Genomic DNA, 57,671 nt, shown 5'->3' on the forward strand with positions numbered 1-57,671 from the left:
TCGCGGCAGCGCACGCCCACGCGGTGATCAGCAGAGCGCGCGGGCGCAGGGTCACCGCCTCCGGGCCGGGGCCGGCCGGCTGCGATCGCTCGCCCCGCGGGGCCGCGGCCGCCGTCTCCTGGTGCGACTTCTCGGTCACGGTGTGTCCTCCCTGTCCGGCCCGGTCGAGGCCGTGACTCACGTGTGGGCCGGGGCGCCGGAGCGCAGCTCGCGCAGCACCAGCGCCGACTCCAGGGCCGCGCCGCACGCCTCGGAGCCCTTGTCCTCGGCCGAGCCCGGTGCGCCCGAGCGGGCCAGCGCCTGCTCGACGGTCTCGGTGGTGAGTACACCGTTGCCGACCGGGGTGGACTCGTCGAGCGCCACCCGGGTCAGTCCGGCGGTGACCGCGTCGCAGACGTACTCGAAGTGCGGGGTGCCGCCGCGGATCACCACACCGAGCGCGACGACCGCGTCGTGCGTGCGGGCCAGCTCCTGGGCCACGACCGGGAGCTCGACGGTGCCGGGGACCCGGACGACGGTCGGCTCGGTGCCGGCGTCGCGGGCGGTCGCCACCGCACGCTCCAGCAGGCTGTCGACGATCTCGGCGTGCCACCGGGCGGCGACCACCCCGACCCGGAGTCCGGTCGCGTCCAACTGCGTGGCCCCGGTGGGCCGGCCCTCGCCGCTCATGGCTCGATTCTCGCCGGTGCCGCGGACCCGGCGGGCACGGGGGTACCCGTGCCCGCCCGGTCGGCGCAGCGTGTGCGCGCTGCGACCTAGAGCCCGGGGTCGGCCACGCCCAGATCGGGCAGGTCGTGGCCCATGCGGTCCCGCTTGGTCCGCAGGTAGCGCAGGTTCTGCGGGGTCGGCCGGACCGGCATCGCCTCGCGCCCGACGACGCGCAGCCCGTAGCCCTCCAGCCCGGCCCGCTTGTCCGGGTTGTTGGTGAGCAGCCGCATGGACTTCACGCCCAGGTCGGCGAGGATCTGGGCGCCGATGCCGTAGTCACGGGCGTCGGCGGGCAGCCCCATCGCCAGGTTCGCGTCGACGGTGTCGGCACCGGACTCCTGCAGCTGGTAGGCCTGCAGCTTGTGCAGCAGGCCGATGCCCCGGCCCTCGTGCCCGCGCATGTAGAGCACGATGCCGCGCCCCTCCTTCGCCACGGTCTCCAGCGCCGCGTCGAGCTGCGGGCCGCAGTCGCAGCGCAGGGAACCGAGGACGTCGCCGGTGAGGCACTCCGAGTGCACCCGGACCAGCACGTTCTCGCCGTCGTCGACGGGGGTGCCGACGCTGCCCATGACCATCGCGATGTGCTCGACCCCGTCGAGCAGCGAGTCGTAGCCGTGGGCGAGGAAGTCACCGTGGCCGGTCGGGATCCGGGCGGTGGCGACCCGCTCGATGTGCTTCTCGAACCGGCGCCGGTAGGCGATCAGGTCGGCGATCGTGATCAGCGTGAGGTCGTGGTCGGCGGCGAAGACACCGAGCTCGTCCCCGCGGGCCATCTCGCCCTCGTTCTTCTCCGACACGATCTCGCAGAGCGCGCCGGCCGGGGCCAGGCCCGCCATCCGGGCCAGGTCGGCGGCGGCCTCGGTGTGGCCGGGGCGCCGGAGCACCCCGCCCTCGCGGGCCTGCAGCGGCAGCACGTGCCCGGGCCGGACGAGCTCGGCGGCCTCGGTGCCCGGGTCGGCGAGCAGCCGGATGGTGTGCGCCCGGTCCTGCGCCGAGATACCGGTGGTCACCCCTTCCTTCGCGTCCACGGTGACCGTGTACGCGGTGCGGAAGGAGTCGCGGTTGGTGTGGTGCATGGGCGGCAGGTCGAGCCGCTCGCACGCCTCCTCGGTGATCGCCACGCAGATGTAGCCCGAGGTGTAGCGGACGGTGAAGGCCAGCAGCTCCGGGGTCGCCTTCGAGGCCGCGAAGATGAGGTCGCCCTCGTTCTCCCGGTCCTCGTCGTCCATCACGACGACCGGCTTCCCCTCGGCGATGTCGGCGATCGCCTTCTCGATCTGGGCAAACCGCGCGGCCCGCTCGGCCGGGCTCATCGCGGAGTGCGGGGTCTCCGGCAGCTTGCCGGTGGCGGTCTCGTCCGGGGCGCTGCCCTGGGTGGTCGACGGCTCCCTCACCGGGCGACCCCTTCCTGTCCGGACCCGGGGCCCTGCAGGTACCCCGCGGTCATCCGTTCCACGTACTTGGCGATCACATCGACCTCCAGATTGACCGGGTCGCCGGGAGCGCGCGACCCCAGGGTCGTGTCGGCCAGGGTCGTCGGGATCAACGCCACACCGAACCCGTCCGGGTACACGGTGGCGACGGTGAGCGAGACGCCGTCGACGGCGACCGATCCCTTCTCCACCACGTACCGGGCGAGCTCGGGCGGCAGCGCGAACCGCACCTCGTCGCTGCGCTCGCCCGGGGTGCGGGAGACCACGGTGCCGACACCGTCGACATGGCCCTGCACGATGTGGCCGTCGAGGCGTCCCCCGGCGGGCACCGCCCGCTCCAGGTTCACCCCCGACCCGGTGGTGACGGCGCCGAACGAGGTCCGCTCGAGGGTCTCGCGCACCAGTTCGAGGGTGAGCGTCCCGCCGGGCGCGCCGTCGACGACGGCCGTCAGACAACAGCCGTTCACCGCCACCGACTCGCCGTGGCCGACCTCGGCGGCCAGCGCCGCCCGTACGGTCAGCACGACGACGTCGTCGTCGGCCCGGAGGTCGACGACCTCGCCGACCTCCTCCACGATGCCGGTGAACATCCGCGTCCCCTCCTGCTACTCGGCCGGTCCGCAGGCCGGCCGTGGGTCGATCACTGCGTCGACCACTATGTCCCCGCCGGCCCGGCGGACCTCGTCCACCTGCAACCGCACGATGTCCGCGATCGTTCCCACCCCCGCGTCCCCGAGGGCGTGCGGTCCGGCCCCGAGCAGCGCCGGGGCCAGGTGCACCAGCACCCGGTCGACGGCGCCCGCGGCGACGAACGCCCCGGCGAGAGTCGGCCCTCCCTCGAGCAGGAGATCCACGACATCGCGCCGGGTGAGCTCGGCGAGCACCTCGGCCGGATCGCGGGTCCGCAGGTGCAGCGCCGGGGCGACCCCCTCGGCACGCAGCCGGGCCCCGGGCGGAACGTCCCGGTTCCCGACCACGACCCGCAGCGGCTGGTGGTCGCGCAGGGTTCCGTCCGGATGGCGGGCGGTGAGGACGGGGTCGTCCGCGAGCACGGTACCCGTGCCGGCGACGATCGCGTCCATCCTGCGGCGCAGGTCATGCACCTCACCCCGGGCCTCGGGGCCGGTGATCCAGCGGCTGCTGCCGTCCGCCGCGGCGACCCGGCCGTCGAGGGTGGTGGCGACCTTCCAGGTCACGTGCGGGCGGCCGGTGCGCTGGCGGTGCAGCCAGCCGCGCAGCGGGCCGCGCGCCACCTCGGTCGCGAGTGTGCCGAGCGTCACCTCGACACCCGCGGCGCGCAGCCGGTCCAGGCCCCCCGCCGCGACCGGGTTCGGGTCGGCGAGCGCCGTGTACACCCGGCTGATCCCCGCCTCGAGCAGGCCGTCGACGCACGGCGCGGTGCGGCCGGTGTGGTTGCACGGCTCGAGGGTCACGACGGCGGTGCCGCCCGCGGCCCGGGGGCCCGCCTCGGCCAGCGCGGCGCGTTCGGCGTGCGGCCCGCCGGGCGGCGACGTGGCCCCGGTGCCCACGACCCGTCCGTCCCGGTCGAGCACGACACAGCCGACGGCGGGGTTCGGGCTGGTCGTGCCGTGCACCCGGTCGGACGCGGCGAGCGCCCGGCGCATCGCCTGCTCGGCCACCGGCCCGTCCGCGCTCACCGTGCCGGTCGGATCAGTCGGCCCAGCGGTGCGGCGCGCTGCGGCGCACGCTCTCGCGCAGGGCCGCGACCGCGCGTGCCGGGTCGTCGGCGCCGTAGACGGCCGAGCCCGCGACGAAGCAGTCGACGCCGGCCTCGGCGGCCTCCTCGATGGTGTCGGCGTTGATCCCGCCGTCGATCTCGACGATCAGCTTCAGGTGCCCGGTGTCGACGAGGCGCCGCGCGGTGCGGACCTTGTCCAGCACCTCGGGCATGAAGCTCTGCCCGCCGAAGCCCGGCTCGACGCTCATCACCAGCAGCGTGTCGTAGTGCTTGAGCACCTCGACGTACGGGTCGAGCGGGGTGTTCGGCTTGATCGAGAGGCCGGCGAGGGCCCCGGCGGCGCGCAGGTCGCGGGCGAGCATCACCGGATCGTGCGCGGCCTCGACGTGCACCGTGACGTTCTTCGCCCCCGCCTCGGCGTATCCGGGGGCCCAGCGGTCCGGGTCCTCGATCATCAGGTGGCAGTCGAGCGGGATGTCGGTGGCGGCGCGCAGGCTCTGCACGACCGGGAGACCGAGGGTCAGGTTCGGCACGAAGTGCGCGTCCATGACGTCGACGTGCAGCCAGTCCGCACCGGGATACCCGCCCGTGCCCTCACCGGGCGTCGCGACGGCCGCGGCTTCCTCGGCCAGGCGGGCGAAGTCGGCCGAGAGGATGCTGGGCGCGATCATCGGATGCACACCGAGCAGGCTATCCCTGCCCTCGACGGCCACCCGCACCCCCGTACGAGGGCGGGATCACACCCCGCCCCCGTACGGCGCGGGTCAGTCGGCCGGTCGCCGGAGCAGCGCCAGGAACATCGCGTCGGTGCCGTGCCGGTGCGGCCAGAGCTGCACGGTGGGGCCGTCACCGAGCCCGGGCATGCCGTCGGGCAGCACGGCGCGGGCGTCGAGCTGCTCGACCGGGCCCGCGGGGCCCGGCCGTCCCTCGCGTCCGAGGATCCGCCCGACGACGCCGACGGTCTCCGAGAGATGCGGCGAGCAGGTGACGTACGCGACGACGCCGCCCGGGCGCACGTGGCGCAGCGCCGCGACCAGCAGCTCGCGCTGCAGCCGGGCGAGCTCGGCGGTGTCCTCGGGGCGGCGGCGCCACCGTGCCTCCGGGCGGCGGCGCAGCGCGCCGAGCCCGGTGCAGGGGGCGTCGACGAGCACCCGGTCGAACACCCCGTCGGGCAGCGGCGCCTCCCGGGCGTCGGCGACGTGCACGGTCACCGGGAGATCCGCGGTCACCTTCCGGACCAGTTCGGCCCGGTGCTCGCTCGACTCCACCGCGTCGATCGTCCCGCCGTGGGCGGCGACCAGGCCACCGAGCAGCGACGCCTTGCCGCCCGGCCCGGCGCACAGGTCCAGCCAGCGCCCGGTGTCCGCGCCCACCGGCTCCGCCTTCGCGAGCGCTGCGGCAACGAGCTGGCTGCCCTCGTCCTGGACGAGGGCGAGTCCCTCGGCGACGGCGTCGAGCTCGCCGACCTCGCCGCTCCCGGGCTCCAGGTGCACGCCGTACGGCGACCACGGCGCCTGCTCGCCGCCGGTGGCCAGGGCGAGCTCCTCGGCGGAGATCTCACCGGGCCGGGCGAGCAGATGAACCCGCGGGCGGGTGTCGTCGGCGGCGAGGGCCTCGGTGAGCTCCTCGCCGGTGTCGCCCAGCGCGTCCGCGAACGCCTGGGCGATCCAGCGCGGGTGGGCGTGGCGCAGCGCGGCGGAGCCCACCGGGTCCTCGGCCGGGTCCGGGGCGAGGCGGTCCAGCCACGCGGCCTCGTCGCGCTCCCCGATCCGGCGGAGCACGGCGTTCACGAACCCGGCGGACTGCGAGCCGTGGTCGCCGCGGACGAGCTCGACGCAGGTCGAGACGGCGGCGTGGTCCGGGACCCGGGTACGCAGCAGCTGGTAGGCGCCGAGTCGCAGCGCGTCCAGCAGCGGGTGCTCGATCTTGGACAGCGCCCGGTCGGTGCACGCGTCGATGATCGTGTCGAGCAGCCCCTGGGCGCGCAGGGTGCCGTAGCCGAGCTCGGTGGCCAGTGCGGCATCGCGGTCGCGGAGCCCGTGCCGGCGCAGGATGCCGGGCAGGGCGAGGTTGGCGTAGGCGTCCCGCTCGCGCACGGCGGTCAGCAGGTCGTACGCGGCCTGCCGCGCGGGGTCGGCGCTCGGGGGCCGGCCGGGGCCGACGCGCCCGCGCGGCGGGCCGGCGTTGCGCGGGCCCGCGGTGCGCTCGCGGCGGCCCTCGTCCCGGCGGCCGCGGTTCTCCTGTTCGCGACGCGGGGACCGGCCGGTGTCGCGGTCGCGGCGGGGACGGCCCTCACGGTCGTCCCGGGGACGGTCGTCCCGCGGGCCTGCCGCGCGGAACCCGCCGCGGGGCCCTCCGGTCTCACGGCTCGGCCCGCCGGTGTCGCGGCTCGGTCCGCCGGTGTCGCGGCGGCGCGCGACGTCACCGCCGGAGCGGGAGTGGCTGGGGCGCCGGTCGTCCCCGTGCCCGGTGCGCTCGCGGCCACGCTCGTCACGCCGGTCGCCCTGCCCGCGCGGGCGGTCGCCGCCGCCCTCGTCGCGGGGACGCGTGCGGTCACCACCACGGTCGTCCCGGAAGCGCGGCCGGTCACCACCACGGTCACCCCCGCGCTCGTCGCGGCGGTCGTCCCGCCGGCCCGTGCCGGCTCGGTCCTGCTCGGACCGGTCCCGACCGGCGCGGTCTCCGCCGTCACGCGGCCCGCCGCCGGTGCGGCCACGGTCACCGGTGCGGTCGTCCCGCCCACCAGCGCGGGGGTCGCGGTCACCGGTGCGGTCACCGCTGCGGTCGTCCCGGCCGCCGGCGCGGGGATCGCGGTCGCCGCCCCACCCGGAGCCGGTACGGCCACGGTCATCGGTACGGCCGCCGCCCCGGTTCCGGTCGTCGCGCCGGCCCGCATCACGCCGGCCGGCGTCGTCCCGCCGGCCGCCGCCGTCACGCGGACCTCCGCCGTCCCGCCGCGGGCCGTCGCGCCGGGCCGAATCGTCGCGCGACCGCCCGCCGCGGTCCGGGCCACCGGGACCGCGGCGGTCCCCGTCGCGGGGCGCGCCGCGACCGTCGCGCCGCCGGTCGTCGTCGCCCGGCCGGGACCGGGGGTCCTGCTCGCTCACGTCGTCTCCTCGGCGGGAGTCCCGCCTCGGCCGGGTCGGGCCCGGCCGTCCTCGTTGTGGTCGTCGTCGGTTCCGCCGCCGGGAGCCGGCGGCGGTCGTTCCCGGCTGCTCAGCTCAGGTGCTCGCCCGGTTCGATCCGGGCCCCACGGGCCCAGTCCGGTGCGGGCATCGACCGCTTGCCCTTCGGTGTCACCTCACCCAGCTCGAGCGGGACGGTGGCCGTCCCCACGAGCACCCGCCTGCGCTCGACACACAGCTCGCCCGGCCCCAGCTCCACCTCACCGGTCCGCACCGGACGGGCCGGGCCGATCCCGAGCCGATCGCCCCGGAACTCGCACCACGCGCCGGGGTCCGGCGTCACCGACCGGATCAGCCGGTCGATCGCCGTGGCGGGTGCACCGGGGTCCACCCGTGCGTCGGCGGGAGTCACCTTCGGGGCCGACGAGACGCCCTCCGCGGGCTGGGGCACCGCCTGCACGGTGCCGTCCTCGATGCCGTCCAGCGTCGCCACCAGGAGCTTGGCCCCCGACTCCGCGAGCCGGCCGAGCAGCGCACCGGCGGTGTCGGTCGCACCGACGGTCTCGGTCACCAGCCCGAAGGTCGGGCCGGTGTCCATGCCCTCCTCGAGCCGGAACGTGGTCGCACCGGTGACGTCGTCGCCGTGCCGCAGGGCCGCCTGCACCGGTGCGGCCCCGCGCCACGCCGGCAGCAGGGAGAAGTGCAGGTTGACCCAGCCGTGCTCGGGCACGTCCAGCACCGGGCGCGGCAGCAGTGCCCCGTACGCCACCACCGGCGCGCAGTCCGGGGCGAGCGTGCGCAGCGAATCCAGGAAACCGGGCTCCGAGGGCCTGGCCGGCGTCAGGACCGGGATCCCGGCCTCGTCGGCGAGGGCGCCGACCGGGGACCGGGTCAGCTTGCGTCCGCGGCCGGACGGTGCGTCGGGCCGGGTCAGGACCGCGACCACCTCGTGCCGCGGGGACTCCAGCAGCGCCCGCAGCGACGGGACGGCGGGCTCCGGGGTACCGGCGAACAGCAGCCTCATCGGGCCTTGCCGAACATCGCGTGCGGGCTGGCCTTCACGACCGGCTCGGGCTCGCCGAACCACGCCGCCTCACGGATCTCGCGCATCGCCTGCTTGCGGGTCTCGCTGTCGAGCCGGTCGACGAACAGGACCCCGTCGAGGTGGTCGGTCTCGTGCTGGATGCAGCGCGCCAGCAGCTCGGAGCCCTCGACCACCTGCGGCTCGCCGTGCATGTTCCAGCCGCGGGCGACGACGGTCAGCTTGCGCCGGCAGTCCCAGCCGAAGCCGGGGATCGACAGGCATCCCTCCGGGCCGAACTGCTCCTCCTCCCCGACCGCCTCCCAGACGGGGTTGATCAGATGCCCGGTGAAGCCGTCGCAGTCGTAGACGAACACCCGCTTGCCCACACCGATCTGCGGCGCGGCGAGGCCGGCACCACCCTCGTCGTGCATGGTGTCGGTGAGGTCGGTGACCAGCTTGCGCAGCTCCGCGTCGAAGTCCATGACCTCGGAGGCACGGGTGCGGAGCACGGGGTCGCCGAACAGCCGGACGGGCTGGATGGGCACGGTTCTCCTCGCGGGCGATCGGCCGGAAGCCCGGGCGATGCTGGATCCGCCCGGTGGTCAGCGGACCATTGTGCCACTGCCCGTCCCCACGGGATCGCCCCCGCCGCGTGGCCTCGGTGCCGCATCGGTGCCGCTGCTTCGGCTCTCGACCGCCGAGCCACAGTGCCGCTGCTTCGCCCCTCGACTGCCGAGCCTCAGTCGATCTCGTCCGGGTCCAGCCATACCCGCACCGTCTCCGGCGCCTTGCGGGCCGTGCGCACCGCCTGGGCCTCGTGCAGCGCCGCCGCGAGCCGCCTACCGGCCCGGCGCGGCACCCGCAGCAGCGCCCGCTCCCGGATCTCGTCCCGGCCGGCGGCGACCGGCCCGCCCCCTCGCTCCGGTGGATCGATCTCCACCGGCCCGAGCAGCTCGACGCCCTCGGGTGGGTCCCGGTCCGGGTCCAGCACGGCGTCGCAGAGCTCCGCGACGGCAGCAGGCGGCCCCTCGACGGCGGCCATCCGCACCGCGGGCGGGAAGCCGACGTCGGTGCGCTCGGCCAGCTCGCCCTCGGCGTGCCCGGCCGGGTCCCACCGCACGAGCGCCTGCACCGTCGGGATCGCCGACTCGGCGACGACCACGACCCGGCCACCGTCGCCGTGCGGGACGACGCCTGCCGCGGCGGCGAACCAGCGGCGCAGCGTCTCCTCGGCGACGCGTAGGTCGGGGCGGGCGAGCATCGCCCAGCCGTCGAGCAGCAAGGCGGCGCCGTACCCGCCGTCGGCGACGGGTTCGGCCCCGGGGGTGGCGATGACCAGGGACGGGCCGCCCGGGACGTCGTCGAGCACCGGGGTGCCACCGCCGGAGGCCCGCACGGTCACCCCGGGGAACGCCCGGCCGAGCTCCTCCGCCGTCCGCCCGGCCCCGATCACCCCGGCCCGCAGCCTGCGGGACCCGCAGCTGCCGCACCGGAACGCCGGCTCGGCCCGGCCGCACCAGCGGCACGCGGGCAGCGCCCCGGCACCGTCGCCGGCCGCTCCCGACGCGCCGCGGGCCGGTCCGGGCTCCCCCGGGCTGTCGGTGCTGCGCCGGGGACCTGGGCCTGACCCGCCGTCGCGTCCACCGGCGGGCCCGGTACCGGGACGCGGCAGCCCCAGCGGCCCCGCGCAGTGCCGGCACCGCGCCGCCTCGCGGCAGGACCCGCACGCCAGGAACGGCATGTACCCGGACCGCGGGACCTGGACCAGTACCGGCCGGCCCGCCTGCAGCGCCGCCCGCGCCGCCTCGAACGCCACACCCGGCACCCGGGCGGCGCGAGCCGCGGGGTCCCGGACGAGCTGGGTGTCGCTCTCCCCGATCGCGGTGACTCGGGGGGCGCGTGCCCGCACGGTCGACCGGTCGGCGACCACCGGGCTGGCCCAGCCGGACGTCACCAGCAGCTGCGCCTCGGCGGTGCGGGCGAACCCGGCGACCAGCAGCGCAGCGCCCTCCCGGTGCGCGCGCAGCACGAGCACGTCGCGGACCTGCGGGTACGGCGCGCGCGGCTCGGAGTGCGAGTCGTCGCCGTCGTCCCACACGACCAGCAGGCCCAGCTCCCCGAGCGGGGCGAACGCGGCCGACCGGGTACCGACGACCACCCGGACGCTCCCGCGGCACACCGCCAGCCACCGCCGGTACCGCTCGGCGGGGCCGAGATCGGCGGTGAGCGCGACGACCGCGTCCTCCCCCAGCACCGCCACGCAGGCGGCGTGCAGCCGGTCGACATCGCGCTGGTCGGGCACCACGAGCAGCGCCGAGCGGCCCGCGGTGCGGGTCGCGGCGGCGGCCTCGGCGAGCCGGGCCGTCCAGTCCTCCCCCGGCAGTGCCTGCCAGACGGCGTGCGCGGCCCGGCCCCCGGCGAGCGCGTCGAGCAGCGCCCCACCCCGGGGGTAGGCGTCCCAGCCGGTGCGGTCGGGGGACTGCGGATCGGGGACCGAGCGGTCGCGGGACTTCTCCGACTCCACCCGCGCGTGCCGGGCGGGGATCGCGAGCCGCAGCACGTCGGCGAGCACCCCGGCGTACCGGTCGGCGACGGCGCGGGCGAGCCCGGCCACCGCGGGGGTCAGCACCGGCTCGGGCGAGACCACCTTCTCCACCCAGGCGAGCCTGCCGCCGTGCGCGGAGTCCGCCGCACGCTCGAGCAGGTAGCCGTCGAGCAGCCGCCCGGCGAACCGCACCCGCACCCGCACGCCGGGGACGGCGGCGTCGGCCAGGTGCGACGGCACCCGGTAGTCGAAGGACCGGTCCAGGTGCGGCAGCGCGACGTCGACGACCACGCGCGCCACCGGCAGCTCCTCGGCGGGCTGCCACTCGCCGCGGTTCCGCGCGGGACGCCGGGCGCGGACCGCGCCACCGGATCGGGCCGGCACGGGAGAACTCACGGCCAGGGTCTACCAGATGTCACCGACACGCCCCGGAGACGCCCGTGGCCGGGCCCGCGCGATGCGGGCCCGGCCACGGGGCGGAGCAGGATCGGTCAGGCGCCGACGAGGGACTTGAGCGCGTCGGCGCGGGAGGTGTCCTCCCACGGCAGGTCGATGTCGGTCCGGCCGAAGTGCCCGTAGGCCGCGGTCGGCGTGTAGATCGGCCGCAGCAGCTTGAGGTCACGGATGATCGCGGCCGGACGGAGGTCGAAGACCTCCTCGATCGCCTTCTGGATCTTCGCCGGGTCGACGTTCTCGGTGCCGAAGGTCTCGACGAACAGCCCGACCGGGGCCGCCTTGCCGATCGCGTAGGCGACCTGGACCTCGATCCGGCCGGCCAGCCCGGCGGCGACGGCGTTCTTCGCCACCCAGCGCATCGCGTACGCGGCCGAGCGGTCCACCTTCGACGGGTCCTTGCCGGAGAACGCGCCGCCACCGTGACGGGCCATGCCGCCGTAGGTGTCGACGATGATCTTCCGGCCGGTGAGACCCGCGTCACCCATCGGGCCGCCCAGGACGAACCGGCCCGTCGGGTTGACCAGCAGCCGCGGCTCGGACGGGTCCCAGCCCAGCGCCTCGACCTCGGGGGTCACGACGTGCTTGAGGATGTCCGGGGACAGCATCCCGTCGAGGTCGACGTCCGCGGCGTGCTGCGAGGACAGGACGACCGTGTCCAGACGGACCGGCTTGTCACCGTCGTAGTCGATGGTGACCTGGGTCTTACCGTCGGCACGCAGGTAGGGCAGCGTGCCGTTCTTGCGGACCTCGGTCAGCCGGCGGGACAGCCGGTGGGCGAGCGCGATCGGCAGCGGCATGAGCTCGGGGGTGTCCTCACAGGCGTACCCGAACATCAGGCCCTGGTCGCCCGCGCCCTGCTTGGCGATCTCGTCCTCGGCGGACTCGACACGCTTCTCGTAGGCGGTGTCCACGCCCTGCGCGATGTCCGGCGACTGCGCACCGATCGCGATGTTGACACCGCAGGACGCGCCGTCGAATCCCTTCGCCGACGAGTCGTAGCCGATCTCGAGGATCCGGTCGCGGACGAGCTGCGGGATCTCGACGTAGGCGTTCGTCGTGACCTCACCGGCGACGTGCACCTGGCCGGTGGTCACCATGGTCTCTACGGCCACGCGGCTGCTCGGGTCCTGCGCGAGCATCGCGTCGAGGATCGTGTCGCTGATCGCGTCACAGATCTTGTCCGGGTGGCCCTCGGTGACCGACTCGCTCGTGAACAGACGGCGGCTCGTGTTCGACACGCGCTGTTTCTCCATCCCGTTGGTGGCACTGCATTTCACTCCGGCACGACCTCGCGGTCGCGCTCGTCAGGACGCATCCGATGTCGGAACGTCCTCCGGCGGCTCAGCCTAGTCCAGATTCCGCCTCCGTAAGGGACAACGGAGGGCTACTTCACATACACAGAGTAATCAAGCATCGGAAGCTGGCTACGCTATGTCGCCAGATGGGGTGATTGACCGTCCCGTTCGCGAATCGATCGGGCGTCGGCTCGTTGGTGAGGACAACGCCCCCGAGACGACTCGGGGCGGCACGAGAACAACGGAACGGCGGCTCCCCGGGCCGCCGTCGGCACGGAGGTTGTCCCACGATGAAGCCGAACTCGCGACGTGTCGCCGCCGCCGTCGGAGCCCTGGCGGTCAGCGGTCTCGCCGTCACCGGTGTGATCGCCGGCACCGCCAGCGCGGCCGGCACCGGCACCTGCACCGCGAGCGTGAACGTGCGCTCGGAGCCCGAGACCACGGCGCCGATCGTCGGTGTCTGCGAGCGCGGGGAGTCCACGTCCGTCGGCGAGACCGACGGCGACTACGTCGAGCTGCCCGAGTACGGCGGCTGGGCGGTCGCCGAGCACGTCTCGACCTCGAGCAGCTCCTCGCCGCAGACCGACTCCGGGGCCTCGGAGGACTCGCTGACCCCGAGCAGCAGCTCGGAGCCCTCGGCCACCAGCACCCCGAGCTCGTCGGAGGCCCCGGAGGAGAGCACCTCGACCGACCGGAGCAGCTCGACCGACCCGAGCAGCACGTCGACCTCGCCGTCGGCCTCCACGGAGCCCAGCGGCAGCAGCGACTCGTCGTCCTTCTGGGACGACGAGGACTGAGCGACCCCCACCACGACGACGGCGCCGCTGCTCCGAGCAGCGGCGCCGTCGTCGTATCGGGTGGTCAGGACAGGCGCGGGGTGACGGCGTCCCAGATCCGGGAGGCCAGCAGCGCCTTGGACCCCATCGGGAGCTCCTGCTCGCCACCGTCGCGTGCGAGCAGCCAGCCGGCGTTGTCGGGGGTCTCGAACGCCTTGCCCTCCCCCACCGCGTTGACGACGAGCAGGTCGCACTTCTTGCGGGCGAGCTTGGCGCGGCCGTGGTGCAGCACGTCCCCGTCGGCGTCGCCGGTCTCGGCGGCGAACCCGACGATCACCTGGCCGGGCCGCGGGCTGTCCCGCACGAGACCGGCGAGGATGTCCGGGTTCTGTGCCAGCCGTAGCGGAGCGGGCTCGTCACTTCCCCGCTTGATCTTGTCCCCGGCGGTGGCGACCGGCCGGAAGTCGGCGACGGCGGCGGCCATGACGACCGCGTCCGCGTCGGCGGCGGCCGCACGCACGGCGGTCTCCATCGCCGCGGTACTACCGGCGGCGACGAGATCGACGCCGGCCGGCGTGACCAGGTCGGCGGTGTGCCCGGCGACCAGGGTGACCCGCGCACCGCGCTGGGCCGCGACCCGGGCGAGCGCGTAGCCCTGCCGCCCGGACGAACGGTTGCCCAGGTAGCGGACCGGGTCGAGGTTCTCCCGGGTGCCGCCCGCGCTGACGACGACGTGCCGGCCCTCCAGGTCCCGGGGCAGCGCGTCCGCGCGCTCCAGGAGCAGGCGCGCGAGGTCGGCGATCTCCGCCGGGTCGGGCAGTCGGCCCTTGCCGGTGTCGGTACCGGTCAGCCGGCCGGACGCCGGTTCCAGGACGACCGTGCCGCGGGACCGCAGCAGCGCCACGTTGTCCCGGGTCGCGGGGTGCTCCCACATCTCGGTGTGCATCGCCGGGGCGAGGACGACCGGGCACCGCGCGGTGAGCAGCGAGGCGGTCAGCAGGTCGTCGGAGCGGCCCTGGGCGACCCGCGCCATCAGGTCCGCGGTGGCCGGAGCGACGACGACGAGGTCCGCCCGCTGCCCGAGGGCGACGTGCGGGACCTCGGACACGTCGGTGAAGACACCGGTCGTCACCGGACGCCCGGACAGCGCCTCGAAGGTCGCGGCACCGACGAACCGCAGCGCGGACTCGGTGGGGATCACGCGCACGGCGTGCCCGGACTCGGTCAGCCTGCGCAGCAGCTCCGCGCTCTTGTAGGCGGCGATGCCACCCGAGACACCGAGCAGAACCTCGGGCGGTCCGACCTCGTTCGGCACGGCCGGGACTTACTCGCCCTCGGTGTGCTCGAGCATGCCCGCCTGGATCTCGCGCATGGCGATCGAGAGGGGCTTCTCACGCGGGCCCGGCTCGACGAGCGGGCCGACGTACTCCAGCAGGCCCTCGCCGAGCTGGGAGTAGTAGTCGTTGATCTGCCGGGCGCGCTTGGCCGCGTAGATGACCAGCGCGTACTTCGAGCTGACCTGTCCGAGCAGGTCGTCGATCGGCGGGTTGGTGATGCCCTCGGGGGCGATACTGCCGGCGGTCGGAGTGCTCACGTACGTGCTCCTGGGAAGACGAGGGGGGCCGATGGCGCCGCGGAGACGTCACACGGCGTCGCGGTCGACCACCAATGCTACCAACCGGCCGATCGCGGCCTGCAGGTCGTCGTTCACGACGACCTCGTCGAACTCGTCGCGGGCGCCCATCTCCTCGATCGCGGTGCGCAGGCGACGCTCCCGCTGCTCGGGAGTGTCGGTCCCACGGTCGGTGAGCCGGCGGGCCAGCTCCTCCATCGACGGCGGCGCGATGAACACGGTGACCGCCTCGGGCAGGACCCGCTTCACCGACCGGGCGCCCTGCAGGTCGACCTCGACGAGCACGGGGCGACCGGTGGACAGCGCCCGCTCGACCGGTTCCCGGGGCGTGCCGGAGCGCTGCAGCCCACCGTGCACCTCCGCCCACTCGAGCAGGTCGCCGCGCTCGATCAGCGCGTCGAACCCCTCCCGGCTGACGAAGCGGTAGTCACGGCCGTCCACCTCGCCCGGCCGGGCGGGCCGGGTCGTGGCGGACACACTGAACAGCAGCTCCGGCAGCGCCTCGCGCAGTCCCGCGACCACGCTGCTCTTCCCCACGCCGGACGGCCCGGCCAGCACGAGCAGGCGCCCGCGAATCGGGCGCCCGGTCCGGTCGGGGGACGCCGGCGACACATCGAAGGTCTCGGTCACGGGAAGCGCCCGGTCAGCTCGGGTAGCGCTCGAGCAGGGCCTTGCGCTGGCGGTCGCCGAGACCACGCAGCCGGCGGCTGGTCGCGATCTCCAGCTCCTCCATGATCTGCTGCGCGCGGACCTTGCCGACGTTCGGCAGGGCCTCGAGCAGCGCGGAGACCTTCATCTTGCCGAGGACCTCGTCGGTCTCCGCCTTCTTGAGCACCTCCTCCAGGGTGGTGCCCCCGCGCTTGAGGCGGTCCTTGAGCTCGGCCCGGGCCCGGCGCGCGGCCGCGGCCTTCTCCAGCGCTGCGGCGCGCTGTTCCTCGGTCAGCTGGGGAAGGGCCACGGTGGTTCCTCCGTAGTTCGGTGTCGTGTCACGTCGTTCTCGCCGCGGTCACGGCGGCGACCGGGTGGTGGGTCACACCGACCCGTCCGGGGGACGTCCCGGATCCGCGATCGAACGTACCCAGCGCGTCCAGCAGGGCGTCAATGGGGGTCCCACCACCGGTTTCACCGTCCCCGAGGTGATCATTGGCACGCTGTGTGACGCTGCTCGCGGGCCGCCGGGCTCCCCCGAACGACAGGTGGGCGCACCGTCCAGCGCCGGACGGGTGAACGCGACACGGCCGGCCGCGCCCAGTTGCCCTCCGGGTGCGCCCAGAGCACGATTGCTGTGCACACCGAGCGCACGACCCACCACACCCCGTACGCCCGGCGCCCCAGCAGTGTCGTCCGGCTTGCGCGACGCCCGCAAAGACCCGGCTGGAGCCCCGGCCCTGTCGGAACGACGCCGATGGAGCCCCCAGGCCTGTCGGAGCGACGCAGACGCCACCACTCGTGGACCGAACCCCCGGCCTGTCGGACGCATGCTCGCCTCGCCGAGTCCGCCCGAGCCCGTCGAGACGTCCGAGGCCCGTCGAAGCGCACGATCCTGCCCCCGGCGCGGCGAAAACGCGCCACTCGACGACCGCAGCGCGATCGAGTCTCACGAACCCGCCCTCGCCTGGGCGAGAACGCGCCACTCGACGCCCTGCCCGTCGAGTGTCACGTTGTGGCTGCCGGGACAACCACAACGTGACGCTCGGCGACTCGGCGACTCGGCGACTCGGCGACTCGGCCACTCGACGCCCGTGCCCGTGCCCGTGCCCGTCGAGTGTCACGTTATGGCTGCCAAGGGCACCACAACGTGACACTCGGCGGCTCGGCGGCGGGTGATCGTGCGTTGCGTGCTGATCGGTGCCATCCGTGGCACGATCAGCGCTCGAGGCCCGGCATCTCCAGGCCGTGGCTGGTCGCGCAGCGCTGACCCCCGGTGGCCGCCGCGCCGGCACTCCTGTGGCGATCAACCCGCGCCGTGGCCCGGGCGGCCGGGTCCTTGGCGCGCGAGGGCGCTCAGTGCGACCCGGCGTGGGCCGCGGTCAGCTGCTCCCCCAGGGCGCGGGCGGCGGCTCGCAGTGCGTCCGGGTCGGGGCCGGCGCGCAGCACCTGGCGGGCGGCGACCGGCAGCACCGGGCCCGGCGTGCCGGTGAACCGGGCGACGACGTCGGCCGGGCTCGCGCCCTGCGCGCCGAGGCCGGGCACCAGGACCGGGCCGTTCAGGGCGGACAGGTCGAGCCCGTGCTCGGTCGTGCCACCCACCACGACGCCGACGTCACCACACGGGGAGCCGCCTGCGTTGCGGGCAGCGGCCGCGTCGACCACCGACTGGGCCACCGAGCGGCCCCCGGCGCCGGTGGCGAGCTGCACCGGCGCACCCTCCGGGTTCGACGTCCTGGCCAGCACGAACACCCCGCGCCCCGCCTCGGCCGCCGCCTGCAGCGCCGGCTCCAGGGAGTCGAAGCCGAGGTACGGCGACAGGGTCAGCGCGTCCGCGCCGAGCGGGGCGCCCACCCGCAGGTAGGCGTCGGCGTAGCCGTCCATCGTCGACCCGATGTCGCCGCGCTTCGCGTCGAGCAGGGTCAGGGTCGGCGTCTGCGCGAAGGCCGCCAGCAGCCGTTCCAGTACGGCGATGCCGGCCGCACCGTGCCGTTCGAAGAACGCCGACTGCGGCTTCACGACCGCCACCGAGCCGGCGAACCCGGCGAGACAGGCGTCGGCGAAGCGGGCGAGGCCGTCGGCGTCGTCGGTCAGCCCCCACCCGGTCAGCAGCGCCGGGTGCGGGTCGATCCCCGCGCACAGCGGCCCGGCCGCCGCCACCGCGTCGGACAGCCGTGCCCCGAAGGTCACGACCCCGCCCGCAGCGCCGAGTGCGCCTGCTGCAGCGACCGCACCCCGAGCCCGCCGGAGGCGAGCGCCTCGATGCCCTGCACCGCGGCCGCCGCGCCCTGCACCGTGGTGATGCACGGGACCCCGCGGGACACGGCGGCGGCCCGGATCTCGTAGCCGTCGACCCGCGGGCCGGGGTTGCCGACCGGGGTGTTGATGATCAGGCCGACCTCCCCGGCGAGGATCCCGTCCACGATCGTCGGGGTCTCCGGGGACGACCCGGCCGAGTGCTTGCGCACGACGGTCACGTTGATCCCGTTGCGGCGCAGCACCTCCGCCGTGCCGTCGGTGGCGAGGATCTCGAAGCCCATGTCGGCGAGGCGGCGGATCGGGAACACCATCGCCCGCTTGTCCCGGTCGGCGATCGAGACGAACACGGTGCCCGAGACCGGCAGCGAGCCGTAGGCGGCGGCCTGCGACTTCGCGAACGCCGGGCCGAAGGCCGCGTCGAAGCCCATGACCTCGCCGGTGGACTTCATCTCCGGCCCGAGCAGCGGGTCGACGCCCTGGCCCGCGGTGTTGCGGAACCGGTTGAACGGCAGCACCGCCTCCTTGACCGCTACCGGCGAGTCGGCAGGCAGCGCGCCGCCGTCGCCGGTAGCCGGGAGCAGCCCCTCGGTGCGCAGATCGGCGATGGTCGCGCCCAGCATGATCCGCGCCGCGGCCTTGGCCAGCGGGATCGAGGTCGCCTTGGACACGAACGGCACCGTCCGCGACGCCCGCGGGTTGGCCTCCAGCACGTAGAGCACGTCGCCGTGCAGCGCGTACTGCACGTTCAGCAGACCGCGGACGCCGACACCGTGCGCGATCCCGGCCGTCGCCTCCCGCACCTTGGCCAGCACCGAGGATCCCAGCGTGATCGGCGGCAGCGTGCAGGACGAGTCGCCGGAGTGCACCCCGGCCTCCTCGATGTGCTCCATCACTCCGCCGAGGTAGACCTCCTCGCCGTCGCAGAGCGCGTCGACGTCGATCTCGATGGCGTCGTCGAGGAACTTGTCGACCAGCACCGGGCGGTCCGGCGAGATCGTGGTGGCGCGGGCGATGTAGCCGGCCAGCGTCGCCTCGTCGTAGACGATCTCCATGCCGCGCCCGCCGAGCACGTACGACGGCCGCACGAGCACCGGGTAGCCGATCCGGGCCGCGATCTCCCGCGCCCCTTCGAAGCTGGTCGCCATGCCGAACTCCGGCGCGGGCAGCCCGGCCTTGCGGAGCACCTCACCGAACGCGCCGCGGTCCTCGGCCAGGTCGATCGCGGCCGCGGACGTCCCGACGACCGGCACCCCGGCGTCGGTCAGCCGCTGGGCCAGCCCCAGCGGGGTCTGACCGCCGAGTTGCACGATCACGCCGGCGACGGTGCCGGACTGCTGCTCCGCGTACACGACCTCGAGGACGTCCTCGAAGGTCAGCGGCTCGAAGTAGAGGCGGTCCGCGGTGTCGTAGTCGGTGGAGACGGTCTCCGGGTTGCAGTTGACCATCACCGTCTCGAACCCGGCCTCGCGCAGCGCCATCACCGCGTGCACGCACGAGTAGTCGAACTCGATGCCCTGCCCGATCCGGTTCGGGCCCGAGCCGAGGATCAGCACCTTCGGCTTCTCGGTCTGCGGCGCGATCTCCGACTCGGCGGAGGGGTCGGTCTCGTAGGCCGAGTAGTGGTACGGCGTCTTCGCGGCGAACTCGGCGGCGCAGGTGTCGACGGTCTTGTAGACCGGCCGGATGCCGAGCCGGTGCCGCAGGGTCCGCACGCCGTCCTCACCCGCGAACTCGGTCCGGACGGCGGCGAGCTGACGGTCGGACAGGCCGTAGCGCTTGGCCCGGCGCAGCAGGTCCGCGTCGAGGACGGGGGCGGCCTCGAGCTCGGCGCGGATCTCACCGAGCAGCGCGATCTGGTCGACGAACCACGGGTCGATCCCGGACGCCTTGGCGACGTCGTCGACCGACTGCCCGTGGCGCAGCGCCCGCTCGACCTCGTAGATGCGGCCGTCGACCGGGGTGGCGTACTCGGGCTCGCCCGACGGGTCCGGCACGGTCCAGAAGCCGGCCCGGGCCCGCTCCATCGAGCGCAGTGCCTTGCCCAGCGCCTCGGCGAACGACCGGCCCAGCGCCATGGCCTCGCCGACCGACTTCATGGTCGTCGTCAGCTCGGGATCGGCGCCGGGGAACTTCTCGAAGGCGAACCGCGGGATCTTGACGGCGACGTAGTCCAGGGTCGGCTCGAACGCCGCGAGGGTCTCGCCGGTGATGTCGTTGCGGATCTCGTCGAGGGTGTAGCCGACCGCGAGCCGGGCGGCGATCTTGGCGATCGGGAACCCGGTGGCCTTCGACGCGAGCGCCGACGACCGGGAGACGCGCGGGTTCATCTCGATCACGACCAGGCGCCCGGTCTCCGGGTGGACCGCGAACTGGATGTTGCAGCCGCCGGTGTCGACGCCGACCGCGCGCAGCACCGCGATGCCGACGTCGCGCATGTGCTGGTACTCGCGGTCGGTGAGCGTCATCGCCGGGGCCACGGTGATCGAGTCGCCGGTGTGCACGCCCATCGGGTCGACGTTCTCGATCGAGCAGACGACGACCACGTTGTCGCGGTGGTCGCGCATGAGCTCGAGCTCGAACTCCTTCCAGCCGAGCACCGACTCCTCGATGAGGACCTCGGTGACCGGGGAGGCGGCGAGCCCGGCACCGGCGAGACGCTCCAGCTCGTCGGCCGTGTGCGCCATGCCCGAGCCGAGCCCGCCCATGGTGAACGACGGCCGGATGACGACCGGCAGGCCCAGCTCCTCGGCGGCCGCGCGGACCTCGTCCATCGAGTGGCAGACCTTCGAGCGCGGCACGTCGCCGCCCACCTCGGTGACGATGTCCTTGAACTTCAGCCGGTCCTCGCCGCGCTCGATGGCCTCGACGTCGGCGCCGATCAGCTCGACGTCGTAGCGCTCGAGCACGCCGTTCTCGTGCAGCGCGATCGCGGTGTTCAGCGCGGTCTGCCCGCCCAGGGTCGCCAGGATCGCGTCCGGCCGTTCGGTCGCGATGACCTTCTCGACGAACTCCGGGGTGATCGGCTCGATGTAGGTGGCGTCGGCGAACTCCGGGTCGGTCATGATCGTCGCCGGGTTCGAGTTGACCAGCGAGACGCGGATGCCCTCGGCCTGCAGCACCCGGCACGCCTGGGTGCCGGAGTAGTCGAACTCGCAGGCCTGGCCGATGACGATCGGTCCGGAACCGATCACCATCACGTGCTTGATGTCGTCGCGGCGGGGCATCAGCGGTCCTCCTGCCGGGCCTGGTCGTCGTGCTGCGGGGTCTGCGGGGTGCTCGTGGGGGGCGGTGGCCACGGCCGGTCGTCGACCGGGCCCGCCCGGCCGCTCACCGGGTCGGTGCCCTGCGGTTCGGCCGGGTCCGCGGTGGTGGCCGGGTGGGCGGCCGCGCCACCGTCGCGGCGCAGCGCGTTCTCGATGTCGGAGAACGGCGCGGTCAGCGGGTCCGGGGTGCCGGGACGGCCGACGGCCGGCATCCGGCTGGTCGGGGGCTCGATCTCGTCCCGCCCGGACGCCGATGTGTCACCGGGCGAGGCGACGGGCAGCCGGGTGGTGTCGTCGGTGCCGGGGGCGGTGGGGCCTTCCCGGCCGGGCTCCTCGGGGGCCGTGTCGGCCGCCCGGCGCGGCTCCTCGGGGGTGGTGGGCCGGATCGGTGCGGCCGCCGAGGTGGCTGCCGGGCGGTCCGGGTTGAGCTCGACCGACGGGCCGGCGGTGGCCGACGGCGGCGCGGACGGCGACGGCTGCTCGAGCATCTCCGGCTCCGGGTACGGCGCGGGCTCGATGCCGGCCGGGCGCTGTGCGGCGACCCCGGCGTAGCCGACCGGGTGGTCCGCCATGAGCTGGGTGAACCGGTCGAAGAGGTCCGCGGCGTCGTGCGGGCCGGCGGCGGCCTCCGGGTGGTACTGCACCGAGAACGCCGGGAAGTCGATCCCGGCCATGCCCTCGACGCAGCCGTCGTTCGGGCAGGTGTGGGTGATCGTCGCGCGGCCGTACGGGGTGTCGAACTCCTCGCCCGCCTCGCCCTCGACGGCGAAGCCGTGGTTCTGCGAGGTGATCGCGACCCGGCCGGTGGCGTGCTCGACGACCGGGATGTTGATCCCGCGGTGGCCGTAGCGGAGCTTGTACGTGGAGCGCCCCAGCGCGCGGCCGAGGAGCTGGTTGCCGAAGCAGATCCCGAACAGCGGGATCCGCCGCTCGAGCACCTGCTCGGTCAGCGCGACCGGCTCGTGGGCGGTGGCCGGGTCGCCCGGGCCGTTGGCCAGGAAGAACCCGTCCGGACGCAGCGCCTCGATCGTCTCGATCGTGCTGGACGCGGGCAGCACGTGGACCTCGATGCCGCGCGCCGCCATCATCCGCGGGGTGTTGTACTTGATCCCGACGTCGAGGGCGGCCACGACGAACCGCCGCTCCCCCACGGCGGGGACGACGTAGCTCTCGCCCGTGGTGACGGCGCCGTAGAGGTCGGCACCCTCCATCTGCGGGCTCTGCTGCACCCGTTCGACCAGCTCCTCGTCGGCGGCCAGCGCGTCGCCGGAGAAGATCCCGGCCCGCATGGCGCCCCGCTCGCGCAGGTGCCGGACCGCGGCGCGGGTGTCGATCCCCGCGACGCCGACGATCCCCTGCGTGCGCAGTGCGTCCTCCAGCGACCCGGTGGACCGCCAGTTCGACGCGCGCCGCGCCGGGTCGCGCACGACGTAGCCGGCGACCTGGATGCCGGACGACTCGTCATCCTCGCCGTTCCAGCCGGTGTTGCCGATCTGCGGCGCGGTCTGCAGCACGATCTGACGGTGGTACGACGGGTCGGTCAACGTCTCCTGGTAACCGGTCATGCCGGTGGTGAACACGGCCTCGCCGAGCGTCTGCCCGGTCGCGCCGAACGCCGCACCGCGGAAGATCCGCCCGTCCTCGAGCACCAGTAGCGCCGTCATTCCTGAACCTTCCCGTCCTGCGCGGTGATGCGGCCACGCAACACCGTGGCGACCACCGTTCCGGGCAGTCGCATTCCCTCGTACGGCGTGTTCGCCGCCTTGCTCGCCAGGTTCGTGCCCCGGACCGTCCACACCGCGTCGGGGTCGACGAGCGCGAACGTCGCCGGCTCGCCCTCCGCGACCGGACGGCCCTGGTCGGGCAGTCTCCCGATCTCCGCGGGTCGCTCCGAGAGCACCCGCGCGACGCCGTGCCAGTCCAGCAGGCCCGGCTCGACCATGGTCTCGATCAGTACCGACAACGCCGTCTGCAGGCCCAGCATGCCCGGCTTCGCGGCCTGCCACTCGGTGTCCTTGTACTGCGCGGCGTGCGGGGCGTGGTCGGTGGCGACGACGTCGATCACACCCTCGGCGAGCGCCTCGCGCATGGCGCGGGTGTCGTCGGCGGTGCGCAGCGGCGGGTTGACCTTGTTCACCGGGTCGTAGCTCGACAGCCTGCTGTCGGTGAGCAGCAGGTGGTGCGGGGTCACCTCGGCGGAGACCTGCACGCCGGCGGCCTTCGCGGTGCGAAGCACGTCGATGGTGCGGGCGGTCGAGATGTGGCAGACGTGCAGCCGGGCCCGCGCCTCGCGGGCCAGCGCGCAGTCCCGGGCGACGATCGTCTCCTCGGCGGTGGCAGGCCAGCCGGTCAGGCCCAGCCGCGCGGCGGCCGCGCCCTCGTGCGCCTGCGCGCCGCCGGTGAGCCGGTGGTCCTCGGCGTGCTGGGCGATCACCACGTCCAGCACCGATGCGTACTCCAGCGCGCGGCGCATGATCAGCGGGTCGTTCACGCACCGGCCGTCGTCGGAGAACATCCGCACGCCGGCGCGGGAGTCCGCCATGGTCCCGAGCTCGGCGAGGCGCTCCCCGCCCAGCCCGACGGTCACGGCGCCGACCGGGTGCACGTCGACCAGGCCGATCTCGGCACCGCGCCGCCACACGTGCTCGACGACGACGTCGGAGTCGGCGACCGGGTCGGTGTTCGGCATCGCGAAGATCGCGGTGAACCCGCCCAGGGCCGCGGCGCGGCTGCCCGTCTCGACCGTCTCGGACTCCTCGCCACCGGGTTCACGCAGGTGCACGTGCAGGTCGACGAAACCGGGCAGCAGGACCGCGCCCCGGGCGTCGAGCACCTCGGCGCCGTCGGGGGCCGTCAGACCGGCCGCGATGGTCGTCACGACCCCGTCGGTGACCAGGACGTCGACGGCGTCCTCGCCGTAGGGCCGGGCGTTGGTGATCAGAAGCTGGCTCACTCGGGTGCTCCTGCGAGTAGGTGGTAGAGGACGGCCATCCGGACGTGCACGCCGTTGCGCACCTGGGCGAGGACCGCGGAGTTGCCGGCGTCGGCGACCGCGGGGGCGATCTCCATGCCGCGGATCATGGGGCCGGGGTGCAGCACGACGGCGTGCTCGGGCAGCCGGGACGCGCGCTGTTCGGAGAGCCCGAACCGGACCGCGTACTCGCGCGCGGAGGGGAAGAAGCCGCCGTGCATCCGCTCGGCCTGCACGCGCAGCATCATCACCGCGTCCAGCCCGGCCAGCTCGGCGTCGAGCTCGTGCGAGACCCGGCACGGCCAGGACTCGACACCGGTGGGCAGCAGGGTCGGCGGCGCGACCAGCACGACCTCGGCGCCCAGCGTCGCGAGCAGCAGCACGTTGGAGCGCGCGACCCGCGAGTGCAGCACGTCGCCGACGATGCCGATCCGGCGCCCGGCGATCCCGCCGAGCCGGTCCCGCAGCGTGGCCGCGTCGAGCAGCGCCTGGGTGGGGTGCTCGTGGGTCCCGTCGCCCGCGTTCACGATCGCGGTCGGGGTGCCGGTGGCCTCCCGGTCGGCCTCGACCCAGTGCGCGAGCCGGTGCGCGGCCCCGGACGCCGGGTGCCGCACCACCACGCAGTCGGCGCCCATCGAGGACAGCGTCAGCGCGGTGTCGCGCAACGACTCCCCCTTGGACACCGAGGAGCCGGACGCCGAGACGTTGACCGTGTCCGCGCTCATCCACTTGCCGGCGATCTCGAACGACACCCGGGTGCGGGTGGAGTTCTCGTAGAACATCGTGATGACGGTGCGCCCACGCAGCGTCGGCAGCTTGCGGACCTCGCGGCCGAGCAGCGCCTGACGCAGCCGGTCGGACGTGTCGAGCAGCGCGGTCGCCTCGCTGGCATCGAGGTCGGCGGCCGAGAGCAGGTGTCTCACGCGGTCTCCCCCTGGGTCAGCCACACGCCGTCGCTGCCGTCGATCTCGGTGAGCGACAACAGGATCTGCTCGGAGCGCGAGGTCGGCACGTTCTTGCCCACGTAGTCCGCGCGGATCGGTAGCTCGCGGTGCCCCCGGTCGATCAGGACGGCCAACTGCACGATCCTCGGGCGGCCCTCGTCGCGCAGCGCGTCCAGCGCCGCCCGGGTGGTGCGGCCCGACATCAGGACGTCGTCGACGAGCACGACCAGCTTGTCGTCCACCCCGCCCTCCGGCACGGCGGTGGACTCCAGCGCACGGGCCGGGCCGCGGCGCAGGTCGTCGCGGTAGAGGGTGGCGTCCACGGACCCGACGGTCGGTGCGACGCCGGCGAAGTCGGTGATCGCCGCGGCCAGCCGGTGGGCCAGGTGGACACCGCGGGTCGGGACGCCGAGCAGGACGAGATCGTCGGCGGCGTCCGGGCCGAACGCGGTCTTCTCGATGATCTGGTGCGCGATGCGCGCGATGGTGCGGGTGACGTCGGCTGCCGAGAGCAGTTCCCGGCCGGGATCCTGCGCGCCTACGTCCCCGCGGCGGTTCTGCGCCACGAGGTAGCTCCTTCCCCGCCTCACCGGACGGGCTTAAAGGACGGTCTTGCACGGCCAAACTAGCAACCGGCCCGGTGTGACGAGGGCCCGGCCGCACGGCGTCACATGTGCGCTGCGCCGCTCCCCCGGCCACCCGTTCGAGGTCACGGTCCGGTCACGATGCGCATCGGTCGAACCGGCCGTGCCCGGTCGGCCGGCGTGACCCGGTTCCCCCCATCACACCCACAGGAGCGGGTGGTGCTCGCGGTCTCCACACCCTGCGCTACCGCAGACGAGGGACGCGCGACTGCCCCGTTCGTGTGGGAAAGCGCTCGTCAACCCCCCGAGCAGGGGGTCGAACTTGACCGCGTCGGACCGGACCCGGAGGATTACTCTCCGTATCAATCAGGGAACGTGCCGCAGAGCCGGGGCGCGCGCGACGGCCGGAAGCCGGACGCCGCCGCCGGGGCACCCGGCGCCGCCAACGGAGATCGGGGACCACCCACAGGGGCGACGCCACGGCCATCCGGCACACCGCCGGTGACCGACCGGCGGACTGCGGCACGGACCGTAGGAACGAGGGGATCGATGGGCGACTACGCCAAGGCGCTCGGGGGGAAGCTCCGGGCGATCAGGCAGCAGCAGGGGCTGTCGCTGCACGGCGTCGAGCAGAAGTCCGGCGGTCGCTGGAAGGCGGTCGTCGTGGGCTCCTACGAGCGCGGTGACCGGGCGGTCACCGTGCAGAAGCTGGCCGAGCTGGCCGACTTCTACGGGGTGCCGGTGGCCGAGCTGCTTCCCGAGGGGCGCATCCCGTCCGGCAGCGAGCCGGCAACCAAGATCGTGATCAACCTGGAGCGGCTGCAGCAGCTCCCCGCGGACAAGGTGGGCCCGCTGGCCCGCTACGCCGCGGCCATCCAGAGCCAGCGCGGCGACTACAACGGCAAGGTGCTGTCCATCCGTGCCGAGGACCTGCGCTCGCTCGCGATCATCTACGACATGTCGCCCGGTGAGCTCACCGACCAGCTCATCGACTGGGGCGTGCTGCCACCGGAGGCACGGCCCGGCAATCCCGTGGCATGATCGGTCGCGCCGGACGCGCCCCAGGGGAAGGGTGGCGCGCCCGGCGTCCGGAACGGGCCGGTGGTGGCCGGGATCCGCACAGTCTCCCGGCCGCCACCGGCCCGTCCGTTCGCTACAGCGTCGCGCGCAGGTGCTCGGCGATGTCCGAGATCTGCCCGAGGACCCCGTTGACGTAGCGCGGTGAGTCGTCGGTGGACAGCGTCCGCGCCAGCTCGACCGCCTCGGTGATGGCCACCGGATCGTCGACGTCGTCGACCCACAGCAGCTCGTAGACCGCGATCCGCAGCAGCCCGCGGTCCACCGCGGGCATGCGGTCGACCGACCAGCCCACGGCGTGCTCGGCGAGCAGCTGGTCGATCCGTTCACGATGGGCCGCGACACCCTCGACGAGCTTCGCCGCGTAGTCCTGCACCGGCGGGGCGTCGTCCGTCTCGCGGCGCGCGGTCAGCACCCGCAGCGGTGCCTCGTCGCGGGCCTCGGCCTCGAAGAGGATGTCCAGGGCCCGCTTGCGGGCCTTGGTACGTGCGCGCACGTCAGACCGCCTGCATCAGGAGGTACGGCCGAGGTACCGGCCGTCCCGCGTGTCGACCTTGATCTTGGTGCCGGACTCGAGGAACAGCGGCACCTGGATCTCGGCTCCGGTCTCCAGGGTCGCCGGCTTGGTGCCGCCGGTGGAGCGGTCGCCCTGCAGCCCCGGGTCGGTGTGCGAGATGACGAGCTCGACCGAGGTCGGGAGCTCGATGAACAGCGGCTCGCCCTCGTGCAGCGAGACCTGGGCGACGGCGTTCTCCAGCAGGTACTTCGCGGCGTCGCCGACGGCCTTCTCCGAGATCGGGAGTTGCTCGAAGGTGTCACCGTCCATGAACACGAAGTCGCCGCCGTCGCGGTACAGATAGGTCATGTCGCGCCGGTCGACCGTCGCGGTGTCGACCTTCGTGCCGGCGTTGAAGGTCTTGTCGACGGTCTTGCCGGACATCACGTTCTTGAGGGTGGTACGCACGAACGCACCGCCCTTGCCCGGCTTGACGTGCTGGAACGCCGTGACGGTCCACAGCTGGCCATCGATGTTCAGCACCAGGCCGTTCTTCAGGTCGTTCGTCGTCGCCACGTGCGCGCTCTCCTGCTCGGGTGTCGGGTCGTGCGGTCGGGCACCGCGCCCTTCGATGACGACGGCGCCACGGCTCGCGGAACGGGCGGCGCGTCGCGGGGACGTCCGATGCGTCGGGGCGCAAGGTTACCGGCACGCTGTCCACCTGGCGGTTCCGGGCCGCCTGCGAGGATGTCCGCATGACGGTGCGGGTGGTGGTGGCCGACGACCAGGCGGTGGTGCGGGCGGGGCTGCGGACGGTGCTGGCCGCGGCGCCGGACATCGAGGTGGTCGGCGAGGCGTCCGACGGTGGCGCCGCCGCCGAGCTGGCGGAGTCGCTGCGGCCCGACGTGGTGCTGATGGACGTCCGGATGCCCGGCACCGACGGTATCGAGGGCACCCGGCGGATCCGGGCGTTGCGCGACTCGGCGATCCGGGTGCTGGTCGTGACCACCTTCGACCTGGACCGGCACGTCTACGACGCCCTGCGTGCCGGGGCGTCCGGGTTCGTGCTGAAGGACGTCGAGCCGGAGGACCTGCAGGTCGCGGTCCGGACGGTGCACGCGGGCCACGAGCTGTTCGCGCCGTCGGTGACCCGGCGCCTGGTGGGGTCGTTCGTGCCGGCCGACCCGCAGCCGGCGCCCGGACCGGTGGGGACGCTGACCGGGCGGGAGCGGGAGGTGCTCGCCCTGGTCGCGACCGGGTTGTCCAACGCGGAGATCGCCGACCACCTGGTCCTGGGCCCGACGACGGTGAAGACGCACGTGTCGAACCTGCTCACCAAGCTGGACCTGCGCGACCGGGTGCAGCTGGTGGTGTTCGCCTACGAGCACGGGCTGGTGGGGGCGGCCGGTGCCGGCGGCTGAGCGACCGGCGCCGGTGCCGGGCTCGCGCGCCGGCGACGCGGCACTCGCCTCGGGTGTGTTCCTGATCGCGATGCTCGAGGTGGTCGGCACGGTCTTCGCGCCGGTCCCGGTGATGAACGCCCCGCTGACCGGGGCGGCCGGTCTCGCCGCCGGGATCGTCCTGGCCGGCGTCCAGGCCGCGGCGGTCATGCTGCGCCGGGGGCGGCCGCGCCTGGTGTACGCACTGATCGCGGTCGTCGCGGTCGTGGAGTTCGGGACGATCGGCGCGTTCGCGAGCTACTCCTGGCCGGTGCTGGCGTTCGCCGTCGCCCGCGCGCCCGGGCGGGCCACCGGATGGCTGGTGCTGCCGGTGCTCGGGGCGCTCGCCGGCGCCGCGGTCCTGGGTGGCGGCATGCCCGCGGATCTGGGAACCCGGCTGGGGCTCGCGACCGGGCTCGGGCTCAGCGTCAGCATGCTGGTGCTCATCGGCGCCGCCGCGGGCCGCTACACCCGCTACGGCGCCCGCCGCGCCGAGCAGCAGCGGGCGGAGACCGAGCGGGTCCGGCGGGCCGCGGCGCTGCGGACCGAGCGGTCCCGGATGGCCGAGGAGATCGGGAGCGGGGTGCTCGCCGGGCTGCGCCGGCTGGTCGGCCTCACCGCGGCAGTCGACCCGGACGGGACCGGGCCGGACGGGAACGGGCCGGACGGGAACGGGCCGGGCAGAAACGGGCCGGGCAGAAACGGGCCGGGCAGGAACGGGCCGGGCAGGAGCGCGCCGGGCGGGGCCGCGCCGGACCTGCGGGCGTTGCGCGACGAGGCGCGGACGGTGCTCGCGGCGATGCGCCGCGTGCTCGGTGTGCTGCGCGCCCCGGCCGACGACGAGCCCGCGGCGGGTGACCCGGCTACGCCATCGCCAGCGGCGCAGGGCCGCATCCCACCGCTGCCCGACCAGGCAGGCCTGGTCGCGCTCGCCGCGTTCCTGGCGGTGGCCCTGCCGCTGGCGGCGCTGCCGCAGGTGGACACCGGCGAACCACCGGTCGACCTGCTGCTGTCCCGGCTCGAGCTGCCGCTGAACTCACCGGTGGCGCTGCTCGCCGTCGCCGCCCAGTTCGCGGCGATCGCCTGGTGGCGCACCGCGCCGGTGGTGGCGATGCTGGTGTCCAGCGTCGGCCTGCTGACCGCCGCGACCCTGACGAACGGCAACCTCGTCGCCGACTGCGGCTGGCTGCTGCTGGTGTGGGGCGCCTCGTCGCGGGCACCGGCCCGGTACTCGGGTCCCGCGGTCCTGGCCGGGACGCTGCTCGCACTCGCCGGGACGCTCCGCACGACCCCGGCCGTCGTCCCGGTGGACCAGGCGATCATCGCGATCGCCTACCTGTGGGTCGTGCCGTACTGGGTCGCCGGGGTACTGGTCCGCAGGCAGCGGACCGAGGCCGAGAGGCGGCGCCGGGAACGCAACGCCGCCCACGACCGCGACGCCGTCGCCCAGGAGCGCCTGCGGGTCGCCCGGGACCTGCACGACGTCGTCGCCCACCACGTCTCCGCGATCGCGGTGCAGGCCGGGGCCGCCCGGCTGGCCCACGACCCGCAGGCGCGGGCCGAGGCACTGGCACACATCGCCGAGTCCGGCCGCCGGGTCGCCGCGGCGCTGCCCGAGCTCGCGGGCCTGACGCCCGACCCGCACGGTGTCGTCCTCGACGCCGCGGGGATCGAACACCTCGTCACCCCGTCGCGGACGGCCGGGTTGCCGGTGGGTGTCGAGGCCGTCGGGAGCCCGGCGGATCCGCCCGGCGACGCCGATCTGTTCGCCCAGCGGATCCTCACCGAGGCGCTGACCAACGTGCTGCGCCACGCCGGCCCGACACCGACCCGGGTCCGCGTCACCCACGGCCCGGCGCAGGTGTCGGTCGAGGTGCACGACGACGGCCCCGTACCCGGCCACCGGCCGGACGGTCACGGCTCGGGGCTGGGGCTTCTCGGCATGCGCGAACGGGTCTCGCTGCTGGGCGGAGAACTGCACGCCGGCACCGCCGACGGTCCGGGCTGGTCGGTCCACGCGGTGCTCCCCCGCTCCCCCGTCGTCCTCGCGGACGAGACCCGGCCGGCACCGATCTCGTCCTCCACGCCGATCCGGAACGACCCCCTCGCCACCTAACGTCGACCCCCTCGACGGCGCGGACCAGGGGGAACGATGACGGGGAACCGGACGACAGAGGCGATAGAGGCGACAGTGGCGACAGAGCCCGGTGGCGGCCGGGCGGCGGCAGGCACCGGCCCGGGCGGGCCCGCGGGCGGGACGACCCCGGGGGGTGCCGTCCCGCCCACGCCGCCGCCCGGCACCGGGCGGCCGGGGCGCCCGTCGGTCGGCTGGACCGAGCTGCTGGTCGCGGTCCCGATCTACCTGGTGCTGACCGCGGCAGCGGGGTTCACGCTGATCCTCGTCGCCGGGATGGACGCCCTGGAGACCGCGGCCGTGCCGCTGCTCGCGCTCACCGGGGTCGCCACGCTGCTGACCGCGTTCGCCGTGCTGGCCCTGCGGGTGCGGTGGCTGCCGGCGATCGGGCTGCGCCGCACGACGTTGCGCTGGCTGCTCATCGGTGCGGCGGCCGGCCTCGTGACCCGGGTCCTCGCGTTCGGGGTCGGCTGGACCTACCAGCAGATCACCGGTGACCTGTCGAACCCGCAGGCATTCCTCGGCAACGCGCTCGCCGGCGACGACCCGCTGATGCTCGCCGGGATCCTGCTCACCGGTGCGCTGCTCGTCCCGTTCGCCGAGGAACTGCTGTTCCGCGGCATCGGCTACGGCGCGCTGCGCCGCTACGGGGTGTGGGTCGCCGCCCCGGCGAGCGCGGCGATCTTCGCGCTCGCGCACGGCGTGAACATCATCCTGGTGATCGCGTTCGTACTCGGTGTGGTCTGCGCACTGCTCTACGAGCGGTCCCGCTCGGTCTGGCCCGCGGTGCTCACGCACGTCGTGTTCAACGCGTCCGGCTTCCTGATCGCCACCCTGTTCCTCTGAGCCGAGAGACCCGATCATGACACTCGAGATCGACGCGCTGTCCAAGCGCTACGGGGAGACGATCGCACTCGACGGTGTCTCCTTCGACGTACGCCCCGGTGAGATCCTCGGTTTCGTCGGCTCCAACGGCGCCGGCAAGACGACGACCATGCGCATCACGCTCGGCGTGCTCGCCGCCGATGCCGGCCAGGTCCGGCTCGACGGCCGCCCGGTCGACCTGGACGTCCGCCGCACGATCGGTTACATGCCCGAGGAGCGCGGCCTGTATCCGAAGATGAAGGTCGGCGAGCAGCTCACCTACCTGGCCGAGCTGCACGGGATGGGGCGGGCCGACGCCCGCCGGGCGAGCGTCCACTGGGCCGAGCGCCTCGGCATCTCCGCGCGCCTGACCAGCACGGTGGACGCGCTGAGCCTGGGCAACCAGCAACGTGTCCAGCTGGCGGCGGCGCTGGTGCACGACCCGGCCGTGCTGGTCCTCGACGAACCGTTCTCCGGGCTCGACCCGGTCGCCGTCGACGTGATGAGCGAGGTGCTGCGGGAGAAGGCCCGCGCCGGGGTCCCGGTCCTGTTCTCCAGCCACCAGCTCGATCTCGTGCAGCGGCTGTGCGACCGCGTCGGGATCATCGTGGCGGGCCGGATGCGGACCGTCGGCACGGTCGCCGAGGTGCGCCGCGGCGCAGGCGTCCGGCTCGAGGTGCACGCCCCGGGCGCGGCCCGCGGCTGGGCCGACGGCCTGCCCGGGGTCACCGTCGAGGGCGCGGCCGACGGCCGGACCACCCTGCTGCTCGACCGGCACGCGGACGACCAGGGCGTCCTGGCCGCCGCGCTCGCCACCGGACCGGTGCACGGCTTCACCGTCCGGACGCCGTCGCTGACCGATCTCTACCGGGAGGTCGTGGCGTGACGCGCCCGCTGCCCGCGCACCGGGCGATCGCGCTGGTCGCCCGGCGCGAGTTCCGCGCCCAGGTCGTGAAGAAGAGCTTCGTGATCAGCAACGCGATCGTGCTGCTGGTCATCGCCGGTGGCATCGTCGCCTTCTCGCTGTTCGGCGGGTCCGGCGACGACCGCCCCACCGTCGGTGTCGCCGGAGCCCCGGACCTCGCGGCCGCGATCAGCGAGGCCGGTGACCGGTCCGGCCTGCCGGTGGACGTGCGGCCGATCGACTCCGCCGGCTCCGGGCGGGAGGCCGTGCTGGCGGGCGACCTCGACGTCGCGGTCCTCCCGGCGGCCGACGGCGCCGTCGCGATCGTCGACGAGGAGGTCCCGGGCCCGGTCCGCGCGGTGCTCGACGCCGCGCTGGAACGCCAGGCCCGCGACGCCGCGCTCACCGGGCTCGGCGTCGACCCGGCGGATCTGGACCGCAGCACCGCACCGACCCTGCTCACCGTCGACGCGCTGGACCCACCCGACCCGGAGGCCGGGCAGCGGACCGCGCTGAGCCTCGTCGCGCTGTTCCTGCTGTTCGGGCAGATACTCGGCTTCGGCACCTACGTGGCGATGGGCGTGGTCGAGGAGAAGTCCAGCCGCGTCGTGGAGCTGCTGCTGTCGACGATCCGGCCGTTGCACCTGCTGTGGGGCAAGATCGTCGGCATCGGTGCGGTCGGGCTGCTGCAGCTCGCGCTCTACGGCGTCGTCGGGCTGACCGCCGGGATCGGCACCGGGGTACTCACCCTCACCACCACCGCGGTCGGGGTGTTCGCGAGCGTGCTCGGCTGGTTCGTGCTCGGGTTCGCCTTCTACTCGGTGCTGTACGCGGCCGCGGGCTCGATGGTGTCGCGCCAGGAGGACATCAACACCACGACCGGGCCGCTGATGCTGAGCCTGTTCCTGCTCTACGGGGCGGCCTTCTACTACGTCGGTTCGCCGGACGCGACGCTGGTGACGGTGCTGTCCTGGATCCCGCCGTTCTCGGCGATCCTGATGCCGCTGCGGATCGCCGACGGATCGGCGACCGTCGTCCAGATCGTCGCGACGATCGGGCTGATGCTCGCCGCCGTGGCGGCGCTGGCGTGGCTGGGCGCCCGGATCTACCACCGCTCCGTCCTGCGGATCGGATCGACCGTCCCCTGGCGGGAGGCACTCGGCCGACGCTGAGCGGTCAGACCTCGATCAGCTCCCGCGGCAGGGTCGTCAGCGGCACCGCCGGGCCGTCCGGGACCACGTGCAGGGTGTCCTCGATCCGTACCCCACCGCGTCCCTGCAGGTAGACGCCCGGTTCCACGGTGACGACCTGCCCGGCGGCGATCGACCCGGTGCCCGAGCGCCCCAGCCACGGCGCCTCGTGCACCGCCAGCCCGACACCGTGCCCGAGGCCGTGCGGGAACTGCTCGCCGAACCCGGCCTGCTCGATCACCTCACGGGCGGCACCATCGACACCGGGGACGGCGGCGCCGTCGGCCAGCGCCGTCCGGCCGGCCGCGGCGGCGGCATCGACCAGCGCGTGCAGCTCGCGCTGCCAGTCCGCGGCCGGGCCGAGACAGAACGTCCGGGTGGTGTCGGAGTGGTAGCCGTCCAGCGTCGCCCCGAAGTCGATCTTCACGAGGTCGCCGCGGCGCAGTACGGCTTCGGTCGGCCGGTGGTGCGGGACGGCCGAGTGCTCCCCCGCGGCCAGGATCGTCTCGAACGACGGCCCCACGGCTCCCAGCCGTCGCATCCGGTCGTCCAGGTCCAGTGCGACCTCCCGCTCGGTGCGGCCCGGGACCAGCCCGCCGGCGTCGAGCAGCTCGCCCAGCGCGGTGTCGGCCAGCTCGCAGGCGGCCCGGATCGCGGCGACCTCACCGGCGTCCTTCCTCGTCCGCAGCCGGGTGACCAGTCCGGGGGCCCGTCGCAGCCTGCGGCCGGGGACGGCGTCGCGGATCGCGGCGAGCCCGTCCACTGTCAGCGTCGCCGAGTCGTAGCCCAACGCCCGCCCCGGCGGGACCGACGCCGCGGCGGCCGGGGCGCTCGGCCGGTCGATCACCGTCTGCAGGTCCGGACACTGCTCGGCGGCCTGGATCCGGTAGCGGCCGTCGGTGCAGAGCAGGTCCGTCGCGCCGGTACCGACGACGACGGCGGCGTTGGAGCCGGTGAAACCGGTGAGGTAGCGGACGTCGAGCAGGTCGGTGACCAGCAGGGCGTCCAGGCCCGCGGGGATGAGGAGATCGCGCAGGGCGTCCCGGCGGTCGGGGTGGGGCATGCGTGCGAGCCTATGTCCTAGGGTCACCGCATGGGCCTGTACTTCCGCCAGCTGCTCTCCGGCCAGGACTACGCCGTCGGCGACCCGGTGGCCACCCAGATGGTCAACTTCTCCTACCTCATCGGGGACACCGCGACCCGGGAGGCGGTCGTCGTCGATCCCGCCTACTCCCCCGACGAGCTGCTGGCCACCCTCGACGCGGACGGCATGCGCCTGACCGGTGTGCTGGCCACCCACCACCACCCCGACCACGTCGGCGGCTCGATGATGGGCTTCGACCTGGTCGGCGTCGCGGACCTGATCGGGCGGCACCCGGTCCCGATCCACGTGCAGCGGTCCGAGGCCGACTACGTGACCCGGGTGACCGGGCTGTCCGCGACCGACCTGACCCCGCACGACCACGACGACGTGATCGAGGTCGGCGACGTCGCGATCCGGCTGCTGCACACCCCCGGCCACACCCCGGGCAGCCAGTGTTTCCTGGTGCCGGACCCGGACGGCGGCGACAAGCTCGTCGCGGGCGACACGCTGTTCCTGCAGGGCTGCGGGCGCACCGACTTCCCCGGCGGTGACGCCGCGCAGATGTATCACTCGCTCCAGCAGCTCGCGTCGCTCAAGGGCAACCCGACGGTCTACCCGGGGCACCGCTACTCCGACGCGCCCAGCGCACCGCTGACGGACGTGCAGCGCACCAACATGGTCTACCGGGCGTCCTCGGCGGAACAGTTCGTGGCGGCGTTCGGCTCCTGAGTCCGCATCCCGATGCCGGGGCCGCGCGCCGTCGTCCTCGTCGAGGGGGCCAGTGACGCCGCCGCGATCGAGACCCTGGCCCGGCGGCGCGGTGAGCCGCCCGACGACGTGAAGATCGTCGCGCTGCACGGCTACACCAACCTGCCGTCCGCGCTGCGTACACTCGGCCCGGCGGCACCGCAGCGGATCGCGGTGCTGTGCGACGCGGGGGCCGAGGCCTACGCCCGCCGGGCCCTCGGTCCGGCGGGGACCTGCCGGGTCTGCCACGCCGATCTGGAGGACGAGCTCATCCGCGCGCTCGGCGCCGATCGGGTGCGCGACGTCGTCGAGGCCCAGGGCGAGCTGGCCGGCCTGCGGGCCCTGGAACGCCAACCCGCGCAACGCGACCGCACTCCGGAGCAGCTGCTGCACCGGTTCCTCGGCGTCCGGTCCGGGCGCAAGGCCCGCTACGGCGGAGCGCTCGCCGCGGCACTCGATCTCGACGCACTACCGGACCCGTTGCGTCTGGTCCTCGACGACGTCGGGCTCTGAGACCGCGGTGTGCCCGTCCCCGGTTCCGTCGGTGGCGATCCAGGCGGCGAGCACGACGACGATCCGCGACAGCGCGAACAGGAAGAACAGCATCGCGAGCACCGCACCGAACACGGCCCCGCCCGTCGTGTCCGCGACGGCGCCGACGGTCAGCGCCGTCCCCAGCTTGAGCAGCTCCAGCGCCACCACCCCCATGCCGGCGGGTACCGCCACCCGGCCGAACGGGACCGGCACCCGGGGGAGCCGGGCGAGCACGAAGCACAGCACGACCCAGTCGACGACCAGGACCACCGCGGCACCGACGGCCCGCAGCGCGATCCGGCCGCCGAGGGCGTCGCGCAGGCCGAGCAGCTCCAGGGTGAGGCCGGCGAGCCCCGTCACCGCGACGGTCACCGCCAGCGAGCCCAGCACGGCCACGCCCAGGACACCCAGTGCCCACAGGTCCCACAGGAACCGGCGCGGCGAGGACATCTTCGCCGGCGGCAACAGGTACTGGGCGGACAGCGCCTCCCGCAGGTACGCCGTCCAGGTCGCGCCCGCCCACAACACGCCGATCGCGCCGATGCCGACCAGCGAGCCGCCGTGCGACACGACCGTGTCGAGCACCGGACCGGCGACGGACACGAGCCCCGCGGGCACCAGCGTCTCCACCGCGAGGACCAGATCCTGCTGCGTGGCCGACCGCCAGAACACGAGGAGCCCGAGCGCGGCGAACACGACCATCAGCAGCGGGACGGACGCGATCACCGTGTAGAACGCGACGGCGGCGGAGAGATGGTTGCCGCGGGCCGTCCGGTAGCGCTCGGCGGCCCGCCGGATCCGGGCGAGCCGGGGGTCCTCGGGCAGCTCGCGCAGCCGCCGCACCCCGTCCCGGATGTCGTCGCGCACCGGGGCACCCTCCCCGATTCCGCCGGTCGAGGCCGTCGGCCTCTGGTCCGGACGACCGTACCCCGGTATGTCTTCCTCGTGTCACACACCACATCCGGCGCCGCGTCGCCGGCTCCGCCCCGGGCGACCGTCCTGCTCCTCGGAGCGGCCGCGGCCGTCGTCGTCTCGGCCGGGTTGTACGCCGCCGCCTGGCTGGCCGGGCCGGTGTTCCTCGCCCTGACGATCGTGATCGTCGTGCATCCGCTGCACGGGCGGCTGCGGCGCGCCGGGGTGCCCGGATGGCTGGCGACGACGCTGCTGCTCCTGGCGATACACGGCCTGCTGCTGGTGCTGTCCGCGGTGCTGGTGGTGTCGGTCGCCCGGCTGGTGACGGTGCTGCCGGCCTACGCCGCCGAGGCGAACCAGCTGGTGGGCGGCCTGACCGCCCGGGCAGCCGAGTTCGGGGTGGGCGTCGATCAGCTGCGGGCGATGACGGCGTCGATGGACGCCCGCCGGATCACGACGCTCGCGGCCGGGCTGCTGCTCCAGGTCGCCGGGCTGGCCGGGAACCTGATCTTCCTGTTCTCGCTGCTGCTGTTCCTCGGCATCGAGTCGACCGCGGCGACGGCGCGGCTCGACGCCGTCGCCGCCGCCCGCCCGGCCATCGCCGACGCGCTGCGCCGGTTCGCCCACGGAACCCGGCGCTTCCTCGTGGTCACCACGGTGGTCGGCCTGGTCACGGGCGTGATCGACGCCGTCGTGCTGACCGCGCTCGGGGTGCCGCTGGCCGTGCTCTGGGGACTGTTGGTGTTCATCACGAACTACATCCCCTACATCGGGTTCTGGATCGGGTTCGTCCCGCCGGTGCTGCTCGCGCTGCTCGCCGGTGGGCCGGGACAGGCCGCGGCCGTGTCCGTCGTGTTCATCGTGGTCAACTTCGTGCTGACGTCACTGGTGCAGCCCAAGTTCGTCGGGAACGCGGTGGGGCTGTCGGTCTCGGTGACGCTCGTGGCGTTGGTGTTCTGGGCCTGGCTGCTCGGCCCGCTCGGCGCGGTACTGGCGGTGCCGCTGACGTTGCTGGTCAAGCAGCTGCTGGTGGACGCCGACCCGCGCACGCGGTGGCTCGACGCGCTGCTGGGTACGACGCCGGCCCCGGCCGCCCCCGCGAGCACCGCGCCGGCCGGTACGAACGGGGCCGAAGGTTCGGGTGCGAGCGGGACCTTGGACCCGGTCCACGCCGTGCCGGCAGCGGCACCATCTACCTCGACGACGTCCGATCCGGTCGCCACCGGGCTGGTGACGGCCACCGGGACCGTGACGCACGCCGATCCTGACGATCCTCAGAGGACGGAACACGGACATGGTCGACACGAGTGACGGGACCGGCCGCGAAACGACGGCCACGGCCACCGACGGTGCGGTCTCGCGACGGGTGCGCGCGCTCGTCGTGCTGCGCGGCGTGCTGGTGCTGGCGTTCGGGCTCGCGGTGCTGCTGACGCCGGGCCTGGCGGTGCTGGCGCTCATCTACGTGTTCGCGGCGTACGCGCTGGTCGACGGCATCGCCGCGATCGTGCTCGGCATCCGGCACCGCGCGGAACGGCCGGGCTGGGGCTGGGCGATCGCCCAGGGTGTGATCTCGGTGATCGCCGGTGTGGTCGCGTTCACGCTGCCCGCGTCGGCGGCGCTGGCGTTGCTGTTCGTGATCGCGTTCTGGGCGATCCTGGCCGGTGTGGTCACCGCGATCTCGGCGAACGAGGTCCGCAAGCACGACGGGCCGTGGGGCTGGATCGCCGTCCGGGCGGCGCTCGACGTGGCCTTCGGTGTGCTGCTGCTGGTGTGGCCCGCCTCCGGCATCCTCGCGATGCTGTGGCTGGTCGGCGGGTTCGCGATCGTCACCGGCGTCGTGCTGATCGCCCAGGCGTTCCGGTCGCAGACGCAGCCGGCGGTCGGCTGAGCAGGGTGTGATGTCTCAGGACATGGGTGGCAGTTCTGCATCAGGACACCGCTGACGGTTGGTGCGTCAGGACTGTGGTGACGCACCCGGGGTCTTCGGGCGGGTTCCGCGGGGTCGCCCGTAGCCGATGCAGGGAGCGGATCTGCCGTGCTCGGCGAGGATCTCGCCTTCGAGGTCGGTGATGGTGATCTTGTCGCCGGTGTGGTTGCCGTCGCTGTCGATGAGGGCCTGTCGGAGCGCGTGGTCGACATCGATCTCGTAGGACACCTTGTCTACGTGGAGGGTCCACAGTGTCACCGATGTCGTGACACAGACTCGTCACCGATGTCCTGAGACATCACAACGACCGCTCGGCGCTTCCCGTCAGCCGCTCGAACAATTATTCGACGAATGCTGTCTGTACTGCGAAAAGTGTCGGTGCTCGCCGGTATGTTCGAGTCATGCAGCAGACGGTGACAGTGCCCGCGGGCCTGGCGGAACATCCGCCGGGCCCGCAGCTGTGCACCCTGCTGGCAGGCCTCGACGCCGCGCGGGTGACCAACCACGCCACGGTGGAGCTGTTGCGGGCGTGGCGGCGGCTGCGGTCCTATGTCGACGCCGGTGAGCTGGCCGTGCTGGCCGAGCTGGGGCGCCGTGACTCTCATGCCGACCCGCACACGGTGGCCCGGGTCGAGCAACCGGATCCGGACTGCCTGTTCGAGATCGCCACCGCGCTGACCGTCACCGAGAACTCCGCCGCCCGTGACCTGGAGCTGGCCGAGACGCTGGTGTGGCGGCTGCCGGCCGTGCACGCCGCGCTGGCCGCCGGTGCCGTCGACCGTGCCAAGGCCTGGGTGTTCGCCGACTATCTCGGCGACGACCAGCTCACCGACGCCTGTGTCGGGCGGGTGCTGGACGCGTTGCTGCCGAAAGCCCCCGGACTGACCACCGGGCAGCTACGGGCCCGGATCCAGCGGATGCTGATCGCGATCGACCCGGGCGCCGCCGGCCGCCGTTACCGCGCCGCGCTGCGGGAACGACGCGTGGTCTGTTACCTCGACCGGGACGGTGCGGCCACGATCTCGATGATCGGGCTCGACCCGGCCGCGGCCCAGGCCTCGTGTGAACGCGTCGACATCCTCGCCCGCGCCGTCCGCGAGGCCGGACACCCCGACTCCTTGTCCCATATCCGGGTGGAGCTGTACATGGCTCTGACCGACGGCACCGTCCACACGATGAGCAACGACCAGATCATCGCCACCCTGCTGGCCCGTGCCGCCCGGCGAGACGACACCGACTCCACCGGGCAGGACGGGACGGAGAAGTGCGACGACGTCGTACCACAGGACCGGGAGCGGGAGCGGGCCGAGGCCGATCGCACAGGTAGGGCCACCACGGACCGGACCAACGCGCACGGCCAGGCCGGTGCCGATGGCCGGGCCGGTGCCGATGGTGGCAACGGCGAGGACGACGCTCCCAGCGCTCCGGGAGGAAGTGGCCCGCAACCCGACGCTCCGGGATCGGGTGACTCCTGCAGCGTCCCGGCCACTACAGATCCGCCGGCCGAGGCCCCGCCCGAGCGGGCCCCGGCCGGGATCGAGATCCGCATCCGGCTCTCCACCCTGCTCGGCCACGACGAGCACCCCGCCGAGATCCCCGGCCTCGGCCCGCTCCTGGCCGGACCTGCCCGCGACGCCGTCGCCCGGCACCGCCATGCCGAATGGCGGTTCGCCGTCACCGACACCGACGGTCACCTCCTACTGGCCGACCACACCCGGCAGCGACCCGTCCCCGCGCCCGGGGGCCGGCCGGGCCCGGTGCAGAGCCACGGTGGCGTCGTCGAACTCCAGGTCCCCGCCACCCTGCTGACGGCACTGGTCGCGGACCCACCGCCCGGTTGGCAGCGCCTGATCGCCGACCTCGCCGCCCAGTACTCCCGCCGCGACCACCTGCGCGCCGCCCTGGACGAGCAACCACACGCCCGCTTCCCCCACCGCGCCCTGCGCCGCCACATCGAGATCCGCGACCGAACCTGCAGGTACCCCGGCTGCCGGCGACCGGCCCGCAAGGCCCAACAGGACCACACGCACGAGCACCGGCACGGTGGCGTCACCGTCGAGACGAACCTCGGGGCTCTGTGTATCGTCCATCATTCCCTCAAGACCGCCGGGCACTGGCGCCTCACCCAGCCCACCCCCGGCACGTTCCGATGGACGAGTCCGTTACGCCACAGCTACCTCACCCGCGGCGAACCGGTCTGTCCACCGCTGCCCGACCCGGTCCCGCCGGGCCGGGACGACGAGCCGGCACCCGACTCCGAGGTCGAGGTCGAGTGCGCGCCACCGTCAGCGGCGGAGCGCGCCCTCGAGGAGATGCCGATCTTCCCCGAACCCGAGCCCGACGTGACCGCCGACGACACGGCCGAGACCGCAGGCGACATGACCGCGCTCGACGACGATGCGCCCGACCGTGCCCCGCCGAACGGCCCCGACCAGGACAAACCTCCGTTCTGACGGCTTCGATCGCCGTCAGGAGTGCGATCCGTGGCTCAGCGACGTCGAGAAGGGACGACTCAGGTACGTCGATGCAGCCAGTCGAATCATGCCTGCAGCCCGTTTCCCGGGTCGCGGAGACCTCCAGCACCTCGACGTCTGGCTGGGCACGTCGGGCATAGCCCGCGCTCGACCATGCCCACATCGAGGTAACAACCCGCGCCGGTGTTGATCTGGGCGACGCGGATCCCGGTCGCGCGGGGTCCGGTCTGCGTCCAGCAGGAGGTTCCTGGTCTCTCCCGAGCACCGCGCACGGCCGCTCCGGCCCGAGGCCGGCGAGCGTGCGTTCCAGCAACACACCCGGCGCGACGAGAGCTCCGGGTGTGCGCACGACCCGGTCGGGGAGGCGGCGCCCACGCGGCCGGGAGCCGCGACATCCTGTCCCCGATACGTGTACGCCCGATCGAGATCGAGACGAGCTGAGGGCAGCCGTTTGCCACGGGCCGCAGCGCCACCGACCCCGCCGAGCGCACGGCCACCTATCCAGGCGTTCCGGGTCGGCCGGCACCTCGCATCGCGAACAGCGATGCATACCGCGGTCGGCTGACCGCTACCGCACTCCGGCAACCGGCCCTCGCTGCGCTCAGCGACTGATCGCGGAGTACGCGGTCTCCAGGAGGGCCGGGTCCGGGCCCTCCAGCCGTCCCGGGCGCGCCGGCCCGTCGAGGACGACGAACCGGAGTGTCCCGGCCCGGGACTTCTTGTCGCCCCGCATCGACTCGGTCAGTTCCGGCAGCACCCCGGGCTCGTACGACGTCGGCAGCCCGACCAGTTCCAGCACCTCGCGGTGCAGGTCGGCGGTGGCGTCGTCGAGCCGGCCGGCGGCGCGGGCCAGCTCCGCGGCGAACACCAGCCCGACGGACACGGCGTTGCCGTGCCGCCACCGGTAGTCCTCGCGGCGCTCGATCGCGTGGCCGAGGGTGTGACCGTAGTTCAGGATCTCCCGCAGGTGCGACTCGCGCAGGTCGGCACCGACGACGTCGGCCTTCACCCGGATCGAGCGCCGCACCAGCTCCGCCAGCACCGGACCGGCCGGGTCGAGCGCCGCGGCCGGGTCGGCCCGCACCCGCTCGAGGATCACCGGGTCGGCGATGAAACCGGCCTTCCAGACCTCGGCCGAGCCTGCCACGAGCTCCGCGTGCGGCAGGGTGCGGAGCGTGTCCAGGTCGACGAGCACCGCGGACGGCTCGTGGAACGCCCCGACCAGGTTCTTCCCGGCGGCGGTGTTGATGCCGGTCTTGCCGCCGACCGCCGCGTCCACCATCGCGAGCAGGGTGGTCGGGACGTGCACGACCTTGATGCCGCGCATCCAGGTGGCGGCGACGAACCCGGCGAGGTCGGTGACCGCTCCCCCGCCCAGCCCGACGACGACGTCGGCGCGGGTCAGGGCGGCGTCCGCGCAGGCCTGCCAGCAGGCGGCGAGCGAGTCGAGGGACTTGCCGGCCTCGGCGTCGGCGACCTGCACCGTGGACGCGGCGAGCCCGGCACCGGTGAGCTCGGCGCGGGCGGCCTCAGCACGGTCGGTCAGGGTCGGCGGGTGGACGACCAGGACGCGCCCGGCCCCGGTCGACGCGACGACCTCGGCGAGGCGCGCGGAGACACCGGCGCCCACGAGCACCGGGTAGGGGCGCTCTGCGTTCACCTCGATCCGGACGGCGCCGTCGCGCTCCGGAACGCCGGAGGCGTCCGGGAGGGTGGCCGCGGGGCCGATGGAAGCGGGGTCCGTGGTCATCGGGCCTCCACCTGGTCGTGCGGGCCGGCACTCGCGGTGTCGCCGGTGCCGGCGGGCCCCGTGCTCGCGGGGTCAGTGGTCGCGGGGTCAGTGCTCGCGGTCCCGCCCTCCGGGTTGCCGAAGCCGGGGGTCGGCAGCGCCGAGTCCTGGCGCGGGGTCGGCCGGTCGTGCGGGTCCTCCGCATCGGGGGCGGCGTCCGCGGCCTCACCCTCCGCGAGCCCGAACGCGGCCAGCACTACGGCGACGACCTGGTTGGGGCTGCGCCGCGCGGTCGGAACCTGCACGGTCGCGACCTCGGCGTAGAGCGGCGCCCGGTCGGCGAGCAGGCTTCGGAACGTCGCCCGTGGGTTCACCCCGGCCAGCAGTGGCCGCGCGGTCGACATGCCGGTGCGGCGCATCCCGTCGGCGAGGTCCACGTCGAGGGCGACGACCCGGTGCTCGTGCAACAGCGCCCGGGTCTGTTCGGCCAGCACCGCCCCGCCGCCGAGGGCGAGGACGCCGTGCCCGGCCCGCAGCTGCTCGGCGACGACCTCGCGCTCCAGCGCCCGGAACGCGGGCTCGCCCTCCTGCACGAACATCTCGGCGATCGGCTTGCCGATGCGCTCCACGACCGCGGCATCGGTGTCGGCGAAGCTCAGGCCGAGCCGCTCGGCGAGCAGGGTGCCGATCGTCGTCTTGCCGGACCCGGGCGGGCCGACGAGCACGACGAAGGGCCGCCCGTGGGCGTCCGGACCGGGCGCGGTCACTGCTCGCTCCCGGCGAGGTAACCGGCCACGTTGCGGCGCGTCTCGGCCAGCGAGTCGCCACCGAACTTCTCCAGTGCCGCCTGGGCCAGTACGAGGGCCACCATCGTCTCGACGACGACGCCGGCCCGCGGGACGGCGCAGGCGTCGGACCGCTGGTGGATCGCCGTGGCCTCCTCACCGGTCTCGGTGTCGATCGTGCGCAGCGCGCGCGGCACCGTGGAGATCGGCTTCATCGCGATCCGGACGCGGACCGGCTCGCCGTTGGTCATGCCGCCCTCGATGCCGCCGGCGCGGTTGGTGAGCCGGGTGACGGGCACGGTGCCGCCCGGGCCCTCGCCGCGCGCACCGGCGGGAACCATCTCGTCGTGCGCGACGGACCCGCGGCGATGCGCGGTGCGGAAGCCGTCACCGATCTCGACACCCTTCATCGCCTGGACGCCCATCAGCGCGGACGCCAGCCGGGCGTCGATGCGGCGGTCGGCCTGCACGTAGCTGCCGACGCCGACCGGCATCCCGTAGGCGATCACCTCGATCACCCCGCCGAGGGTGTCGCCGGCCTCGTGTGCCGCGTCGATCTCGGCGGCCATCCGGGCACCGGTCTCATCGGTGAAGGCACGCACCGGGTTCGCGTCGATCCGGTCCAGGTCGCCCGGGCCGGGCAGCGGCTCCTCGTCCGGGGCGTCGACGGCGCCGATCCCGACGACGTGCGACACGACCGTCACGCCGAACGCCTGCTCGAGGAACGCCTTCGCCACGGTGCCGAGCACGACCCGGGCCGCGGTCTCCCGGGCGCTCGCGCGTTCCAGCACGGGGCGGGCCTCGTCGAAGCCGTACTTGGTCATGCCGGCGAGGTCGGCGTGGCCGGGGCGGGGCCGGGTCAGCGGCGCGTTACGGGCGCGGTTCGCGATCAGCTCCGGGTCCACCGGGTCGGCCGCCATCACCGTCTCCCACTTGGGCCACTCGGTGTTGCCGATCCGGACGGCGACCGGGCCACCCTGGGTGACCCCGTGCCGGATGCCGCCGATCACCTCGAGCTCGTCGGCCTCGAACGCCATCCGCGGGCTGCGGCCGTAGCCGAGCTTGCGGCGGGCCAGCTCGACCTGCAGCTCCTTCGTGGTGATCCCGACTCCGGCGACCATGCCCTCCAGCACACCCACCAGCGCCGGGCCGTGGGACTCCCCAGCGGTGATCCATCGCAGCACGGCGTTCATCCTCTCACCCGGGGTTCCCGCGCTCGGACCAGCCCGAGACCTGCGCCGGCAACGGGTTCATCCGGCCACCCCCGCGACGACCACGACGAGTGCCGACCCGAGCAGCACCGGCCCGTGCGGGAGGGCGCTCCCCCACCGTGCCCGGCCGGCGACCAGCGCGAACGCCGCCACCGCGGCCGACAACAGCATCGCGAGGACCGCCGAGACCGGCAGCGCCACCCAGGCCGTGCCGGTCACCGCGGCGCCGACCGGGCCGGCGAGCTTCACGTCCCCGGCCCCCATCGCGCCCGGCGAGGCCAGGTGCACGAGCGCGTACGCGCCGGCCAGCAGCACCGCACCGGCGAGCCCGCGCAGCACCGCCGCCGGCCCGGCCGGGACGAGCGCGAGCAGCACCACCGGCAGCGCGGGCAGGGTGAGCGCGTTCGGCAGGCGGTGTCGCAGCAGGTCGGTGGCCGCGCCCGCGACACCGAGCCAGGACAGGACGGCGAGCAGCGGCGCCCACCGGACGTCGAGCAGGCCGCCGGCGACGAGCACACCGAGCGCCGACCAGAGCACGCCCACGCCGATCTCGCACCACGGCGGTTCGACCGGGGCGCCCCGGCGCAGCCGTGCCAGCCACCGCCGGGTCAGCGCACCGGCCCACGCGCCGGCCGCTCCGGCGAGCAGGCCGGCCGCGAGCGGGAGGAGCTGCAGGTCCATGTCCTCGAGCCTGCCGCCGATCGGACCCGTTGCACCCACGACTTCCGAGCCTGTGGACAACTTCGGGCGCGTGCCGGGTCGAAGCGGTGTCCGGGCCCGCGGTTCTCCGGTACGGGGGCGGGTTCCGTGGCGGCTGCCCGGGCACGGGCAGGATGGGGTGCATGGGAAGTGGGCCGCGGGGTGCGCGTGACGCCTCGGCGGTGATCCGGGCCGAGGTCGACCACGGCGTGGCCGAGCTGGTGCAGGACCCCGACCGCCCGCAGTCGTGGACCCTGTTGCTCGACGGCACGGCGCAGTCGCACGTCGACCTCGCCGATCCCGAGCACCTGGAGTTCGAGTACGTCCGGCGGATCGCGCACGTCGCGGACCTGGCGGCGCCGCCCATGGTGCCGTTGCGTGCGCTCCACCTGGGCGGCGGCGCGTGGACCCTGGCCCGCTACCTGGCCGCGACCCGGCCGGGGTCGACGCAGACCGTCGTCGAGCTGGACGCGGCGCTGGCCGAGCTGGTCGCGCACCGGCTGCCCGGTCCCGGTGAGCTCGACGGGCTCCGGGTGGTCACCGCGGAGGCGCGCGCGAGCCTGGAGCGGTTCGCGCCGGGATCGTTCGATCTCGTCGTGCTGGACGTCTTCGCCGGTGCCCGCACGCCCGCCCAGGTCACCACCGCCGAGTTCCTCCGGTCGGTGCACCGGGTGCTCGCACCCACCGGCATCCACGTCGCGAACCTCGGCGACAGTGCCCCGTGGCCGTTCCTGCCCGGCCAGATCGCGACCGCGGGCGCCACGTTCGCGGAGCTGGCGATGATCGCCGCGCCGGACGTGCTGCACGGCCGCCGGTTCGGCAACGTCGTGCTGGTCGGCTCGGACCGGGGCCTCCCGGTTCCGGGACTGGTGCGCCGCGCCGCCGCGGACCCGTTCCCGGCCCGGGTGCTGGACGACGAGGACACCCGCGCGTTGGCGCACGGAGCCGCCGTCGTCACCGACTCAACGGCCGTACCGTCGCCGAAGCCGCCCGCCGGCCTCTGGGGGCAGTAGCCCGCGGCGCCACCAGGGACACAAGCCCGCGGCGCCACCAGAGGCACAAGCCCGCGGCGCCGCGAGGGGCACAGGAGAGCGCTCCACCTCTGATCGAACAGCTCTGGTGTGCCCCTCGCAGGGCTCCCGGCAGCGACGGCCGCACGAGGGGCACCTCAGCGCGGTCCTCTCATGATCGAAGTGCTCTGGTGCGCCCCTCGCGAGGCGGCGCGGGCGGGCGCGGGGCGGGTGCGGGGCGGGTGCGGGGCGGGTGCGGGGCGGGTGCGCCCCTCGCGAGGCGGGCGCGGGCGGGCGCGGGGCGCTGGGCCGGGCGCGTGGGGCGCGGGGCGCGCGGGGCGCGCGGGGTGCGGGGCGCGCGGGGTGCGGGGCGCGCGGGGTGTGGGTGCGGGGTGCGGGGCGCGCGGGGTGTGGGGTGCGGGGTGCGGGGTGCGGGGTTGCGCGGGGCGCAGGGTGCGTGGGGTGCGGGGCGCGTGGGGTGCGGGGCGCGTGGGGCGCGGGCGCGCCTCAGAAGGCTCCCGCCGCCTGGGCCCGTGCGACGTTGCCGCGGTGCTCGTCGTAGGTGACGGCGAAGCAGGACGCACCCTCGGTGGTGCACCGGACGAAGAACAGCCAGGGCCCGGGGGGCGGGTTCTCGGCGGCCTGCAGCGCGGCCGTCGACACCGACGCGACGGGTGTCGGCGGCAGCCCGGTGTTCATGTAGGTGTTGTACGGGCCGGGCGTCCGGCGGGCCTCGGCCGTGGTGCGCAACGCCTGCACGTCCAGCGGGTAGTTGACGGTCGAGTCCATCTCCAGGCGCTGGTTCACCGCCAGCCGGTTCTCGATCACCCGCGCGACCTTCGGCATGTCCTGGGCGAGCGCCTCCTTCTCGACCACCGAGGCCAGGATGAGCGTGCGGTAGGCGTCGTCCCCGGACAGGCCTGCGTCGGCGAGCCGTTCGGCGGAGATCGCGAGGACGTCGCGCAGCACCTCCTCGGGGTTGCCGCGCGGGTCGATGTCGTACGGGCCGGGGGCGACCAGGCCCTCCATCCGCCGCTCCGGGGCCGCGGCCCGGTACCCGGCGTGCGCCCACTCGGGGACGCCGATCGCCGCGGGATCGGCCTCGGCCATCGCGGCCCGCAGGTCCTCGACCCCGGTGCAGCGCGCCTCTCCGTCGGCCTCGCCCAGGCAGGTCGCCTGCGAGATCTGGCTGAGGACACCGGGGCTGACGGTCCCGTCCGGGGCGCGGGTGTCGTCGAGCTGCACGCCGCCCTTGACGTCCATGAACCCGACCCGGCGTTCCGGGTCGACCAGCGCCTCGGCGGCCGCGTCGCCCGACATCTGAGAGCGCAGCTCGTAGTAGCCGGGCTGGATGCGTGCGATGCCCGGCTCGTCGGCGGCGGCGGAGACGAAGGCGGCCCGCGACTTGATGACGTCCAGGGCGACCAGGGACTCCCCGATGGCGCTGGTGGAGTCGCCCGACTTCACCTGGACCACGACCGAGCCGGTGCCGCCGCCCGCGTAGTCGTCCGGGCCGATCAGGAACAGCGCCGCGGCCACGAGGACGGCCCCGGCCAGCAGCGCCGACGCGAGCAGTGCCAGCCGTCGCCGCCGGAAGTGCACGGGGGTCGGCCGGTGGCGGACGGGCGGGGCGGTCACCGACGCGCTCACACCCGGTCCCGTATCCGGGACCGTCGGTTCACGTCGTTCTCGCCGGCGCCGTTCACCATCGGAGGGTAACGGGCCGGGGGCCGTGCCGGGCAGCCGCCCGGACGTGTCGATCATGTGCCGCACGCCAGGTCAGGAGGTGCGCTCGCGGTCCAGCCACCCCTGCAGGATCTGTACCGCCGCGGCCTGGTCCACGACGGCGCGCTGCTTGCGTCCCTTCACCCCGCGCCCGGCGAGCTGCCGGGCCGCGACGACGGTCGTCATCCGCTCGTCGGTCAGTTCGACCGGTACGTCGAGGCCGGCCCGCAGCGCGTCGCAGAACTCGCGGGCCGCCCGCGCGGCCGGACCGTCCTCGCCGCGCAGGTTGCGCGGCAGGCCGAGCACGACGCCGACGACGTCGTGCTCGGCGACCAGTTCCGCGATCCGCCGCACGTCGGCCCCGCTGTCGAGATCGCGTGGCACCGTCTCCACCGGGGTCGCGAGGATCCCGTCCGGGTCGCACATCGCGACTCCGACCCGGACGGCGCCCACGTCGATACCGAGGCGGCGCCCCCGCGTCCAGGTCACGGACGCAGCGCGGAACGCAGCTTCTGGATGGCGGCGTCGATCCCGGCCGGGTCGGTGCCGCCGCCCTGGGCCAGGTCCGGCTTGCCACCGCCCCGCCCGCCGACGGCCGCCGCGAACTCCGGGATCAGCTTCCCCGCGGCGATCCCGTTGTCGCGGGCTGCCTTCGTGGTGGCGACGACGAAGGACACCTTGCCGTCCTCCACGGCGAACAGCGCGACCACGCCGGGCCGGTCACCGAGCTTGCCGCGGACGTCGGCGGCGAGGGTCCGCAGGTCGTTGCCGGTCACCCCGTCCGGCGCGGTGACGGCGACGAGCGCGGTCCCGTCCAGGTCCTCGGCCGCATCGGCCAGGCTCGCGCCCGAGGCGAGGACGGCGTCGGCACGGTGCTTCTCCAGGTCCCGCTCGGCGGTGCGCAGCCGCTCCACCAGGCTCCCGATCCGGTCCGGCAGCTCCTCCGGACGGGCCTTGAGCTGGTCGGCGAGCTGGTTGACCAGCAGGTGCTCGGTCGTCGCGTGCTTGAAGGCGTCGAGCCCCACCAGCGCCTCGACCCGGCGGACACCCGAGCCGATGGAGGCCTCGGACAGCACCCGGACCAGGCCGAGCTCGCCGGTGCGGCCGACGTGCGTGCCACCGCACAGCTCGCGCGAGTAGTCGCCCATGTCGACCACGCGGACGCTGTCCCCGTACTTCTCACCGAACAGCATCATCGCGCCGAGCTTGCGCGCGGAGTCCAGCGAGGTCTCGTAGGTCTGGATCTCCCGGTCCTCCTGGAGCACCGAGTTGACCTCCTCCTCGATCTCCACGAGCGCGGCGGCCGGCACGGCGCCGGTCGGAGAGGTGAAGTCGAACCGCAGCCGGCCCGGGGCGTTGAGCGAGCCGGCCTGGGCCGCGGCCGAGCCCAGCGCACCGCGCACACCGGCGTGCACCAGGTGGGTGGCGGTGTGCGCGCGGGAGACCGCGGCGCGGCGCGCGCGGTCGACCTCGGTGACGATCTCGGCGTCCAGGGTCACGGTCCCGGCCGTCACGACGCCGCGGTGCACCCGCAGGCCGGCCACCGGGGACTGGACGTCGTCCACCCGGACCTCGAAGCTCGCCCCGCGCAGCACGCCGGTGTCGGCCTGCTGGCCACCGGCCTCGGCGTAGAACGGGGTGCGGTCGAGCAGCACCTCGACCCGCTCGCCCTCCTCCGCGGCGGGGACGGTCTGCCCGTCGCGGAGCAGGCCGACGACCCGGGACTCCGAGGTCAGCGTCTGGTAGCCGAGGAAGTCGGTGACACCGTGGGTGTCGAGCACGGCCCGGTACACCGACACGTCGACGAACCCGACCTTGCGCTCGGCGGCGTCGGCCTTGGCCCGGGTGCGCTGCTCGTCCATGAGCGCGGTGAAGCGCTCGCGGTCGACGACGAGCCCGGCCTCCTCGGCCATCTCCAGGGTCAGGTCGATCGGGAAGCCGTACGTGTCGTGCAGCGCGAACGCCTGGTCGCCCGGCAGGGTCGAACGTCCGCTGCGCTTCGCCTCGTCGACCGCCGTGTCGAAGATCTTCTCGCCGGCGGTGAGGGTGGCCCGGAAGGTCTCCTCCTCGGCCCGGATCACGGCCGAGATCCGCTCGAAGTCCGCCGCGAGCTCCGGGTAGGTCGCCGACATCGCGTCCCGCACGACGGTGGCGAACTCGCCCAGGCACGGCCCGGTGACGCCGAGCAGGCGGGCCGAGCGCACGATGCGGCGCAGCAGCCGGCGCAGCACGTAGCCGCGGCCCTCGTTGCCGGGAGTGACACCGTCGCCGACGATCATGACCGACGACCGGGCGTGGTCGGCGATGACGCGGAACCGGACGTCGTCCTCGGTGTTGCGCCCGTACGTGCGCCCCGAGAGCTCCTCTGCCTTGGCGATCACGGGCCGGACCAGGTCGGTCTCGTAGACGTTGTCGACGCCCTGCAGCAGGAACGCCACCCGCTCGACGCCCATGCCGGTGTCGATGTTCTTGTGCGGCAGGGTGCCGATCGGCGGGTGGCCCTTCTTCGGGGACAGCTCGCCGCGCTCGTCCTGCATGAAGACGAGGTTCCAGATCTCCAGGTAGCGGTCCTCGTCGGCCTCCGGGCCGCCCTCGGCACCGAACTCCGGACCCCGGTCGTAGTAGATCTCCGAGCAGGGGCCGCCGGGACCGGGCACGCCCATGTCCCAGTAGTTGTCGTCGCCGCCGCGGCGCTGGATGCGCTCCTCGGGCAGGCCGGCGATCTCGCGCCAGAGCCCGATGGCCTCGTCGTCGTCGTTGAAGACCGTGACCCAGATGCGCTCGGGGTCGAAGCCGTAGCCGCCGTCGCCCTGGCTGTTCGTGATCAGCGTCCAGGCGAACTCGATGGCACCGCGCTTGAAGTAGTCACCGAAGGAGAAGTTGCCCGCCATCTGGAAGAACGTGGCGTGCCGGGTGGTCTTGCCGACCTCGTCGATGTCCGGGGTGCGGACGCACTTCTGGATGGACGTGGCCCGCGGGTACGGCGGGGGTACCTCGCCCAGGAAGTACGGCTTGAACTGCACCATGCCCGCGTTGACGAACAGCAGCTGCGGGTCCTCGAGGATCAGCGACGCGCTGGGCACCGAGGTGTGCCCGTGCTTCTCGAAGTGGGCGGTGAAACGACGGACGATCTCGTGGGTCTGCACCGGAGGTCTCTCGTGACGGGTACGGCGACGGCTGGGCGACGGCAACGGGCACCGCTGCGCGGGAACACCGTACGGCGGGACGGCGCGGCAGCACCGGGGAGGCTCGGGAGCGGGGCCGTTCAGGCGCCCGCGCCGGGCGCTCGGTCCCGGAACGGCTCGCGGGGCGCGGCGAAGGGCAGAACGGAGTCGGGCACAGCGGAGACGGGCGCGACGGCGCCGGTCACGCGGCTCCCTCCCCTCGATCGCTCCTGCGCGGGAATCATCCGGTCACGCTACTCCTCGTGCGCAACGCGATACCCGTCGCCCGGGCCCGCACACCGGAGCGGCCGGCGCCGGCGTGCGCCCGAGCACACCGACACCGGCCGTGTGCGGTCCGCGCCCGCGGCCTCCGGTACGGGTGACCGGCGACCGGTGCGGGCGGGGTCCGCGGCTCTGCTCCGGCTCTCCCTCAGACGGCCACCGGCAGGTCGTCGGCACCGCCGCCACCGGCGACGACCGGGCGGGCCGGAGCCTGCCCCGTCGTCCGCGCGGCAGTGCGGCCGTACCGGCCGGAAGCCGGCGGCGCGACCCGGCCGCGCCCGTCGTCCCGCTGCCGCTCCGCGCGGCGGGCGGCCCGTTCCTCGAGCTCGCGGCGCAGCCGCTGCAGCGCCCGGTGCTGGGCGACGCGGACCGCACCCGGCGTGGACCCCAGAGCGTCGGCGGTCTCCTCCGCGGTCAGGCCGACGGCGATACGCAGCGTGAGGATCTCGACCTGACGGGGGCCGAGGATGCCCATCAGGTCGGCGAGCCGCGCGTTGCGCTCGGCGTCCAGCACGACCTGCTCCGGGTCGTCCTCGCGGCTGATCCGCTCGGGGACGTCCTCGACGGCGTCGCAGCGGTTGCGGGCCATCGCCCGGAACGCGTCGGCGATCTTGTGCCGGGCGATGCCGAACACGAACGCCCGGAACGACATCCCGGACAGGCGGTAGTCCGGCAGGACGGCGAGGACGGCCATGCAGACGTCCTGGGCGACGTCGTCGGCCGACCCGAGGGTGGTCTCCCGGCGGCCGAGACGGGCCCGGCAGAACCGCTCGACCTGCGGCTGGACCCGGGAGAGCAGCAGCGCGACCGCACGCGGGTCACCGGCGACGGCGGCTCGGAGCAGCTCGGGCGGGAGCAGGTCCGCGGCGGGGTTCGGTGGCGGTGCCTCAGCCACGGGGGCGCCGTCACCGGAGTCGACCGTGACGAGGGGATCCAGCACCGCGCACCCGTTGTCCATCGTGTCCAGCTCCTTCGTCACGCCTCGCCGCACCCGTTCCGCGGTGCCGCGACGGAAACCACGGGATGTGGCTCGGCAGCACGCTCAGGTGTCCACATGTCGGGGAGATGGCGGGGCTCCGGCAGCTCCGCCCCGCTCGCCCCCCGGCCTGCGATCAACCCTGGCCAGTCACTCGATCGGGGTCAATCAACATGCACAATTTGCGGTACGAAGCAACGCGGGGTAGGGCCGTTCGCCCTGCCGGCGCAACCGGGGTACGGCCGGTCGTCCTGATGAGGTCACAGAGTCGCGAGTGCCGGTCGGGCGTGACCCGAACGCAGCAGCGTCGTTGAACCGTGTGTCACGGCCCGACCGCTCCCCGAAGGATCCCCTCCGTGCCCTTGCGCCGCCCTCGCCGACTGCTCCTCGCCGCTCTCGCCGGCGCCGCCGCGATCGGAGTAGGCACCGCCGTCCCCTCGCTCGCCACCCCGGCGCTGCCCGTGGACCTCCCGGTGCTGACCGAGATCGCCGCGACGGACCTGTTGCCGGCCGTGACCGAGGCCGCGGGCGTCTCGCTGGCCGGGGTCTGGTTCGAGGACGGCAAGCTGATGGCCGGGACCTGGGACCCGGCGCTCGCCCCGGTGCTGACCGGGCTCGGGGCCACCCCGGTGGTCCGCGACGAGCCGCGGCGCGACACCGGCGCCACGCTGGAGGCACTCACGACCCGCACCGCCGGGGCGATGCCGGCCGGTCTCGCGTCGTACGGCGTGGACCCGCGGTCCGCGCAGGTCGTGCTCGACGTCGTCGAGGGCCCCGGGGCCGACGCGCTGACCCGTGACCTCACCGCCGGGCTGGACCCGTCCGCGGTGCGGGTGGAGCGGGTGGCCGGCGCGCCGCACCGGCAGGCGGCGGTGGCCGGCGGGGACACGATCAGCGACGGCAACCGGCGTTGCACCGCCGGGTTCGCGGCGTCGGACTCCGCGGGCGACTGGGTGCTCACCGCGGGGCACTGCACCCGCGGGTCCTCGACCTGGTACGACTCCGAGCAGGCCACGATCGGCACCGGTGCCCGGTCGGCGGGCGACGGTATCGACGTCGGCGCCGTCCCGGTCGAGTCCGGGAGCGCGTCGCCCACGGTCTCCGGAACCCGGGTGACCGGGTCGAAGGTCGCGCCGGTGGGGTCGTCGGTCTGCCTCTACGGCTCCACCAGCGGCCGGTCCTGCGGGACCGTCCAGCGCACCGACGTGACGGTGAACTTCGAGGGCCAGGCGCAGTCCGGCCTCACCTCCGTCGGCACCTGCGCCCAGGAGGGCGACTCGGGCGCCCCGTACATCACCTCCGACGGGCAGGCCCAGGGCGTGCACACCGGCGCAGGCGGCGCGGACAACTGCACCAGCTACTTCACCCCGATCCGCACCGCGACGAACGCGCTCGGTCTGAGCCTGACGACGGGCTGACCCTCAGTCCCGGGCGCCGCGCACGACGCGGCGCAGCTTCGGCACCCGCTCGGCGAGCGTGCGCTCGTGGCCACGCCCGGACGGCGTGTAGTAGTCGATCCCGACGACGTCGTCCGGCGGGTACTGCTGGCGCAGCACGCCGTCCGGGTCGTCGTGCGGGTACCGGTAGCCGACGGCGTTGCCGAGCTTCTGCGCCCCGGCGTAGTGCCCGTCGCGCAGGTGCGCCGGCACGCCCCCGACCTGGCCGGAGCGCACGTCGGCCATCGCCGCGTCGATCGCGCCGATCACCGCGTTGGACTTGGGCGCGGTGGCCAGGTGCACGGTGACCTGGGCCAGCGCGAGCCGCGCCTCCGGCATCCCGACGAGTTGGACCACCTGGGCGGCGGCCGTCGCGGCCGGCAGCGCGGTCGGGTCGGCCAGGCCGATGTCCTCCGAGGCGTGCACCATCAGCCTGCGAGCGATGAAGCGGGCGTCCTCCCCCGCGACGATCATGCGCGCGAGGTAGTGCAGCGCGGCGTCCGGGTCGGAGCCGCGGATCGACTTGATGAACGCGCTGATGACGTCGTAGTGCTGGTCCCCGGCCCGGTCGTAGCGCACGGCGACCTCGGTCACCGCACGTTCGACGGCGGCGAGGTCGACCGCCGTCTCCTCCGCCCCGAGGGCCCCGTCGGCGGCGGCCTCCAGCGCGGTGAGGGCGCGGCGGCCGTCGCCGGCCGACAGCCGTACCAGGGCGTCCTCGCCGTCGGGGGTCAGTGACACCGTGCCGGCCAGGCCCCGCTCGGAGGCGACGGCCCGCCGGAGCAGCTCGCGGACGTCGTCCTCCCCCAGCGACTGCAGCTGCAGCACCAGCGAGCGCGACAGCAGCGGGGACACCACTGAGAACGACGGGTTCTCGGTGGTCGCCGCGACGAGCAGGACGAGCCGGTCCTCGACCGCGCCGAGCAGCGCGTCCTGCTGGGTACGGGAGAAGCGGTGGACCTCGTCGATGAACAGGACGGTCGTCGTGCCGTCGCGGTCGCGGCGCCGGCGTGCCTCCTCGATGACGGCGCGCAGTTCCTTCACCCCGGCCGAGAGCGCCGAGAGGGCGACGAAGTGCCGCCCGGCCGCAGCACCGGAGGAACGGATGTCGGCCCCGCCCCCGGCCCCGGCCATCAGCCGGGCGAGGGTGGTCTTCCCGGTCCCTGGCGGGCCGTAGAGCAGCACCGACGCCGCCGCACCGCCCTCGAGCAGGCGGCGCAGCGGGGCTCCGGGCTTCAGCAGCTCGGGCTGGCCGACGACCTCGTCCAGGCTGCGCGGGCGCATCCGCGCCGCGAGCGGGGCGTCCGGCCGCGGAGCCGGGTCGTCGTCGCCCGGACCGGGGTCGATGTCGAACAGGCCGTCGGTGCTCATCACCGCCCAGCCTGCCAGGGCACCGGCCCCGGCCCGTCGGTCAGGGGCGGTCGATCTCGTCGGCGAGGACCGGGGTGTGCACCCGGTTCTGCTCGTGGAATCGGTTCTCCGCGTAGATGACGACCGCGGCCGCCGCGCCGGCGAGGGTGACCGGCAGCGTGAGGACCGAGCTGATCAGGCCCGCCACCACGGGGTTCCCGAGCGCGAGCGCCGCACTCACCATGCTCACGACGATGACGAAGACGAACGCGAGCAGGATGAACACCACGAACCGGCCGAGCACCGGGAAGAACCGCGGGTTGACCAGGGTGAACGCGCGCCCGATCCCGGCCCGCTCGATCACCACGACCCCGGTGAGCGCGCCACCGAAGATCACCGCGAGATAGAGGCCCGGCAGGACGAGCAGGATGAAGCCGATCGTGATCAGCAGGCCGGCCAGCAGGCTCCAGCCGATCACCGCCAGAGCCCGGGACTTCGCGAACGCGAACACGTGCTGCGGTGCGTAGGGACGCTGGGCCGCGTCGCGCACGATGACGAACACCGACGCCGCCTGGGCGAGCGCGCCCAGCACCAGCGTCACCACGAGCATCAGCAGGCCGACCACACCGACCGCGGCGGCCCCTCCGCCGACGAACTCGTCCGTCGGGTCGAAGTCGGTCGGGCCCGCGGTGGCCTGCAGGCCGAGGAGCTGCAGGACCGCCTGGAGGATCGCGACCGGCACGTAGACGGCGACCTGGATGATCAGCAACGGCTTCCAGCTGCGCTGCACGACGCCGATGACCTTGGAGAACCAGTCTCCAAAGGAGAACGGGACCAGCGGGTCCGGCGAGGTACCGCCGGGCGCCCCCGTACCCGGGTAGCCGGGCGCCGGGGCGCCACCGTAGGGCTGGGCGTACTGCTGGCCGTAGGGCTGCTGCCCGCCGTACTGGGGCTGACCGTAGGGCTGCTGCTGCCCGTACTGGGGCTCGCCGTACTGGGGCTGGCCGTAGGGCTGCTGGCCATAGGGCTGCTGCCCGTACTGCTGCTGGGAGGGGTCCTGGCCGTACGGCTGGTACGGCTGTTGCCCGGAGGGCTGCTGGCCCTCGGCAGGCCGGCCGTACTGCTGACCCGTTGCCGGGTCCTGCGGGTACGGCGGCCCGCCCTGGGCCTGCTCCCCCTGGCTGTCCGGCCCCGGCCCCCCGGCCCCCTGCTGGGGGTCACCGCCCTGTGGCGGTTCGTTGCTCATGCGCGCGGACCCTAGCCCTGCGGCGCCACCATCGGGCGCGAGTTCACCGGGTCGCCCCCGATTCGTGACACGGACGGCGGCGGGGCCGGCAGTCCTCAGCGCCGATGGTGGATGTCCTCGGACATCCGCACGACCGCGTAGTAGAACTCCAGCGTCACCCGGATCAGGGTCAGGTAGATCAGGAAGGCGACCGCGCCGCCGAACAGTGCCAGCAGGCCGAACAGGAAGCCCTGGGAGAACCCGGTCACCACCACGACCAGCCAGCCGATCACGAGCACGACGGTCAGCAGGATGTAGAGGTACTTGACGACGTAGGGCGTCACGAACTGGTTGAACCCGAAGTCGAACAGGGCGGTCAACGGGTTCGACGGCGGCGGGGGCGCGCTGCTGCCGGCCGGGGCTGCGGAGTAGCCGCCCGGCGGTAGGCCCTGCGGGTACGCGCCCGGTGCCCCGCCCCCGTACGGCGCCTGGCCCGGCTGGCCGTACTGGCCCGCCTGCCCGTACTGGCTGGGCTGGCCGTACTGGCTGGGCTGGCCGTACTGGCCCGCCTGACCGGGCTGGCTCGGCTGACCGGGCTGGCCGTACGGGTTCGGCTGGCCGGGCTGGCCCTGCTGTCCCGGTTGGCCGTACTGGCCCTGCTGGCCGTACTGCCCCTGTGGGTTGCCGCTCTCCGGGTTCTCTCCCGAACCGCCGTACGGCGGTTGACTCGTCATGGCTCATGACGCTATCCCCCCGCGCGCACGATCAGCACGGTTCGGAATGCGATCGTGTCTTCCCTTCCCGGCCGTGCCCCGTTCCGCGGCGGTTCCCCGTGGCGGTCGGCGGTCGCGATGAGCGCGTCGTAGGGTCGGCGGCGTGCGGGAGATCCTCGAGTTGCTCGAACGCGACGCGGCGCTGAGCCACGACACCGTCG

At 74.3% G+C, this 57,671-nt stretch carries 49 protein-coding genes and 3 pseudogenes (2 of these 52 cut by a window edge); 14 read left to right on the plus strand and 38 right to left on the minus strand.

Features of this window, described 5'->3' with window-relative positions:
- From JOF36_RS21540 to pyrR, 22 genes and pseudogenes are all read right to left on the minus strand, one after another.
- A protein-coding gene (locus JOF36_RS21540; protein WP_372447456.1) for a PH domain-containing protein crosses the window boundary here: on the minus strand, nucleotides 1-55 show its start. 374 nt of this gene lie to the left of the window's left edge; 55 of the gene's 429 nt are visible here — the first part of the coding sequence; it begins with the start codon at nucleotides 53-55; the stop codon falls past the left edge of the window.
- Between the two features lie 122 nt (nucleotides 56-177).
- Nucleotides 178-669, minus strand: coding sequence for a 6,7-dimethyl-8-ribityllumazine synthase (gene ribH, locus JOF36_RS21545; protein WP_210030144.1), 492 nt, complete (start codon nucleotides 667-669; stop codon nucleotides 178-180).
- Between the two features lie 86 nt (nucleotides 670-755).
- Nucleotides 756-2,021, minus strand: coding sequence for a bifunctional 3,4-dihydroxy-2-butanone-4-phosphate synthase/GTP cyclohydrolase II (locus JOF36_RS21550; protein ID WP_210036070.1), 1,266 nt, complete (start codon nucleotides 2,019-2,021; stop codon nucleotides 756-758).
- A 77-nt stretch (nucleotides 2,022-2,098) separates the two neighbouring features.
- Entirely contained in the window at nucleotides 2,099-2,731 is a 633-nt protein-coding gene (locus tag JOF36_RS21555) for a riboflavin synthase (RefSeq protein ID WP_210030146.1), read from the minus strand.
- A gap of 15 nt (nucleotides 2,732-2,746) precedes the next feature.
- Nucleotides 2,747-3,766 (minus strand): bifunctional diaminohydroxyphosphoribosylaminopyrimidine deaminase/5-amino-6-(5-phosphoribosylamino)uracil reductase RibD, encoded by a 1,020-nt coding sequence (gene ribD, locus JOF36_RS21560; protein ID WP_210036074.1) that lies wholly within the window; start codon nucleotides 3,764-3,766, stop codon nucleotides 2,747-2,749.
- Nucleotides 3,767-3,812: 46 nt separating this feature from the next.
- Complete coding sequence (gene rpe / locus JOF36_RS21565) at nucleotides 3,813-4,511, minus strand: ribulose-phosphate 3-epimerase (RefSeq protein ID WP_210036083.1); 699 nt, start codon at nucleotides 4,509-4,511, stop codon at nucleotides 3,813-3,815.
- Between the two features lie 93 nt (nucleotides 4,512-4,604).
- Complete coding sequence (locus tag JOF36_RS39305) at nucleotides 4,605-5,948, minus strand: RsmB/NOP family class I SAM-dependent RNA methyltransferase (RefSeq protein ID WP_245352322.1); 1,344 nt, start codon at nucleotides 5,946-5,948, stop codon at nucleotides 4,605-4,607.
- Nucleotides 5,949-7,056: 1,108 nt separating this feature from the next.
- Nucleotides 7,057-7,989, minus strand: a complete 933-nt coding sequence (fmt, locus tag JOF36_RS21575; protein WP_210030148.1) for a methionyl-tRNA formyltransferase — start codon at nucleotides 7,987-7,989, stop codon at nucleotides 7,057-7,059.
- Entirely contained in the window at nucleotides 7,986-8,534 is a 549-nt protein-coding gene (def, locus tag JOF36_RS21580; RefSeq protein WP_210030149.1) for a peptide deformylase, read from the minus strand. The genes fmt and def overlap by 4 nt, the downstream gene beginning before the upstream one ends.
- Nucleotides 8,535-8,728: 194 nt before the next feature.
- The gene (locus JOF36_RS21585; protein WP_210030150.1) at nucleotides 8,729-10,930 is read right to left on the minus strand and encodes a primosomal protein N'; all 2,202 of its coding nucleotides are present in this window, start codon (nucleotides 10,928-10,930) and stop codon (nucleotides 8,729-8,731) included.
- A gap of 95 nt (nucleotides 10,931-11,025) precedes the next feature.
- On the minus strand, nucleotides 11,026-12,228 hold the full coding sequence (metK, locus tag JOF36_RS21590; RefSeq protein WP_307862511.1) for a methionine adenosyltransferase: 1,203 nt from the start codon (nucleotides 12,226-12,228) through the stop codon (nucleotides 11,026-11,028).
- A gap of 562 nt (nucleotides 12,229-12,790) precedes the next feature.
- The gene (locus JOF36_RS21595; RefSeq protein WP_210030152.1) at nucleotides 12,791-13,093 is read right to left on the minus strand and encodes a hypothetical protein; all 303 of its coding nucleotides are present in this window, start codon (nucleotides 13,091-13,093) and stop codon (nucleotides 12,791-12,793) included.
- A gap of 53 nt (nucleotides 13,094-13,146) precedes the next feature.
- The gene (coaBC, locus tag JOF36_RS21600) at nucleotides 13,147-14,376 is read right to left on the minus strand and encodes a bifunctional phosphopantothenoylcysteine decarboxylase/phosphopantothenate--cysteine ligase CoaBC (RefSeq protein ID WP_307862512.1); all 1,230 of its coding nucleotides are present in this window, start codon (nucleotides 14,374-14,376) and stop codon (nucleotides 13,147-13,149) included.
- Between the two features lie 9 nt (nucleotides 14,377-14,385).
- Nucleotides 14,386-14,655 carry a DNA-directed RNA polymerase subunit omega gene (gene rpoZ / locus JOF36_RS21605; RefSeq protein WP_210030153.1) on the minus strand — a complete coding sequence of 90 codons (270 nt, stop codon included), beginning with the start codon at nucleotides 14,653-14,655 and terminating at the stop codon, nucleotides 14,386-14,388.
- Between the two features lie 48 nt (nucleotides 14,656-14,703).
- Nucleotides 14,704-15,324, minus strand: a complete 621-nt coding sequence (gmk, locus tag JOF36_RS21610) for a guanylate kinase (protein WP_307862513.1) — start codon at nucleotides 15,322-15,324, stop codon at nucleotides 14,704-14,706.
- 13 nt (nucleotides 15,325-15,337) lie between these two features.
- Nucleotides 15,338-15,652: an integration host factor, actinobacterial type gene (mihF, locus tag JOF36_RS21615; RefSeq protein WP_020627642.1), complete on the minus strand. Its 315-nt coding sequence runs from the start codon at nucleotides 15,650-15,652 to the stop codon at nucleotides 15,338-15,340.
- Nucleotides 15,653-16,698: 1,046 nt separating this feature from the next.
- The gene (gene pyrF / locus JOF36_RS21620) at nucleotides 16,699-17,532 is read right to left on the minus strand and encodes an orotidine-5'-phosphate decarboxylase (protein ID WP_210030154.1); all 834 of its coding nucleotides are present in this window, start codon (nucleotides 17,530-17,532) and stop codon (nucleotides 16,699-16,701) included.
- Nucleotides 17,529-20,825, minus strand: coding sequence for a carbamoyl-phosphate synthase large subunit (gene carB / locus JOF36_RS21625; protein ID WP_210030155.1), 3,297 nt, complete (start codon nucleotides 20,823-20,825; stop codon nucleotides 17,529-17,531). The genes pyrF and carB overlap by 4 nt, the downstream gene beginning before the upstream one ends.
- Before the next feature lie 608 nt (nucleotides 20,826-21,433).
- A pseudogene (gene carA, locus JOF36_RS21630) lies at nucleotides 21,434-22,528 on the minus strand (glutamine-hydrolyzing carbamoyl-phosphate synthase small subunit); the annotation flags it as partial.
- Entirely contained in the window at nucleotides 22,525-23,817 is a 1,293-nt protein-coding gene (locus JOF36_RS21635; protein WP_210030156.1) for a dihydroorotase, read from the minus strand. The gene JOF36_RS21635 and the pseudogene carA, both read right to left, overlap by 4 nt.
- Complete coding sequence (locus JOF36_RS21640) at nucleotides 23,814-24,758, minus strand: aspartate carbamoyltransferase catalytic subunit (protein WP_210030157.1); 945 nt, start codon at nucleotides 24,756-24,758, stop codon at nucleotides 23,814-23,816. Before JOF36_RS21640 ends, JOF36_RS21635 begins: the two co-directional genes overlap by 4 nt.
- Complete coding sequence (gene pyrR, locus JOF36_RS21645) at nucleotides 24,755-25,345, minus strand: bifunctional pyr operon transcriptional regulator/uracil phosphoribosyltransferase PyrR (protein WP_210030158.1); 591 nt, start codon at nucleotides 25,343-25,345, stop codon at nucleotides 24,755-24,757. Before pyrR ends, JOF36_RS21640 begins: the two co-directional genes overlap by 4 nt.
- 567 nt (nucleotides 25,346-25,912) lie before the next feature.
- On the opposite strand from pyrR, the gene bldD reads away from it, so the two are divergent.
- A complete protein-coding gene (gene bldD, locus JOF36_RS21650; RefSeq protein WP_210030159.1) occupies nucleotides 25,913-26,404 on the plus strand; it encodes a transcriptional regulator BldD in 492 nt (163 codons plus the stop codon).
- A gap of 112 nt (nucleotides 26,405-26,516) precedes the next feature.
- Here the strand turns inward: bldD and nusB are convergent, their stop codons facing one another.
- On the minus strand, nucleotides 26,517-26,936 hold the full coding sequence (gene nusB / locus JOF36_RS21655; RefSeq protein WP_210030160.1) for a transcription antitermination factor NusB: 420 nt from the start codon (nucleotides 26,934-26,936) through the stop codon (nucleotides 26,517-26,519).
- Between the two features lie 15 nt (nucleotides 26,937-26,951).
- The gene (efp, locus tag JOF36_RS21660; RefSeq protein ID WP_210030161.1) at nucleotides 26,952-27,512 is read right to left on the minus strand and encodes an elongation factor P; all 561 of its coding nucleotides are present in this window, start codon (nucleotides 27,510-27,512) and stop codon (nucleotides 26,952-26,954) included.
- A gap of 179 nt (nucleotides 27,513-27,691) precedes the next feature.
- On the opposite strand from efp, the gene JOF36_RS21665 reads away from it, so the two are divergent.
- The 5 genes from JOF36_RS21665 to JOF36_RS21685 all read left to right on the plus strand — a co-directional run bounded on the left by JOF36_RS21665 (nucleotide 27,692) and on the right by JOF36_RS21685 (nucleotide 33,449).
- Nucleotides 27,692-28,357: a response regulator gene (locus tag JOF36_RS21665; RefSeq protein ID WP_210030162.1), complete on the plus strand. Its 666-nt coding sequence runs from the start codon at nucleotides 27,692-27,694 to the stop codon at nucleotides 28,355-28,357.
- A 13-nt stretch (nucleotides 28,358-28,370) separates the two neighbouring features.
- On the plus strand, nucleotides 28,371-30,491 hold the full coding sequence (locus JOF36_RS41005) for a sensor histidine kinase (protein WP_210030168.1): 2,121 nt from the start codon (nucleotides 28,371-28,373) through the stop codon (nucleotides 30,489-30,491).
- 75 nt (nucleotides 30,492-30,566) lie between these two features.
- Complete coding sequence (locus JOF36_RS41010) at nucleotides 30,567-31,355, plus strand: CPBP family intramembrane glutamic endopeptidase (protein WP_210030170.1); 789 nt, start codon at nucleotides 30,567-30,569, stop codon at nucleotides 31,353-31,355.
- Between the two features lie 16 nt (nucleotides 31,356-31,371).
- On the plus strand, nucleotides 31,372-32,259 hold the full coding sequence (locus JOF36_RS21680) for an ABC transporter ATP-binding protein (protein ID WP_210030178.1): 888 nt from the start codon (nucleotides 31,372-31,374) through the stop codon (nucleotides 32,257-32,259).
- Nucleotides 32,256-33,449: an ABC transporter permease gene (locus JOF36_RS21685; RefSeq protein WP_210030180.1), complete on the plus strand. Its 1,194-nt coding sequence runs from the start codon at nucleotides 32,256-32,258 to the stop codon at nucleotides 33,447-33,449. Before JOF36_RS21680 ends, JOF36_RS21685 begins: the two co-directional genes overlap by 4 nt.
- 4 nt (nucleotides 33,450-33,453) lie before the next feature.
- Here the strand turns inward: JOF36_RS21685 and JOF36_RS21690 are convergent, their stop codons facing one another.
- On the minus strand, nucleotides 33,454-34,530 hold the full coding sequence (locus JOF36_RS21690) for a M24 family metallopeptidase (RefSeq protein ID WP_210030187.1): 1,077 nt from the start codon (nucleotides 34,528-34,530) through the stop codon (nucleotides 33,454-33,456).
- A gap of 30 nt (nucleotides 34,531-34,560) precedes the next feature.
- On the opposite strand from JOF36_RS21690, the gene JOF36_RS21695 reads away from it, so the two are divergent.
- A complete protein-coding gene (locus JOF36_RS21695) occupies nucleotides 34,561-35,280 on the plus strand; it encodes an MBL fold metallo-hydrolase (protein WP_210030189.1) in 720 nt (239 codons plus the stop codon).
- 12 nt (nucleotides 35,281-35,292) lie between these two features.
- Nucleotides 35,293-35,811 carry an ATP-dependent endonuclease gene (locus JOF36_RS21700; protein ID WP_210030191.1) on the plus strand — a complete coding sequence of 173 codons (519 nt, stop codon included), beginning with the start codon at nucleotides 35,293-35,295 and terminating at the stop codon, nucleotides 35,809-35,811.
- Here the strand turns inward: JOF36_RS21700 and JOF36_RS21705 are convergent.
- Nucleotides 35,767-36,699, minus strand: coding sequence for a YihY/virulence factor BrkB family protein (locus tag JOF36_RS21705; RefSeq protein WP_210030193.1), 933 nt, complete (start codon nucleotides 36,697-36,699; stop codon nucleotides 35,767-35,769). The two genes, JOF36_RS21700 and JOF36_RS21705, sit on opposite strands and share 45 nt — an antisense overlap.
- Before the next feature lie 78 nt (nucleotides 36,700-36,777).
- Between JOF36_RS21705 and JOF36_RS21710 the strand changes: the two genes are divergently transcribed.
- Together JOF36_RS21710 and JOF36_RS21715 are read left to right on the plus strand one after the other, a co-directional pair.
- Complete coding sequence (locus JOF36_RS21710) at nucleotides 36,778-38,055, plus strand: AI-2E family transporter (RefSeq protein ID WP_307862514.1); 1,278 nt, start codon at nucleotides 36,778-36,780, stop codon at nucleotides 38,053-38,055.
- Nucleotides 38,039-38,632, plus strand: coding sequence for an HdeD family acid-resistance protein (locus JOF36_RS21715; RefSeq protein ID WP_210030202.1), 594 nt, complete (start codon nucleotides 38,039-38,041; stop codon nucleotides 38,630-38,632). The genes JOF36_RS21710 and JOF36_RS21715 overlap by 17 nt, the downstream gene beginning before the upstream one ends.
- Nucleotides 38,633-38,698: 66 nt before the next feature.
- Here the strand turns inward: JOF36_RS21715 and JOF36_RS21720 are convergent, their stop codons facing one another.
- Nucleotides 38,699-38,929, minus strand: a complete 231-nt coding sequence (locus JOF36_RS21720) for a hypothetical protein (protein ID WP_210030204.1) — start codon at nucleotides 38,927-38,929, stop codon at nucleotides 38,699-38,701.
- A gap of 143 nt (nucleotides 38,930-39,072) precedes the next feature.
- On the opposite strand from JOF36_RS21720, the gene JOF36_RS21725 reads away from it, so the two are divergent.
- Nucleotides 39,073-41,124, plus strand: a complete 2,052-nt coding sequence (locus JOF36_RS21725; RefSeq protein WP_210030206.1) for an HNH endonuclease signature motif containing protein — start codon at nucleotides 39,073-39,075, stop codon at nucleotides 41,122-41,124.
- Between the two features lie 622 nt (nucleotides 41,125-41,746).
- Here JOF36_RS21725 and aroB read toward each other — a convergent pair.
- The 4 genes and pseudogenes from aroB to JOF36_RS21745 form a co-directional block, all read right to left on the minus strand.
- Nucleotides 41,747-42,895: a 3-dehydroquinate synthase gene (gene aroB, locus JOF36_RS21730; RefSeq protein WP_245350934.1), complete on the minus strand. Its 1,149-nt coding sequence runs from the start codon at nucleotides 42,893-42,895 to the stop codon at nucleotides 41,747-41,749.
- Nucleotides 42,896-43,119: 224 nt separating this feature from the next.
- Nucleotides 43,120-43,641, minus strand: a pseudogene (locus tag JOF36_RS39320) (shikimate kinase); the annotation flags it as partial.
- Nucleotides 43,638-44,843 (minus strand): chorismate synthase, encoded by a 1,206-nt coding sequence (gene aroC, locus JOF36_RS21740; RefSeq protein ID WP_210030209.1) that lies wholly within the window; start codon nucleotides 44,841-44,843, stop codon nucleotides 43,638-43,640. The pseudogene JOF36_RS39320 and the gene aroC, both read right to left, overlap by 4 nt.
- A gap of 66 nt (nucleotides 44,844-44,909) precedes the next feature.
- Nucleotides 44,910-45,551, minus strand: a complete 642-nt coding sequence (locus JOF36_RS21745; RefSeq protein WP_210030210.1) for a prepilin peptidase — start codon at nucleotides 45,549-45,551, stop codon at nucleotides 44,910-44,912.
- A 161-nt stretch (nucleotides 45,552-45,712) separates the two neighbouring features.
- On the opposite strand from JOF36_RS21745, the gene JOF36_RS21750 reads away from it, so the two are divergent.
- Complete coding sequence (locus tag JOF36_RS21750; RefSeq protein WP_210030212.1) at nucleotides 45,713-46,582, plus strand: spermidine synthase; 870 nt, start codon at nucleotides 45,713-45,715, stop codon at nucleotides 46,580-46,582.
- Between the two features lie 504 nt (nucleotides 46,583-47,086).
- Here JOF36_RS21750 and JOF36_RS21755 read toward each other — a convergent pair.
- The 4 genes and pseudogenes from JOF36_RS21755 to shbA all read right to left on the minus strand — a co-directional run.
- Nucleotides 47,087-48,229, minus strand: a complete 1,143-nt coding sequence (locus JOF36_RS21755; protein ID WP_210030215.1) for an endolytic transglycosylase MltG — start codon at nucleotides 48,227-48,229, stop codon at nucleotides 47,087-47,089.
- Nucleotides 48,230-48,358: 129 nt separating this feature from the next.
- A complete protein-coding gene (gene ruvX, locus JOF36_RS21760; RefSeq protein ID WP_210030217.1) occupies nucleotides 48,359-48,793 on the minus strand; it encodes a Holliday junction resolvase RuvX in 435 nt (144 codons plus the stop codon).
- A complete protein-coding gene (gene alaS, locus JOF36_RS21765; protein WP_210030219.1) occupies nucleotides 48,790-51,450 on the minus strand; it encodes an alanine--tRNA ligase in 2,661 nt (886 codons plus the stop codon). Before alaS ends, ruvX begins: the two co-directional genes overlap by 4 nt.
- A gap of 622 nt (nucleotides 51,451-52,072) precedes the next feature.
- Nucleotides 52,073-52,708 (minus strand): annotated as a pseudogene (gene shbA, locus JOF36_RS41015) (RNA polymerase sigma factor ShbA); the annotation flags it as partial.
- Between the two features lie 374 nt (nucleotides 52,709-53,082).
- Between shbA and JOF36_RS21775 the strand changes: the two are divergent.
- Complete coding sequence (locus tag JOF36_RS21775) at nucleotides 53,083-54,144, plus strand: S1 family peptidase (RefSeq protein WP_210030221.1); 1,062 nt, start codon at nucleotides 53,083-53,085, stop codon at nucleotides 54,142-54,144.
- A gap of 3 nt (nucleotides 54,145-54,147) precedes the next feature.
- Here the strand turns inward: JOF36_RS21775 and JOF36_RS21780 are convergent, their stop codons facing one another.
- From JOF36_RS21780 to JOF36_RS21790, 3 genes are all read right to left on the minus strand, one after another.
- Nucleotides 54,148-55,533, minus strand: a complete 1,386-nt coding sequence (locus JOF36_RS21780) for a replication-associated recombination protein A (RefSeq protein WP_210030223.1) — start codon at nucleotides 55,531-55,533, stop codon at nucleotides 54,148-54,150.
- Nucleotides 55,534-55,573: 40 nt separating this feature from the next.
- Nucleotides 55,574-56,758, minus strand: a complete 1,185-nt coding sequence (locus JOF36_RS21785; RefSeq protein WP_210030225.1) for a hypothetical protein — start codon at nucleotides 56,756-56,758, stop codon at nucleotides 55,574-55,576.
- Between the two features lie 95 nt (nucleotides 56,759-56,853).
- Complete coding sequence (locus JOF36_RS21790) at nucleotides 56,854-57,471, minus strand: DUF4282 domain-containing protein (RefSeq protein ID WP_210030227.1); 618 nt, start codon at nucleotides 57,469-57,471, stop codon at nucleotides 56,854-56,856.
- Nucleotides 57,472-57,613: 142 nt separating this feature from the next.
- On the opposite strand from JOF36_RS21790, the gene JOF36_RS21795 reads away from it, so the two are divergent.
- A protein-coding gene (locus tag JOF36_RS21795) for an Lrp/AsnC family transcriptional regulator (protein WP_210030229.1) crosses the window boundary here: on the plus strand, nucleotides 57,614-57,671 show its start. 458 nt of this gene lie beyond the right edge of the window; 58 of the gene's 516 nt are visible here — the first part of the coding sequence; it begins with the start codon at nucleotides 57,614-57,616; its stop codon lies beyond the right edge, outside the window.

It is taken from the genome of Pseudonocardia parietis (assembly GCF_017876315.1).
Lineage (GTDB): Bacteria > Actinomycetota > Actinomycetes > Mycobacteriales > Pseudonocardiaceae > Pseudonocardia > Pseudonocardia parietis.

Bases quoted from the DNA above. Each gene is read 5' to 3' on its own strand.
- ribH (WP_210030144.1), bottom strand. From the start codon at position 669: ATGAGCGGCGAGGGCCGGCCCACCGGGGCCACGCAGTTGGACGCGACC.
- JOF36_RS21550 (WP_210036070.1), bottom strand. From the start codon at position 2,021: ATGAGCCCGGCCGAGCGGGCCGCGCGGTTTGCCCAGATCGAGAAGGCG.
- JOF36_RS21555 (WP_210030146.1), bottom strand. From the start codon at position 2,731: ATGTTCACCGGCATCGTGGAGGAGGTCGGCGAGGTCGTCGACCTCCGG.
- ribD (WP_210036074.1), bottom strand. From the start codon at position 3,766: ATGCGCCGGGCGCTCGCCGCGTCCGACCGGGTGCACGGCACGACCAGC.
- rpe (WP_210036083.1), bottom strand. From the start codon at position 4,511: ATGATCGCGCCCAGCATCCTCTCGGCCGACTTCGCCCGCCTGGCCGAG.
- fmt (WP_210030148.1), bottom strand. From the start codon at position 7,989: ATGAGGCTGCTGTTCGCCGGTACCCCGGAGCCCGCCGTCCCGTCGCTG.
- carB (WP_210030155.1), bottom strand. From the start codon at position 20,825: ATGCCCCGCCGCGACGACATCAAGCACGTGATGGTGATCGGTTCCGGA.
- bldD (WP_210030159.1), top strand. From the start codon at position 25,913: ATGGGCGACTACGCCAAGGCGCTCGGGGGGAAGCTCCGGGCGATCAGG.
- JOF36_RS21665 (WP_210030162.1), top strand. From the start codon at position 27,692: ATGACGGTGCGGGTGGTGGTGGCCGACGACCAGGCGGTGGTGCGGGCG.
- JOF36_RS21680 (WP_210030178.1), top strand. From the start codon at position 31,372: ATGACACTCGAGATCGACGCGCTGTCCAAGCGCTACGGGGAGACGATC.
- JOF36_RS21690 (WP_210030187.1), bottom strand. From the start codon at position 34,530: ATGCCCCACCCCGACCGCCGGGACGCCCTGCGCGATCTCCTCATCCCC.
- JOF36_RS21695 (WP_210030189.1), top strand. From the start codon at position 34,561: ATGGGCCTGTACTTCCGCCAGCTGCTCTCCGGCCAGGACTACGCCGTC.
- JOF36_RS21700 (WP_210030191.1), top strand. From the start codon at position 35,293: ATGCCGGGGCCGCGCGCCGTCGTCCTCGTCGAGGGGGCCAGTGACGCC.
- JOF36_RS21715 (WP_210030202.1), top strand. From the start codon at position 38,039: ATGGTCGACACGAGTGACGGGACCGGCCGCGAAACGACGGCCACGGCC.
- JOF36_RS21725 (WP_210030206.1), top strand. From the start codon at position 39,073: ATGCAGCAGACGGTGACAGTGCCCGCGGGCCTGGCGGAACATCCGCCG.
- aroB (WP_245350934.1), bottom strand. From the start codon at position 42,895: ATGACCACGGACCCCGCTTCCATCGGCCCCGCGGCCACCCTCCCGGAC.
- JOF36_RS21745 (WP_210030210.1), bottom strand. From the start codon at position 45,551: ATGGACCTGCAGCTCCTCCCGCTCGCGGCCGGCCTGCTCGCCGGAGCG.
- JOF36_RS21750 (WP_210030212.1), top strand. From the start codon at position 45,713: ATGGGAAGTGGGCCGCGGGGTGCGCGTGACGCCTCGGCGGTGATCCGG.
- JOF36_RS21780 (WP_210030223.1), bottom strand. From the start codon at position 55,533: ATGAGCACCGACGGCCTGTTCGACATCGACCCCGGTCCGGGCGACGAC.
- JOF36_RS21785 (WP_210030225.1), bottom strand. From the start codon at position 56,758: ATGAGCAACGAACCGCCACAGGGCGGTGACCCCCAGCAGGGGGCCGGG.
- JOF36_RS21790 (WP_210030227.1), bottom strand. From the start codon at position 57,471: ATGACGAGTCAACCGCCGTACGGCGGTTCGGGAGAGAACCCGGAGAGC.